Raw genomic sequence first — 57,532 nt, forward strand, 5'->3', positions numbered from 1 at the left:
AATGAATCTATATGGTAAACAGGAAATTTGAGTTTTATTGGAGCAAATTGCTTTTTTTTGAACCATAATTCAGAGCTAGGGCTGAAAAAGTAGATGTAAGAATTTACAAATAGTTGAATGATAAATTGTTTAGGCTTCTGACTTACAAAGAATGAAATGTAGTTTCTATTTTATATAAATTTGCGAAACCCTTATATAAGTTATCTATGAAATACAAAAGAATCCTTTTAAAACTCAGCGGAGAGGCTCTTATGGGCAACCAAAATTATGGTATTGATCCCGAAAGACTTGAAATTTATTCAAACGAAATTAAGAAAGTAGTAGATGAGGGGCTTGAGCTTGCTATCGTAATAGGAGGAGGAAATATCTTCCGAGGCATTCAAGCAGGCAAGGCAGGCATCGACAGGGTGCAAGGAGACTACATGGGCATGTTGGCAACGCTCATCAATGGTATGGCTTTGCAAAGCGCCCTTGAAAACAAAGGTATTTATACTCGTTTGATGTCGGGTATTCCAGTAGACAGAGTGTGTGAGCCTTTTATCAAAAGAAGGGCTGTTCGGCACTTGGAAAAAGGCAGGGTAGTGATTTTTGGTGCAGGAACTGGAAACCCATTTTTCACAACTGACTCTGCGGCAAGTCTTAGAGCTATAGAAGTTGAGGCAGATGTAGTGTTAAAAGGCACTCGTGTAGATGGTGTGTATACTGCTGATCCTGAGAAAGATCCTGACGCAGAAAGATTCTCTACTATTACTTTCCAAGAGGTGTATGAAAAAGGATTGAACGTAATGGACATGACTGCTTTTACCCTTTGTATGGAAAACAAATTGCCGATTATCGTATTTGATATGAATAAGCCAGGTAACCTTCACAACCTCATAAAAGGCGAAGAAGTAGGTACCTTGATTTCTTAATATCATACGTAAATTATACAGCCGGCTTATTCGGTGTTCAAAAAATTGGGCAGTGTCACTTGATGATACTGCCTTTTTTATTTACCTTTCAATTTGGATATGGAATTGGGTACAACCCACACAAAATTTGGGTTTTTGCCATTTTTTCAAAAATAAACTCTTTGTGATTCAATGTGTTGTGCCAGTAGCTATCCAATGTTATTGTATCCAATCATCGATGCTTTAACTTTGTAAGAGTAATTAATAAAAAACATACGTCATGGAAGAAATTGAATTATACTTGGAAGATGCTAAAGAGCACATGGAAAAGGCGATAGCGCATTTGATGACCGAACTGTCAAAAATCAGAGCAGGCAAGGCTATGCCATCTATGCTTGATGGGCTTATGGTTGATTATTACGGATCACCTACGCCAATTGCTCAAGTAGCTTCTATAAACACTCCCGATGCGAGGTCTTTAGTCATAAAGCCTTGGGAAAAAAATATGCTTGTTGAAATAGAGAAAGCTATCCAGAATAGCGACTTAGGTCTTTCTCCTCAAAACGATGGCGAAATTATTCGCTTGAATATTCCCGTTCTTACCGAAGAAAGACGCTTGGGTTTGGTAAAGCAAGCGAAAGGAGAAGCAGAACATGGAAGGATTAGCATCAGAAATATTAGAAAAGATGCAAACGACAGCCTTAAAAAGCTTTTGAAGGACGGCGGTGCTTCTGAAGATGAGATAAAAGGAGCTGAAGGTCAAGTTCAAGACCTTACAGACAAATATGTAAAACAAGTTGATGAAATAGTTGGTGATAAAGAAGCTGACATCATGAAGGTATAATCACCTGAGCATCGACAATAGATTTATAAATTTCCACCCAGAAGAGCTTAGGTTTTTCTGGGTGTTTTTTCTTGAAAAAACATGACACTTTCAGAATTTAAAGACTCATTGGCGGAAAGCAAGCCGCCTACTGGTCTCTCTGTAGCATTGGAAGCACTTTGGTGGGACGGGAAAGGAGATTGGCACAAAGCCCATGACTACACCAACGATCCGGGAGCAGGGACTAATGGCGATTGGGTTCATGCATATTTGCACCGAAAAGAAGGTGATGAATGGAATGCTTCTTATTGGTATTCGAGGGCAGGAAAATCCAAGCCAGTTGTTTCTCTGGAAGAAGAGTGGGAGACAATGGTTGAAAAATTACTTTAAGGAAAGTTATTGCCAATAATAAAAATTATTTGCCGAGTTCTGAAATTTAAAAAGCCCCAACTACTAATGCTTCAATGCAAATGATAGTTGGGGCAATGTGTTACTTTGAGCTGTATTCTTTTACTGTTTCAATAAATACTTTTACTTTTTGAAAGTCAGTATCTGGATATACGCCGTGCCCGAGGTTGGCAATGTGGCGTTGTGAACCAAAAGCGTCCAGCATTTTTTTCGTTTGTTTCACTATTTCCTCATTTTCTGCATAAAGAACACAAGGGTCTAGGTTGCCTTGCAAGGTTTTGTTTCCACCCACTTGCTGGCGAGCTTGTTGGATGTCCATGTTCCAGTCTAAGCCTATTGTTTGGCAGTCGAGCTTACCAAAAGCTTCTAGCGAGAAATAAGCTCCTTTGGCAAAAACAGTTACAGGAACTTCGTCAATAGCATCGCAAATTTGCTTGATGTAGGGAAGGGAAAATGCCTCATAATGCGCTGGTGGTAAAATCCCTGCCCAAGAATCAAAAACCTGAACAAGATCGGCTCCTACTTCAATTTGTGCTTTTAAGTATTCGATGGTGCTATCGGTGATGAGCTGCAAAAGTTGGTGAGCCATTTTTGGGTCTTGGTAAAGCATCCTCCTCGCTTTAGAAAACGTTTTTGAACCAGAACCTTCTACCATGTAGCAGAAAATAGTGAAAGGCGCACCTGCAAAACCAATAAGAGGAACTCGTCCATCAAGCTCTTTTTTTACGATTTTTATAGCTTCTAGTACATAGCCCAAATCCGATTTGGCATCGGCTTTTTTTAGTTTGGCAAGCTCTGCTTTGGTATTGATCGTAGCGGGGAAATATGGTCCTTTCTTTTCTACCATTTCATATGGCAAGCCCATTGCTTCTGGGATTACCAAAATATCTGAAAAGATGATTGCTGCGTCCACGTTTAAGATATCAACGGGCTGAAGAGTGACCTCGGCTGCCAATTCGGGAGTTGTGGCAAGCTCTATAAAACCCGATAGCTTTGATCTCACCGCCCTGTATTCTGGCAAAATTCGACCAGCTTGGCGCATTAGCCACACAGGTGTACGCTCCGTTTCCAGTCCTTTGGCAGCTCTTATCAATAAGTCGTTTTGCAATGACATTTTATCTTATTTCTATTTTTTTGAGTAAAATTCTGTCGTTTTTCTTCCAAAGCCGCAGTGACTATTGTAATCGGCTTTCATCAAATAAGCCTGCAATTTTACAAAAACCTTTTGATAATGCAGTAGAGAAAAGAGAGTGGTGGGTAGGGGATCTAGTTTAGGTTTCCTGCATTCCTTTTGATTTTTTATGTACTTTTACGCCTTTAAAAATTGCCATGAGGAGGTGATTGCCAACTTTTTGAAACCAATTGGTTGGATTAATTTTTTGAACTCAATTGAAAAATAACCACATGAAATTAGTTGAGGTAAACGATAAAAAAAGTACCCAAGAATTCTTAATGCTTCCTGTTCGACTTTATAAGGAGAGTGAGTATTGGATAAGACCTCTTGACAAAGATGTGCATGCTGTGTTTGATCCTGCAAAAAACAAAAGTTTCAGGCATGGTGAATGTATTCGTTGGATATTGCAAGGTGAAGGTGGAAAAACGATAGGAAGGGTAGCGGCTTTTTACAATAAAAAATCGCTGAACAAGGACAACGACCAGCCTACAGGTGGCATGGGCTTTTTTGAGTGTGAGGATGACAAAGAAGCAGCCTTTATGCTTTTTGATGCTTGTAAAAAGTGGTTGGAAACCAAAGGTGTTGAAGCGATGGATGGGCCTATTAACTTTGGAGAGAGGGATAGGTGGTGGGGGCTTTTGGTAGATGGGTTTGACTACGAGCCTAATTATACCTGTAATTACCATCACCCTTATTACCAGCAGTTGTTCGAAGAATATGGATTTCAATTGTATTTCAGGCAGTTTACCTATGCCAGAAAAGTGCTAGACCCTCTTTCTCCTAAGCTATCTCGAAAAGCTGCTATAGTGGCACAAGATAAGAGTTATACTTTCGAACATATTCGGTTGAAAAATTTGGCAAAATATTCGGAGGATTTTAGGGAGATTTATAACAAAGCTTGGGCTGCACACCCAGGTGTTCCTAAAATGTCGTCTTTGCAGGCCAATAGTATCATTACGCAGCTCAAACCGATCATGAATGAAAAGATTTTATGGTTTGGGTATTATGATAATCAGCCTATTGCCTTTTTCTTGATTTTGCCAGAGGTGAACCAAATTTTCAAACATGTAAATGGTAAGTTGGACTTAATAGGCAAATTGAAATTCCTATACCACAAATGGCGTAAGACTACCAAGAAGATCATCGGGATTGTATTTGGGGTTGTGCCAGAGTTCCAAGGCAAAGGAGTAGATGGCGCTATCATTATGGAAATGAGAAAAGTAGTGCAAGATGACTATCCGATTTACGAAGACTTTGAAATGAACTGGATAGGAGATTTCAACCCTAAAATGCTTAATGTAGTAGAACAAGTAGGAGGGTTTGTTTCCAAAACACATATCACATACCGCTACCTCTTCGATAGGACAAAGCCATTCAAACGGATGCCGATTAAAGAGTGAGATAAATAATAAAAAAAGGTCCGTCCAATTGGACGGACCTTGTACTTTAGAGCTTGTGATTTGAAAGAAGCCAAGCGTCTGCCTTGTCTTTAGTGTCAAAAAATTGTAGATATTCAATTCCAGTCCGTTCCGAATTATTGTAAATAAAATTGGAATAGTATTTATCAAAAGCGTCTTTCTCCATTACTATGGCTACTTTTTTTAGTCCGTAGCTTACAGCTCTAGGTATAATCTCTTCTTGTAGCCACAAAGAAAGCTCATCATCTATCACATCGTTGTTTTTGATGCCAGATAGCCAGTTGGCTAGCCTATATTCCTTGAGTAACTCCAAGCCTTTATAACTTACAGATTTGTAATCTTCTTTGTCTGCATTTTTCGTCCACATTAATTCGAGCGTGCATGTTTCCGGATTTAGGTAAATCTTGGCTTTCTTCGATTCAAATAGTAGTTCGCTTTGACTTTGAGTGGTTTTCATTTTGTTGGGGCGTGATTTATGAATTACAAGAATTTACAGGTAAAGCTAGTAGCTAACTCAAAATAAAAACATGAGGAATTGCATATAAAAAGAACCACATCTGTTGGGATGCGGTTCTCTTATTTTCCAATATATCGAATTAAAGTTGTAGGATGTGTTTAAGACTCATCTATTTCACTACGAACATCCACCTATAGGTTCTCCCTTCATTTTTTTCTTTCGTGGGAAATCAAAAGCAGTCTTCCGCCGCAGTGAATGTTTTCACTTGAAAACCTGAACTTCAAACATTCTTTAAGCTAATGCTTTATCCTTCTCCATAATCCATTTTTGTGCTTTTTCTAGCGAATCAAAGTGCTCCATGAATTTTATTCCTCCGTCAGTAACATCCTTTTTGATATTATTGACATAGAATTTTTTGAAAACATCTGGATCCATTACTATGGCTATTCTTTTTAAGCCCAATTCAATAGCTTTTGGAATGATTTCAGTTTTTAGCCATACAGAGAGGTCTGTTCCTATTACCCCTTCATTCCTGATATCAGAGATCCAACTGTTTGCATTATTCACTCTAATATGTGTCAGGCCTTGGGTAAAAAGATGTTTGTATGTGTCTGCATCGGCTACTTTTAGCCAAGTTAATAAAATAGCATTTGTGTTAGGTAAATAGTGCAATGTCGCTCTTTCAGTTTCGATTAAAAGTTTCATATAATGTGTGCTTTTTTATTATATAGTGTTTAGTTCCAAATTGAATGAGTACGATTAAATACTGATTTCTTAGGGTAAAACGCTTATTAACAGGTTTGTATATCTATAAAGTATGTTGGCGGCATTATTTTTTACCCGCAAACATTCCCGATGTGATTATTTATGTTTTTGTACACTTTTATCTCTGTTTAAATTGCAGGCTACTAGTGTTCTAATGCTCATCTCACCTTTTTTTTAAGCTTTTAAGTGACGTAGTTTACTTGTTTTTTGAAGCCATATAAATCACAAACTGCTCTTAGCCCTTCACCAACTACTATTTAATCTAACTTATACTAAATACTATCATGAAGAAGATTCTGAAACTCTTACTTTTCGTTGCCATCGGGCTGGTTGTGCTTGTGGTGGGTTTTCTGGGGTACATTGCCATTTCGGGGATCCCTTCTTATGAGCCCCAAGAAGTGGCTTTCACACCTACTCATACTCCCGGCCAGGTAGCTAAAGGAGCAAAACTTGCTAATATGGTTTGTGCTCCTTGCCATCGTAATATATCGAGTGTGGTGCTTACGGGTAGGTTGGTAGAAGACATAGATCCTGTTTTTGGAGAAATGTATTCTTAAAACATTGCCCAAGACCTAACTGTGTAGATTGGTAACTGGTTGGGTGGAGACCTGGTCTTGTTTATCAAAACTGGTCTGCGACCTGATGGAACGTTGCTCGCTTATCCGATGATGCCCTATACCCAGCTTACCGATGAAGAGGCGAAAGCTATTTTTGCCTATATCAAAACTGTTCCTGTGATAGAAAATAAAGTAGTTGTAAGGCCTTAGTTGTTTATACTAAGTTAGTTGTGAAGGATACAAAGCAAAAAAAAGCACGGGATATTAATCCCGTGCTCGTTGGTCTAATTGTTAAATAGAGAACTCTTATTCCTCTAGGTTTCTTTCCAGTTCTTTCAAGAACGGTTTTGCTTTTTTATAGCCAGGAGAGGGGTTTGTGGTTTCCAAGTCTTTTTCAATGAATACGATAGTAGGGTAGCCCCTTACGCCCAATGCACCGGCCATTTGGCTTTCGGTAATGCTCTCCCCTCTAAAGAAAAAGCTTTTTTCGCTTTCGGCATTTAGCTTTACAGCATAATAATTTTTGTTTACATAGCTAGCCACTTCCGCATCACTAAAAGTGTTTTTGTCCATCAGCTTGCAATAGCCACACCAGTCGGTGTAGACATCTACCATAAGTTTCCTTGGCTCTTTTTCCATTTTGACCAACGCTTCTTCCATGCTTAGCCACTGGATTACCTCCTTAGGCTTTTCGGTTGGTTCTGTGGAAATCGGGCTGGTTGTAAAAGACATGCCCACTGCAAGAAGAAAAGAAAGGGCAAAAACTGTGGAGATTCTTTTTGAGATCATATTAGATTATTTTGTTAAGTTGAAAGTAGTATAGGGTTTTGGTTGCCCTAGTTGTGTTCTAACGCAAAAAAGTAAAAATGTGTCCTGTTTTGAGTAGGAATAATACATCAACCTTGCCAAAGTTGTTCCCCAATGACGGAATCCGTGCCCTTATTTGGGGATACTCCGTAGCATCGACCTTCTAGACCGATAAAGCCATGGCACAAGCCCCTACTGAATTTGAAAGAGAACGAACAGTTATTTTAGAAGTGAGGCACTAGCGAGTGAGTACTAGGAAATGGTAACCCCGTCGTGGTGGTTTGGGACGCCCACGACGATGGGCAGGTGCGGGCAAAGCGTCGGGGGCGTAAAAAAAACGACCCCGACGGGTACGGCTCTTGCTGAGCGATAGGGTCGCTTGGAGCGCCCCATCGTTTTTCTTGCGCCCGAACTAACGCCGTTACTCTTTTTAGAGCAGCAAAGCTTTATAACCCCAAAGAACGCTCATCCATCCAACAACCCTTACTTGACGCTAGCAAGTAACGGCGTTAGTTGGTTTTAGACAACCCCGATGGGCAAATAGGAAACCGGGCAACGGCCAGCCCCAAAAACCAAAAACGCCCCGCCAAAAGGTGACGGGACGTTTCGATGGTTGCATTTTTGTTTTTACTTGCTACCCTTGTTTGGGACGAGCGGATGCTCCGACCACCTTAGATTTGTGCAGTTGTATTATTCGAAGGATTGTGTTTAATTGGAAAACCTTGATTTCCTTTTGGCCAAGGGGGGCATGGGCGACTCAACTCCGACCATGAATAAGATTCATCCCACTGCTGGATGCCCGTGTCCCCTCCCGTGCCCAGGCCTGTATAAGAGTTTGTCACCGTTAAGGTTATTAGGATACGGCCCAGGTTCTTAACCTCCAGATTTTTGTCCAACATAAAAATACGGATAACCATGGGATTTAAAAACTTTATCGGCATCGACATCAGCAAAGACACCATCGACCTGGCCCTCCTGACCAGCCACGGCGAGCTCATCGACCTCAAATGGGACAACGACGGGAAAGCCCTGGGCAAAGGGCTCAAGTCCCTGTTCAGGGAGCACGGGCTAGGCAAAGAAGACACCTTGCTATGTGCCGAGCACACAGGACAGTTCGGCAACAAGCTGATGGAAGTGTCCCTGGACCTGGGGCTTTGCCTCTGGATGGAATCACCTTATTCCATCTCCCGCTCGCAGGGAATGACAAGGGGAAAGGACGACAAGGTGGATGCCGAGAGGATCGCCGGCTATGCCAAGCGGTTCGCCGACAAGGCAAGATTGGTAAAGCCTACACCCAAGACTATCAATAAGTTAAAGCTTTTGTCCTCTGAGCGGGAACTTGCCATGAAGGATCTCTCGAAATACAAAGGGCAGCTAAAACAGGAGAAAGGGTTTCTGGACAAAGAGTATTTCAAGGAAAAAGAAAAGAGGGTGAAGAAGCTCATCGCCCTCTATAAAAAAACGGTCGAGGAGATAGAGGAACAGATAGCCCAGTTGATAGAGGACGACCCGGACATCAAGGACAGTTTCGACAAGATCGTCTCCGTGGAGGGCGTGGGAAAGCAGACGGCCATCGCCACGATAGTGGCCACGGAAAACTTCCAGAAATTTGACGACCCCAAGAAGTTTGCCTGCCACATCGGCTGCGCCCCGTTCAGGTACGTGTCGGGCAGCAGCATCCGCTCACGCAACAAGGTCTCGCAAAAAGCCAACAAGGACCTGAAGAAAATATTCCACATGGCGGCACTCTCCACCCTGAGGACAAAGGGGGAGCTGCGAAAATATTACGACCGCAAAGTGGAGGAGGGCAAGCACAAGATGTCCGTCATAAACGCCATCCGGTCAAAGCTCGTCCACCGCATCTTTGCGGTCATTAACCAAAACAGGAAATATGAAAAAATTTATACGCATTCCCTTGTTTAAACCATAAGAGTAGTGAGTTTATTGACAATCACAAAAAGGAATTGCAACCATCAACCACTTTTCTCTTTTTTTTAACGGTTTTCTCAAGTTGCTATGCATACCTGACATTTTATCTAAATAGAAACTTTTTTTCACTTTTACAATTACAAAGTGATTAGGTTTGTATTTAAATTCATTTACATAGTGCTGCCCTTTCATATATGGATCACGAAATTTGCAGCAAGCATCTATTCCTGAAATTAAGCCTGAACCATATAGATATTTAAAAATACTATCACTACCTTTTTCAAGGTCATCAACAGATATACAATAATTAACTACACCTTCCTTTCTTTTATAATATGAAAAAACTGCAGGATTATGCATTTCTATTGTATCAATTAAAACAATGTTTTCAGAAAAGTCATAATCTTGTTTTTTTAATACTAATTCACGCTTACATGTAGGTAAAATAAATAGCAAGCACGCACATAAAGTGAAAATTACTTTACTTTTCCTTTCCATAATCTTTGTGGTTGTCCATTTTTTCTTGTGGGGATATGGTTATGCACATCAAAACCAAATGAATATTTATACGAATCTGCGGAATAATCTCCAGTAAAGCTGCTTCTATTTACTTCTTTGAGCTTACCCCTCTCAGCATGATTACCCCACCTTGGCTGCATTGGCTTGGCTACAAACCTAGCTGCCGCCTTTCCGCAAACCAAAAATATCCTCAAAAAGTCAGCATGAAAACCCAAAACGCTTGCCATAAGAGTAATTATGACGTGGTATTTTGATTTTTGTATGTTTGGTGGGCAGTGTAGGCTGGTATAATAGGTGCTAGATTCCGCAACAAGTGAGGAATAACGGAATTCGTACCTATCTGATTTTTACCAAGGGGAGCAAAAGCTGTGTTGGACAGGGCTTTCCCTTTTTCCATCAAAATTTCTTATTGTGTTCAACTTGAACAGGTTAGGGTAAACCTTGGGTGAAGCTTAGGTGGCGGGGAAGGTCTTGTTTTGTAAATGAAGTATATTCGCAGCTTAATTTTAAAAATTGATACGATGATACAAGCTGACCCGAATGCTAAAGCGTTCATTTTCGATATGGACGGAACTATGGCCGACACGATGCCTACCCATTTTGTGGCCTGGACTCAAACTGCCGACAAATACGGTTTCAAGTTCCCCGAAAATTTGTTCTACGATTGGGGAGGCGTGCCTTCCGATGTGATTTTGGAAAGGTTGAAAAAGGAATATGCGCTTGATTTTGATGTGAAAGAAGCGGAAGAATTCAAAGAAAATGCTTTTTTGGAATTGGCAACAGATGTGCAGCCAATAGAGGAAGTGACGGATTTGGTGAAGCACTTGCACGGCAACTTCCCCATAGCTTGCGGCACGGGCAGCATAAAAGAAACTGCCAACTTGATTTTGAAGGCAATTGGGATGGATTCTTATTTTGATATTGTTATCACTGCCGATGATATTGAGAGGGCAAAACCGTTTCCCGATATGTTTTTGAAATGCGCGGAACTGATGGGGGTAGCCCCAAAAGACTGCCAAGTATTTGAAGATGGCGGGGCTGGCTTGGAAGCTGGCGAAGCAGCAGGCATGATCGTGACAGATGTGAAACCTCATTTGTATGGAAAAAAAGCAAACTGATCATAAATTAAACCTCCCACTTTTCGAGCCTCAGTTAAAATCGGAAGGCGGGGAGTCTTTTATTTTTGACCCTATACGACGGAAATTTGTGAAGCTTGAGCCCGAGGAATGGGTAAGGCAGCATTTTGTACACTTACTGCTGGGCAAAGATTACCCAAGAGGGCTTTTTGCCGTGGAGCGAGGGCATAAGCAGAACAAAAGGCAAAAGCGAACGGACATATTGGTGCACGATCGCTCGGGAAATGCCCTGATGCTGGTGGAATGCAAAGCACCTAAAGTGCCTATAAATAAAACCGTTCTCCAGCAAGCCCTTTTTTATAACCAAACGCACTGCGCACCGTTTTTGGGAATAAGCAATGGGTTAGTGCATTTCTTTTTTTATCTGGACAAAAAAAGAGGCAATACCGAACAGCTTTCAACATTGCCAAATTTTGAAGAGGCACTTCAAATGGCTTCCGCTATTGGTTGATTTACACACTTTCTTTTTACCGTTTTTCTAGCCTCTTGACCGATCGACATTTTTTTTTGTAGTTTTAGCATGAGAGGCGAACTATTTCTAATAAGCACCGTAAATTTCGGGGAGCATTTTTTAGCCTTTTTAAAAATTGAGTAGGCCTTGAGTGCTTACAAGATATTCTCAAATGCTTTTTACGAAGATAAAATAATTTTTGGGCTGACACTTATATGCCAAATACTTTGAGGGAAATTACAGATCAGCAGATTCTTGATGGCCTTGCCAATGACGAAAAAAAAGTCTTCGATTATCTTTTCGATAGATATTACGTAGAAATTTGTCGCCATTCTTTTCGCTTTACCGGACTTGAAGAAATATCCGAAGAAATTGCCCAAGATATATTTGTATACCTATGGGAGAAAAGAAAAGAGATTTCTATCAATACCTCGCTCAAAGCCTACCTTTACAAAGCAGCTGGAAACCGCTCGCTCAACTATATAAAAAGCCAACATGCCAGGCAGAAGTTTGAAGATGTAGATACTAGTTTCAATCCACTCACGGTGAGCCATACATCGAGCGATTCGGATCTTAATTACGAAGAGTTAAAGTCTATCGTGCAAAAAGGTGTAGCTTCTTTGCCCGATCGCTGCAGAGCTATTTTTAGCCTAAGCCGGAATGCGGGGCTTACGTATGCCGAAATTGCGAAAGAATTAGAAATTTCACCTAAAACGGTTGAAGTGCAGATGGGGATCGCCCTCAAGAAACTCCGAGAGTTTATGGGAGGTCATTGGGAAGCTATCTGCCTATTCATTTCAATTTTTTTTCACCCATTTTAGGGGTATAAGATTTTAACCTTGTCTTAACTCTAGGAAAACTATGTCTGAGGAAATAAAATCCTTAAATGAGCCTATATTGGTATTAAACACATATTAAATTGAACTTTTCCATAAAAGTGCTTAAATTGATAACCAACTCTTTTACTAGTTTCTGTTAGAGTGGGTTGCCTGCCGTGGTAAGGGTAAATTAAAAAGGGTGTTTGAGCGCTGGTTTTAGGCTTGGAGGACAGTTTTTTTGACAAAACAAAGAACTATGAATATATTTCCAAATTCTTTTGAACAAAGCGTTGGTCTGAGTAATAGATTTGGGCTCTTTGGCAAACTTAAGAGTTTAGGTCGATGTAGAAATCCGGAACTACTTATTACGCTTACATATATTCTTAGGATATTAACTAATTATCAACCGGTTACGCAAACACCACAATTATGAATAACTGGGAACTACTGGCAAAATATATCAGCGAAGAGTGTACTATAGCCGAAGTGGTGCAGGTACATGAATGGCTGAAAGAAAACCCCGAACAAGAAGCTTTTCTTGATAGGGCAAGGCAAACTTGGCACATGTCGGCGTTGGATGTGGAGGCATTTCGCCCCGACTTAGCAGCAGCTCGAGTAAAGGTAAATATGAGGATCAGTAATAACGGCAGCTTTACTCCAAGTAGTACTGTTACCACATCTCAACCTGCCCAAACTACCAACCATGTATTTCTTTTCAGACGGGTAGCCGCTGCTGTTTTGGTCGGCTTTTTTCTTTCTTATCTTATCTATTTCTTTGTAGCCGATTTTGCCCCAACAGATAGAATGCTGACAAAAGTGACCAGAGCAGGCGAAAAAGCGGAAGTGATACTGGCTGATGGTACGCATGTTTGGCTCAACGAAAAAGCATCTTTCAAATATCCTGAAGAGTTTAATGCTAAAAACAGGGAAGTGTTCCTTGAAGGCGAGGCCTATTTTGATGTGGAAAGAGATGAAGCTAGCCCATTTTTTATCTATGCGGGAAATACCATCACCCAAGTATTGGGTACAAGTTTTAGTGTGACGAGCAAAAAAGACGGTGAAGTTGTGGTAGACGTAGTAGAAGGAAGCGTGTTGTTTTATGAAGAAGAAAGTGAAGAGAAAGGGGTGGTATTGATAGAAGGGGAGCAAGCGGTATTGAAACCAGAAGTATCCCAAATAGTGAAGTCAAAATCTGCGGACCCTAATCGCCAGACTTGGCATACAGGCGTATTGCAGTTTAAAAATATGCCACTGGCTCAGGTTGTCGATATCCTAACGGATTTTTACGGTCAAGAAATAGAGATTGGAGATGATGCAATAAAAAATTGCCATTACAATGCTACGTTTGATAACCAAACGCTAGAGGATGTATTGGAAGTGATGGAGCTGAGTATTGCAGGTTTAGAAGTGAAAAAAGAAGAAGGGAAAATATTGTTGACAGGGAAAGGATGTTTCTAAAAGGGTATAGATAGAAATTGTTTTAAAAATGAAGGTAAAAGTAGGGTTGGTTCAAGACAGCCCTTTGTTTTTTGATAAGGAGCAGACGCTCCAAAAAGTAGAGCAGCTTGCAGCCGATGCCCAGGCAATGGGCTGCCAATTAGTTGTATTCCCCGAATCTTTTGTTCCAGGCTATCCAAGAGGCTTTTCCTTTGGTACAAAAGTAGGAAGTCGCTCACAAGCTGGCAGAGAACTTTTTGCCGAATATCACGCTAATAGCTTTGATCTTGCATCTACCGATCTTCCCCGCCTAGAAAAGCTCGCCAAATCCTTGAATATTTACTTAGTAATTGGAATAACGGAAAAACAGGCTGGAAATGGGACGCTGTATTGCTCCATACTCTACCTCTCGCCCAAAACAGGTCTACTTGGAGTTCATAGGAAAATAAAGCCTACGGGTTTAGAAAGGATTGTTTGGGGAGAAGCCTCAGGTGAATCGTTGGTTACTTATAATACTTCTATAGGGAAACTCGGAGGATTAATTTGCTGGGAAAACTACATGCCCCTCGCCCGGATGGCTATGTATCAAAAGGGGGTGGAAATCTACATTGCTCCCACAGCAGATGCAAGGGATAACTGGACGGCAACCATGAAACATATAGCTTTAGAAGGTCGCTGCTTTGTATTGGGCTGTAACCAGTATTTTACCAAACAGATGTACCCTAAAAGATTTCAGGAGCTAGTTACAGATGAGCCCGAGGAAATATGTAAAGGCGGAAGTGTCATTGTAAATCCAATGGGAGAAGTGCTAGCAGGGGCAGTTTTTGGCAAATCGGAAATTCTGACTGCTGAGCTAGATTTGTCGGAAATCACAAAAGCTAAACTAGATTTTGATCCTATAGGACACTATGCTCGGAATGATATTTTTGAGTTTAGTGTTAATGGTCAACCTGAAATGGGAGGAGAGTAAGCAAGATCTATCGAAGATGTAAGTATTTACGCCGAAAAGTACGTTTTGGCGTATGTAAAAATACTTATCTTTACTAAAAGTTACTTAGGTGTATAGCAAGTGTTAATTCAGGGTTTTCTTGTTTTGTTTTGAAGTGTTTTTGATATAATACCTCTAAATACTTCTTTAAATAAAGTTTTGCCTTGTTTTAATCTGTCTTGTTTACCTTGACAATGGTTTTCTCATTAACTACAAATGATATGCAAGGTTGGTAAATCATACTTCCAAATCTTAATACATCCTAATATATAGCCCTTGTAATATTATTAATGAAATATTGTCTTTATTTTCGTACTGATAATAAACTGAAACTCTTGGAAGGGATTTGAAAACAGTCGCTTCCTTAAATTGACAAAACCATAATCCAACCAAAGTTTAAGCTTTCAATAAAAGGCAAAACCTAAACTTGAAAGTTTGAATGTCTTACTATCTACATGGAGTCGATAATTGATTTTTCAATAAACAACTTAAGAAGGGTAATCCCAACTTAAAGAAGAAAATAACTAACACGGGTGTGGTTGCAAACCAGTTGAGAGGTTGCCCGCAAAAGCACTTGTAACATTTGTAAGGTAGAAGATAAATAATTGAATCATGACAAAAAAAGTTTTACTCTTCCTTTCGGCAGTATTTATGAGTATGCTGACCGTTTCTGCCCAAGATATTCAGTGGGCTAATGAAGTACTCGATTTCTCTTCGGAGTTGCATAATGTGGAATTTGCTGCTAACCAAGCATTGGGCAAACCAAATGTATATCCAGCAGGAGAAGAAAATCCAAATGCTTGGGTTCCTAGTAGGGACAACAAGAAGGATTTTGTTAAAGTGGGGTTTGCTAACCCGATGAAAATTAGGCAAGTAGCTGTGGCGGAGTCTTTCAATGCAGGCACCACCTACAAAATCGAGCTTTTTGATGCTTCGGGTCAAAAAAGAGATACCTATGAGTTTGAAACTATTCTCGCTGGTTTTTCAAGAATGAAAACAGTGCAGTTTAACATGACTGACTACGAGGTAGCTGCTGTAAAAGTATATGTTGATAGCAAAGCGGTACCAGGTTTTACGGCTATCGATGCTATTGGTATTACTGCTTCAGAAGAACCATTTGATATGTTGCCAGATGTTCATGAAGATGTAGAGCAAAACTTGTTGGTAGAAAGGCTTGGTAGGAATATAAATAGCTCTTTTGCTGACTTCAGACCAATTGTTTCTCCTGATAAAAAGAAATTGTATTTCAGTAGAAAAAACCACCCTCAGAACTACGGAGGTATTAAAGATTTGGAAGATATCTGGTATTCTGATTGGGATGAAAACGAAAAAACATGGGGCATAGCTAAGAATTTGGGTCAACCACTCAACAACTTGGGCCCTAATTATATAAGCTGCTTCACGCCAGACGGCGAGTCTATGGGTATTGTACTTGGAAATGCTTATAAAAATAATGAGCAAATGAAGTTTGGTATCTCTATAGCTTGGAAAGAAGGAGATACTTGGGGCGAACCTGAGAAGTTGAATATTGATAAGTTTAACAACTTCTCTGATAAAGCAAACTTCTTCATGGCCAACAACCGCAAGGTGATGATTATCTCTATGGAGCAATCTGATTCTAAAGGTGAAAGAGACTTATATGTTAGTTTCTTGGCAGATGACAATGTATGGAGTAAGCCTCAAAGAATGGGTGATATGTTGAATACTATCACAGATGAAAGTGGTCCTTTCTTAGCTGCGGATGACAAGACATTGTACTTCTCTTCTGCTGGATTTAGCGGATTCGGAAAAAGTGATATTTACGTTACAAAGCGTTTGGACGATACTTGGTTGAACTGGTCTGAGCCTAAAAACTTGGGCGAAAGAGTGAATTCAAAAGAAGACGACTTGTTCTTCCATATGTTGCCAAAAGGCGAAGAAGCATACTTCACTCGCTCGGTTGAGTACAGCGATTATGATATCTTTAGAGTTCCAATGCCGATTTTCTTCAAACCAAGCCCTGTTGCAACTATCAACGGTAAGATTTTCAATAGCGCAACTGGTGAGCCAATGAGGGCAAAAGTGATTTATGAAACTATTCCTGAGGGTAAAGAAGTTGGTTATACTTACTCTAACGCTGTGACTGGAGAATACACTATTATGTTGCCAGAGGGCGAAAAATATGCATACCGTGCCGAGGTGGAAGGGATGTTTGTAGGAAGTCAAACTATCGATTTGAGCAACTTGAACAAGAATGTTGAGTATACTCATGATTTGGCTATGATGCCTAACTTCAAAGAGAATATGAAGTTACCAGTAGAAAAAGTGTTTTATGGTAAAAATGCGATCACTATTCCTGCTGACAAAATCAATGACTTGGAGGCGATAATTGAAAAGCTTAGAAACGACCCTGAGTTAAGCCTTACTATCAAAGGTCATACAGATGCTGACGGTAGTAAATTGGAAAACATAGAAGTATCTAAGCAAAGAGCTAAAGCAATTGTTGACTATTTGATCCATAAAGGTATAGAAGAATCAAGGTTAGACTGGATGGGAGTTGGAGCGAGTGAGCCTTTGGCAAGTAACCTCGATGAGCGAGAAGGCAAAGAGTTGAACAGAAGAGTTGAGTTGAAGATGGAGAGAGAGGTTAACACTATGGCAGTTTTGCATAAGTAAAAAAAGAATATTTGGTTTAATTGTTAATATATCACTCATTATTAGAGTTCTGCTCTTTCTGATGTTTTACAAAGTATTGAGAGCTTTGCCTATTTGGGCAAAGCTTTTTTTTTGCGAAAGCCCTTCGCATCTAAAGCTGAGTCTTTAGAGCAAAGGGCTTTCATTCATTGCCAAAAAATAGCATTACATTGCCTTTTTCAGTCTATGCAATGCTTCAAGGTAATAATAGTCGGCATAGTTCAAAGGAACATCAATCTCTTTGTCGCCAGGCAGGTTACCAGTTGAGTGCTTCAATAAAAAGAAATTGTTGGTGCCGGGTTCGGCAGCATATTCTGGAGAAGCCAATGATTTCACTATATCCTTAGCGAAGTCAAAGTAGACTTTGCTACTTGTGTCCTCAACCAACGTACTTAAGTTGATAAGTGCTGAAGCTATAAGTGCTCCGGCAGAAGCATCACGAGGAGCATTAGGAATGTCTGGCGCATCAAAATCCCAATAAGGAACTTTGTCTTCTGGCATTCTTGGATGGTTCATTAGGTAAGCCGCTATTTTTTTTGCGTGTTCCAAAAAGCGTTCGTCACCTGTTTCTTCGTAGCACAAAGTAAAGCCATAAAGACCCCATGCTTGGCCCCTAGCCCAAGCCGAATCGTCGCTGAATCCCTGATGGGTATTTCGGTTCCGAACCGAACCATCTTCAGGATAATAGTCAATTACATGGTAGCAGCTCATATCCTCTCGGTAATGATTTGCCATAGTAGTAAGAGCATGAGTTGTTGCTATGTGGCTAAATGTTGTGTCCCCAGTCTCCTTTGCCGCCCAGTAGAGAAGTTCTAGGTTCATCATATTATCCACAATTACAGGGTATTCCCAGCCCTCTCTGGCTCCCCAGTCCCAAGATTTTATGCAGCCAACCGTGGGGTCAAACCTTGTGCTGAGTGTTTTTGCAGTTTGTATCATAACAGGCTTATAGTCCTCCTTGCCTGCAACTCTAAGACCTTCACCATAACTGCAATAAACCATGAATCCAGTATCATGGGTTCTGTCATTGTGTTGGTTTTCTTCTAGAGCCTCGGTTCTTTTTTCAGCTTCGGCTTTAAGTGCCTCGTTGTTCGATTGCTCGTACGATAGCCAAAGTGTGCCTGGGAAAAAACCACTTGTCCAGTCGTTCCATTTCACCAACTGTACTTTTCCGTCTTTCTCATTGGTTCGGGGGAAAAGAGTTGGGTCTGGATAATTTTTCACCGCAAGCAAAAGTTGTTCTTCTGCCTGTGCAAAAGCGCCATCAATGCTGAACTGCCAAGTTTCAGCCGGTGGTGCTACTTCCTGAGCCTCCTCTTTTTTTTGTTCACAACTTAATGCGCCAAAAATGAAGAGCAAAATGATTGATTTTCTAAATAACATTTTCATAAAATTTAGGTGGTATGTTTAATTACCCTCAAATCTTGCGAAAAAAGTCCAAAATCACCCTAAATAAAGGCGTCGAAATCTGTATGAATTGGGGGGATTAGAAGAAAAATCAATGTTTTAATAAATTTTTGAAATCATTTTCCCCTTTTAGAAGTTTGTATTTGAATGAAATTTAAACCCTATAAAATGAATAGAATCAATCTTACATTAATTATTTCAGCCCTCTTTTTTGCTGTTTCTTGTGGAAATGAGCAGAAGCCTGCCACCGAAAAAACAGAAGAAAAAGTCTTGTCCGAAGCAGAGGCTTTGGTCAATAAGTCTATTGAGGCTCATGGTATGGAAGGGCTGGTCAAATCAACGGTAAACTTCGATTTCAGAGGGAGAAATTATATAGCTGAGCGTAACGAAGGCTTTTATGTCTATTCTCGGATTTTTGAAGATTCGTTGGGGAGAAGGGTAGAAGATGTGCTAAGCAATAAAGGGTTTGAGCGTACGGTAGGCGGGGAAAAGGTAGAAGTGCCAGAAGAGAAAGCTGCAGCATATAGCAATTCTATAAATTCAGTCATCTATTTTGCCCTTTTGCCCTACTTTTTGAACGATGCGGCAGCTATGAAGGAAAAGATTGGCGAAGGCACAATCAAAGGAGAGGCTTACCACAAAATAAAAGTAACTTTCCAGCAAGATGGTGGGGGAAAAGACTTTGATGACCAGTATGTTTATTGGATTCACAAAGAAAAAAATACCGTGGATTACCTAGCTTATAACTATCAAGTAAATGGGGGAGGAGCAAGGTTCAGAGAAGCGTATAACATACGATCAGTTAATGGTGTGCGCTTCGCAGATTACATCAATTACAAGCCCAAAAGTGGTTCTATGGAGGTTCAGAAATTCGATTCACTTTTTGAAAGTGGTGAACTGGAAGAACTATCAAGGATAGATAGCGAAAATGTAAAAGTGGAATTTACGAACGCAACCTAGCGTACATTTTTACATTTAAGTAAATACCATCTTTTATTACATAGTCTTTGAGCATGCCCTCGTAGGTGAAGCCAGCTTTTTCGAGCACTTTGCCTGATGCGGGGTTATGCTCATAAACTGTTGCTTGAAGCCTGTGAAGTAGTTTTCTTTCTTCAAACAATTGTTCGCAGAGCACACAAATAGCATCGGTCATAATGCCCTGCCCCCTATAGTTTTTACCTAGCCAATACCCAATTTCATTGCGGTGGCTATTATAAGGATCTGGTTGCTCCACGCCTATCACACCAATAAGCTCCTTAGAGCTCTTAAAGCGAATAGCCCAGTGCCGTTGGATCAGCATTTTTTCTTGAGTATCTTTTATATAGCTAAGAAAATCTTCTGCATTTTCTTCTGTGTAGGGGTAGGGGATTCTTAAGGTATTATTGTATATTTCCTTGTCGCTCAGAAGCTGCACAAGTGTAGCCTTGTCTGAAGGAAGAATTTCAGTGAGCTTTATTTTCTTCATCAATTTTTTATTAAGAAAACCAACTAATAGCATACCAATGAAAACAGAAGAAGTTCGACAGTATTTATCAAAACTACGAATTATTTATGTCGCATTGGCTATAGGGCAGCTTATATTTATGGCATTGTCCGCTTTTATGGTCAATAATTCAGGACCGTTGGTGCCAGACCTTGAACCGATCAACTATGTGGCCCTTGCTTTTGCTGTAGGGGTTTTGCTTGTGCATAAGGGTCTGATGGATAAGTTCAATAAAAAAGCAAGAGAAAAAAAAGTGCTTTTGGAAAAACTGGAAGCGTACCAATCAACCTTTATAATTGGCTGTGCCCTGATAGAAGGCAGTAACTTTCTGAATACCATTGCCTATTTGCTGACAGGGCATTGGCTTGGGTTGGTTTTATTTGCCGGGCTGATGTTGTTTTTCATGCGTCTAAAACCTACTCCAGTTCGAATAGCTGAAGACCTTGAGCTTTCACGAGAAGAGGCGTCTTATTTGGCATGATATTCTTCTGACGTTGCCTTAATAGCCCTAAGGAGCTTTGCTATTTAAAATTTGTTTGAGCGGTTTGTCTAACAAGAATAATACAGCTATTTTGCCATGAAAATCTTGGTGGAATAGCTGTTTCTTGCGCCAAGAAATTGGAAGATAAAACCTGAAATCAGTGCCAACCGAAATCGAAAGAAAATTTGTCATCGAAACCATACCCTCAGAGCTAAAAGCAGAGAAGGGAATTGAAATAAGACAATCGTACATCGCTATAGAGCCTATGGGCAAGGAAGTGCGATTAAGACAAAGCGGAGAAAAATACTTTTTGACTGTAAAAAGCAGTGGGGCTTTGGTCAGGTCCGAATATGAAATAAGCTTGAGCCAAGTGCAATATGAATCACTTTTGCCCTCAGCTTGCTCTGGTGTTATATGTAAAACGAGGTATTGGGCGTTGGGAAACGGCAAAGAGATATCGGTTGATATTTTCCATGAGCAACTAGCGGGTTTGGTAATAGCCGAAGTAGAGTTTTCTTCTATTGAGGATAGTGTTGAGTTCGAGCCTCCAAGTTGGTTTGGAAGAGAAGTGACCGATGACCCATCCTACAAAAACAAGTACTTGGCTCAGGATGGGATTCCTACGCTGGATTAATGCTTCCTATTAAACAAATAAAACAATTTGGGCAGCAAAGTGTCAATAACCATGAGTGTTGTTGACATTTTTTTGTGTAAAAGTTTATGAATATGAAAAGCCCAATAGACCCCAATCGAGATCAGTTATATGCTTTTTCAAAAGGAGAAAAGTTTGAAGGAGAAGAAATGAATACTGTCTTCCTCAAAATTTTTGAAGAACGGGGCTGGGATTTGGAGGAGGATGCCGAATCCGTTTCGGGCATCGGCTCTAATAGCGAACAAACTGCCGAGATTGTGAGAAGGTTTCCTAGGTTGTTAGATACATACGGGGTGGAAACATTATTGGACCTGCCCTGCGGGGATTTCAACTGGATGCAAAAGCTCGATTGGTCGGGCAGGAATTACATTGGCGGAGATATAGTCCCACAGATCATTTCTAAAAACAGAACAAAGTTCGACCATCCAAACATAAGGTTTGTAGAGTTGGATTTGACATCATCTGTGCTTCCCAAAGCAGATGTTATCCTTTGCCGAGATTGTTTGGTCCATTTGTCATTTGCCGATATCCATAAAGCCCTTGCGAATATCAAGAGATCTGAGCTGACCTACCTGCTTATCACCACTTTCCCTGAGCAACCATTCAATAAGGATATTGTTACTGGAGGTTGGCGACCCCTGAACTTCGAGCTTGCTCCCTTTCACTTCCCAAAGCCTCTTGCCCTTATCAATGAGAAATGCACCGAACTAGGCGATACATTTAGGGATAAAAGCCTAGGGCTATGGAAGGTGGCAGATTTATAAAAGTTCAATACTTATTCTTTTTCCGTTCCTTCGAAACAGCCCTATACATTTTCCCAAAAGATTTGTCCCGCTTTCGCTTTTCGGCAACCGTGGCTTGGAAATGGAATTGCTCCCGCTGCATTTTCATATAATTTTCAAAAACAGAGGTATCAAGTTCGTTGTTTTCCAATGCTTCCAACACGGCGCAGCCTTCTTCCTGCTGATGTGTGCAATCCGAATATTTACAGTCTTGGGCAAGTTCTTCTATTTGTTCAAAAGTCTGGCTGATGCCCTCTGCATTGTCCGTCATACCCAATTCTCGCATGCCTGGCGTATCGATCACGATTCCCCCATTGCCCAACACCACTAATTCGCGATGGCTAGTCGTGTGCCTTCCCTTGCTATTGCTGTCGCTTATGTCTCTGGTTTTCAAAATATCAGCTTCGCTCAGCTTATTCACCAACGTAGATTTCCCCACTCCCGAAGAGCCAATGAGGCAATAGGTTTTGCCTGTTTCAATTTTTGCTTTTAGCGAATCCAAGCCTTCTTCGGTCTCGTTGCTGTTCAGTAAAATCGGCACATTTGGAATACGTTCTTCAATGCTTTCCACCATCTCGTCCAGCTCAGTTTTTTCCACCAAATCAATTTTATTTACCAAAATGATAGGAGTGATGCCTGCGCCAAGGCAAATGGTCAAGTATCTTTCCAGTCGGTTGAGGTTGAAGTCTCGGTCGGCAGCCTGTACGATGAAAGCCGTGTCTATGTTTGCTGCGATGATCTGCTTTTCTCCATGTTTGCCCACAGCCTGCCTTTCTAGCAAGGTTTTCCGGGGTAATATCTGATGGATAATTCCCATGCCCCCATCGAAGGGAAGAAATACTACCCAATCGCCAACGGCGGGGAAATCTGAACGCTCTGCGGCAGTGAAGCGCAAGTGGCCGCTAATCTCTCCATCGTATTCATCAGAGCCAGTGTGCAAGGTGTAGCGTTCTTTGTGTTCTTTGGTAACCCTAGCGACTTCGTATGTTTCAAGTCCAGCTTCGCTTCTTGCTTCGGCAAAAAAATCATCAAAGCCTAAATCTTCTAGTTCCATGATCTTCTATTCTTGATTCTGATGACAAGGTACGAAAATTTGGGCAGATTTTATCCAACAGGTTTACTACACTGTAAACTAAATAACCGAGTGTTTTAAATGATGCTTATTATTTTTTTTAGACCCTACTGACGGTTACTAGATGCTAGTTACGGGTTACTGGTTTCAACAAGGTAATGAGTTGATTAACTGTCTTTTTCTTAAAAAGTGAAAGACTTTTTTAAGAAAAAACGAGCGTAGCCTAAGCTACGTGAGTCTTTTTGCATCGCGGACGGCTAGTCGAAGAGTTGGGCAAAAAGAACAAGTTTTTCGGGCTTGGTTATTTCTAATTCTTTACTTAAGTTAGAGAGGTATGAAAAGGCCCGGTGTATTGCACCGGGCTTTTTTAGCTTAATGTGAAAATACTCAAATTCGTCCTAATTAGACGTGAGTGTCATTAATTTTTTGGATAACCAGTTGCTCTAGGCATTTCGGTTTCGCTGTCCCAAGTATCACCATCTTCGTCCACTATTTGTGGGAAGAAGCGGTAATAGTTACCATAAGTGTGCTTGCTGTTTTTCTTGTGCATTTCCAGCCTCATTTCATTAAAATGCTTGGTAGCCTCTTCTTGGTCGCCTATCAATAGCATGTACTCATTGCTAGAAATTTCCTTTCCCGATTTGTCTTTCAAACTCAAGCTGATGTAGAAGTTTTTCTCAACATCTCCCAACACATTTTCGCTGATATCAAAGAATTTCTGTGCACTGTTTTCCTTGATCGACTTTACGTCAAACGTCGAAGATTTCAGCACGTTCTTTTCATCATCTTTAATAGCCAGTTCAATTTTGCAGCCTTTATACTCTTCGTAAAGATCATTGATAACCCAGATCTCTCCTGTGAAAGGCTCGTCTTTGTGCCAGCGGCGCTTAGTGAAATTGAAGTTGACCAAAAGTGGTTGATAGGCTCTTTTTACAAATTCGTAAGAGCGCTTAGGCTTTTGATAGTTGTCAATAATTCCCCATTTCATATCAGGCCAGTAGGTGATAAAATGGCAAAGGGCTATTCCGCTAAGGCGGGGCTTTTGCCTTCTGAAATACTCAATTCCATTTTGGAAAATAATCCCTTGGGCATCTTGCGTGGCATTTACAAATTCTTCTAGTGAACCTGTTTTTTCATCGCCAAAGGCATCGAAGTTTTGCATGCGCAAGCGGTCGAGGTCAGCCCAGTGATGGCCCCAGCTAATGCCCGGAGGCCACATTTCGTTTTCGGGGATGAATTTTTTCAAACTCTCCACCGAAGGTACCGATGTGATGGCAAATTCAGGAACGATTGGGTAATCCAGTGTTTGGTACCAGTCTTCCATAAGGGCATGGCCCATATTGTAGAAATACATGAGCGCATGAACTGCTTCTTTGGGCTTGAACCCTGCTTTTTGTGAAACATGGCAGGTTAGCGGAGAATCGGGCACGTAAGGAAGTTTCGCATAGCTTTGGAGCGAATCGCCTAATCTTTCAAGGAAGTTTCGGGCAAACATGGCATCGCGTGCGCGAAGCATCATTTCCTCACCACCTTCCATCATAATGAGTGATGGGTGGTTACGACGTTCTTTAATAACTACTACTGCTTCATGGATGATCTCGTCCAAAAGTTTTTCATCTTTTGGCAAATTACCAGTTCCCAGCGGAATCATGTCTTGCCAAACCGTAAGCCCGGCTTCGTTACACATTTCATAAAAGATCGGGATTTCGGGTGGGTGCCATCCGAAAATACGGATATTGTTCATGTTGGCAGCCTTTGCCATCTCGATCAGTTTCTTGTACTTATCTGGTGTCGTACGACCTACAAAAATATCTGGAGGCCCACCCCAGCAAGCTGAGCGGATAAAATGGTTTTTACCGTTGATGAGCGTAGTACGGGGCAAACTTACCTCGTCTTTTGTAAAGCCCGGGTTCCATTCCATAGTGACTTCACGAATTCCGAAAGTCACTTCTTTGTAATCGTGGTTTGTTTTACCTTCTTTCAAAGAAATTTTTGCTTGGTAAAGGTTGGGTTTACCCAAATCCCATGGCCACCAGAGTTGCGGCTTTTTCACCAAAATATCTTTTGAAAACTTATGCTTTCCAGGAGGAACAGTTTGTGTAAACTCAACCGTTTGGGTTTTCGATTCGAAGTTTTTTCCTTCCAAAGAAGCAATTAGGTTCATCTCCTTTGCAGCGTTTGAAGTATTTTCTACTTCAAACTCCATTTTTACATTGGCGCTGCCGTCTTTATTGATGCTCGTGTTGGCGTACACATCTTCAAAACGAACTGCACCTGTCGATACGATTTTTACAGGTCTCCAAATTCCAAATGGAATCAAATCTCTCCAGTAATCGCCAAACCATGGGGTTTTCTTTCCGGCAACTTTTGCATTTACTTGGGGAGGAGGATCAAGCTTCACTACCAACATGTTGGTGCTTTCCAGCCTTTGTTTCGATACCCTAAGGGCTTCGTTTATATCAAAAGAAAAAGAAGAAAATGCGCCTTCGTGCTTGCCCAAATAGTGGCCATTAAGCCATACATCGCAACTATAATCTACCCCTTCAAAAACCAAGCGGAGTACTTGATCGCTGATATCTTCGGTTACGTTGAACTGGATGGAATACCACCATTCGTATTGTTGTACCCACTGAGCTTTCACGCTGTTGCGAGCATAATAAGGATCATCAATCGCCCCTGCTTTCCAGAGGTCGGTGTACACATCGCCCGGAACTCTTGCAGGGTTCCATACCAATGTTTCAATGTCTTCTGGCGGAAGTTCGTGCAAACCTTGCTTTACTCCCTCACCGGGGAGCATCATTTTCATTTTCCATTTATAACCGCTGAGGTCTTTTACCGCCTCGCTATTCTCCGTATGCGGAGTAATGGTATTTGGTTGGGCTAAAATGCTTCCCGCCCAAACGATCGTGAGCAAAATGAAGAATAAGGACTTGGTTAAGGTCGGAGAATGCTTTTCTCTCCGAAAAGTATGTGTGACGTTTTTCATATTTAATTTATATATAAAGTTTATTGTTCAAATGTAAAAATAGTAAACTAATTGCTTTGAGACTAATAAAAGGTACTCAAATAAAACTAGACAAACTTGGAAATGCTTTTAAAAATGCTTTAAACCATGTTTTTGAGTAAAATAATTTGGGGAGATTGTGTTGGGCTATAGCTCGGACTTCCAGATTTAGCAATATAAAAGCCTGATCAAAACCTATTTTATTCAGGCTTCAATCAGGCTTTTTTTGATGTGATATTATAGTATTACCCAGATGAGGGTGTCAGTTATTCTTCTATTCGGGCTGCTTAGTTGAGCGAAAACCCCGATGCTATATGTGAGCTACCTACTTTCTTATTGAGAAGATAGATTCGGAAACTCCCATTGAAAATAAAGGTCCAGTCATATTGATAACAGAGGGCGTCCATAGCAAATGAAATGTCTTTCTGTATGGCAAAATAGCCTTGGAAGCGGAGCTCGTTTTTAACTTCTAGGGTAGTCGTATTTCCATTGATTTCCATCAATCCTTCTGCTATGTTGAGTACGATGTCTTTTGTGAGTGTTTTCATAGTTTTATTGTTTTTTAGAATAGAGTTTATCACGGATTAGTTTTTATAGTCTTCTTGGCTATAAAATTTAGTTTGGGCTAAAGCCAATGTCGTTTTTATTTCCAGACGGGGCTTGAAAGCCCCGCCTATTGATTCTTTTATCACTAGTAACGGGCTTTAGCCCGTTGAATAACACCATACTTATTCGGCTTTAGCCTGAACTAAGTGTGTTATTGGTAGTTGGGAATATCTTTATTGTCACAAACCGTGATATAATCCAATTTGCTTACTTTTTTACCTCTACCAAATATTTTATAGTACACTGATTTTCGTTGTAAACGATGTATTCATTATTGATCAAGTCGGCACCGCCTTTCGCATATAAGCTGTTGTACCGTCCTCTTTCTTTTAGTTTTTCCTCGTTGAGTTCGTAGCACCAAGGTTGGTGGTTGCGGAGCTTGAGCGACCTGCCCAAGTACACATCGTAAATAGCCAAAAAGGCTTGGCTGGAATTTCCTCCTGCCCAGTAAGAGCCCCGCAAGGAGGAATAGTTGAGTGACTTCTTGAACTTATCAGCGAAGTATAGCCCGTAGCCAAACATCTTTCCCGAGATAATGGCATTCGTTGGGCGAAGGACCAAGCCAGTTTCCAGTATCGACATCCAGTTTTCGTTGCGGCTTCCGTGCCAAAAAAGAGTGGTTTTTTTATGCCTTTGAGAGGCTACATAGTTGTCGAATGCTACTTGTGTCCGTTTGTTACTCACCTCAAAAACTTGGTGGATCAATCCTTTTTCGCTACCCATCATCTTCTGGATGTTTTTGATCACCTTGCTGTCATCCACTTTCTTGATATCGATTCCCAGCTTTTGGATGATGTCTATTTTTTCTTCCCTAGGCGCATCTTCGGTTTGAGAAGTCAGCTTCACTTGCCCTTCCATTACGTCGAGGGTTTCCTGCTCTTGAGAGATTAGTTTATTCACCTCTTCTAGTTCAGCAGCGTTGTTACAAGAAGTTGCCAAATGGTCGGTCACGCTGCTCATTCTTCGGGGAATTACTTGATAGAGTTCTATCAGCAATTGGTTGAACCTTTGAACATCCATACCGATTTTTGCTGCTCCCACAAGTTGGTTTAAAACTGCTTGGGCTTCTTCCAGCTGCGCTTGCGTTACCTCCTCGGCTGTGACATTATAATGCTGGCTGATCGATTTTTGGGCATAGCGATACAGCGTTTTGATCAAAGAATTGATCGTATCATCGGACATTCCTTCGAAGCTTACCAGACTTTCTGTGGGCTTGGCAAAGAGGTGGCTTTGGTCTTTGTACCCTTTTCTGATTTTTTCCTTGTATTTCCTGTCCCACTGGGCAATAGGGTAGTTTTGGAAAGCGCCAGCAGTACCAACTCTACCGTATTTTACCTCAAAAGTTCCGTCCCCACTTTCTTTCATCTCATAAAACTTATTGTTGTTGTTAGCTGTCACCATAATCAGCTTACTTGTGCGGAGGGCTTCTTGTGTAGCGTTCATAATTCGTTAGTTCACAATGGTTAGTTTGAGTTTGTGTCTTAATTACATTGCTAAGTTCGAACGCCAGTCCGTAAGCTATTTACGGTTCAGTTTTTTTGTGATTGATTACTGTATTTGTTTGGACGGAGCGGAGCATCTCCTGCTTATTAAGATTGACTAAATAACCGTCATGTTTGTAAAGATGCTTAGAGGAAAAACCCTGTAGGGGTTTCAGTTTTGTAGTTTATTGTTGTAAAAATTTAGTCAACGCCGTAGGTGTTGCAGAATTTGAGAAAATGTATGTTTCTGCAACACCTACGGCGTTGTTTTCATCTGCTTCGCCAAATCTACAATAATGGAACCTCTACGAGGTTCTTTTACATCTAATAAAACCTCCAAACGGGAAAATTTGCAATGTTGCAGATGGGTCACAGGCTACTATTAGACATAATAAGTATGTCGTTTAAAAAGTCAATCTTAATTAGCAGGAGCTGCGCAAAGGGGAGGCTTTTTAACGAACGAGAATAGCAGAGCGGCTAGAAAATAGCCGATAGTTGATGGGCAAATTTGTATAAGAGTGAGGTTGCGTTGGATATAGGCAAAGGTCACGAGCGGAGATTCTACATATGGCACGACTGGAAAAAGCTTGAACGTAAACGTAAAAACCTCATTCGTTTAGGAGTGGAACAAGGTATGGCTTATGCCTGGAGCGGTCCGCCGCTGCGGTCGAACAAGGATGTGAGGATGGGCAGTAGCCCAAAGCCCTATTTTACGTACGACCATCACCGAAGTCCGCCTAAAGAAGAGAGGGTACATGAGTATGATTGACCACTACCAAAAAGTGAAGCTCTGATCTGGTGAACCGCCGTATACGAGACCCGTACGTACGGTGGTGTGACCGGGCTGGCGTTCCAGGGGCACGCCTCGTGAGGTGCACCGTGGGCTTATGGCTCACGGCCGCCTACTCGATTGTAAACCGTTTTTATTTCTGTCGTGTTACTGCCACTAATTTTAAAAACTAAAAGGTGACTGATTTGAAATCCCAATTGCCACCTTAAGAATTCCTTTTAAATACCACTTAATATTTATTTCTCTAGTATTCCCAGAGATGACTTTTCCTAAAGGAATTTCAAAAACATAATCATTAGATGTAATATTCATAATATTTCTAAATCTCTGTCTCATATAATCACCTTCGTTTCTATTGGCTGTTATTATATGTGTAATATCTGGATTTGAATTAAATATTCCTTTTAACGATTTTATATTTTGAACTAAGTCTGTATATGATTGAATTAATATAACGTTATCATTTTTTTCTATAATGCACTGAAATTCTGCATATGAATTCGGTAAATTACCGCTTCTTACACTATACGATAAGTTCCTTACTAAATGATTTGCTAAATTATATACTGATTCTGATTTTCCAGTATCTCTTGCTCCTCCAAATAATAGATAGTTCATAATGTTGTAGTATTTTTATAAATTAGGAAGCATAAGCTCACTGAATTTTAAAACTTTTATTCCTTCTTGATTATCTCCAAACTTGGCAATTATAAGTTCATTGGGGTATTTGCGAATCAACCTCTTAATATATGCTTCATTATATTTTTTATCTTTTTCTTTTAATTTATTAAATCCAATGTATTCTTTCTCAAATGTCTTAGCATGGTTCTTAATAATTAATGCTCTTTCAGTTCTTCATCTATTGTCTGGATATTTTTCATTATTATGATTGCAAATATGTAAAGTACCGTCACAACTATGATAATCAAAAGTTTGTAATCATCTAGTCCAATTGTTTTTATTGCCCATGAGTAAAGAATTGCAAAAAAGGGATAAGTTAATAATGACACAAAAAAGACTTCAGCATTAGATGCATCCCTTATCCATTCATGTATTGATTTTAAATCGCTAAGCTTTGGTGACTTCATATTTCTATTTAATGTTTGACATCTTGGTTTCAAATGCTCTACAACGTTGAGTATATGCAATGGACTACCTACTAAAAATGGTACAAATTTATTAAGCCACTTTATCAAATTGTTTAATTCTCAATTGTAATTCTTTTTCAGCAGGAGTCAGGTAACCTAAGCTGGAATGAAGCCTTTCATTGTTGTACCAGTTGATATATTCATCAATGACGCCAAAGGCGTGTCCACAATCTATAAATCGATACCTGTTGACACATTCATATTTTAGTGTCTTAAAGAAAGACTCTGCGACGGCATTGTCCCAACAATTACCTTTTCGGCTCATGCTTTGGTTCATATTCCCTTTAAAAGAGGATGAAAACAGCTTTGAGGCATATTGGATCCCCCTGTCGGAATGGAAGATATGGCCTTCTGTTATCTCCCTTTTTTCCCTAGCTTTTATCCAAGCTTCATAAACGGTGTTCTCGGTTGTCATGTCGTCACTGAGCACCCAGGCAATGATTTTCCTGTCCGCCAAATCCATTACCGTTGTCACATAATGCCACTTGTTGCCGACCATGATGTAGGTAATATCAGAGACCCACTTTTGGCCGAGCACTTGGCTTTCAAAGTCCCTGTTTAGCCTGTTCTCGGCAACAGGGAACTTATGGTTTGAATCTGTAGTGGCCACTTTATACTTTCTGCACATCACAGCTTTCAGCCCTAGTTGCCTCATCAGCAATGCTATATAAGACCTGGAATAAACCAGTTTTTCTCGTTCCAGGGCTTTGCAGACCCTTGTGGCGCCATAAGTCCCTTTGCTCTTGTCAAAGATGATCTTGATACGCATCTTAAGATAATCGGTCGAGGGGCTCGGGCTCTTTGTGGCTTTTGGTCTCAGCCAATTATAATAGCCATTGGTGCTCACCCGCATCAGCTTGCACATCTTATCAACAGGATATTCCCCCTTGTGTTCAAGTATAAAACCATACCTTACCTGTCGCTCTTGGAGAAGCTTATGCCCGGCAGGCGTCCCTGTTTTTTTAAGATATCACGTTCCATTTCAGCGTCTTTGAGCCGCTTTTTGAGTGACTTCAATTCCTTTTCCAAAGCTAGTGTGGCCTCGTCTTTAAAAACACCCGTTTCTGATTTAAACTCCCTCACCCACCTTCTTATAGTACCGTCCGCTATTTTATACTCTTTACTCAACTCGGCCGTGCTTTTGCCGCTTTTGACCAATTCTATCAAGGTTTCTTTGAACTCTTTGTCGTATTGTTTTCTTGCCATAATCCCTAAGTTTACGGACTTATAAATTTATACCAACAAAACTAGATAGTTCACAAAGTAGGCGATTGCGGGCTTCAAACCTATCAAAACGTTGAGAAATTGAAGCGGGCTACAACCCTTGAATTTACCATTATTTCGCCTATTTTGTATACACATTGTTACCGCACGTTTTTATCATTTCATAGTCAACTTTTATATTGTCTGTATTAGGATTCAATTCAAAAAGTATCGAATCAGACTCCGATGATTTACAGTCAATATATATCTGGTTGTTTTCTGGAAATTGAGAGTTTTCATAAAATTCTGTACCTCCACAAGCTTTTTTATATTTAATATCAACTTAGAAATCCACGCTCTATGAGCGTGGTTAATAACCGCTCTGCGTGGCTAAGCCAGAAAACGGCCCAATGATTATATTCAAGAGTTGTCCCCACAACCGAAGAATATATTATGAGCCGTTTTCACAAATTGTCACATTCGATCTGGTATTGCAAGTACCATATAGTTTGGACACCTAAATATAGGTATAGGATCCTCGAAGGAGCAATAAAAAGGGCAGCAATAGAGCATATAATGCAGTACGCCTCCCAAAAGAAATGTATTATCGATACGCTGAACGTCCAAAAGGACCATGTTCACTTGATTATCGATATCCCTCCCAAATATTCGGTTTCCGATGTGGTGGGGATCTTGAAGGGCCGGACAGCCATACGGTTGTTTTCAAAGTTCAAGAAGCTGAAGCAACGCCCCTATTGGGGCAACCGTTTTTGGGCAACAGGCTATTGTGTTGATACGGTAGGGCTTGACCCAGAAAAGATAAGGCTTTACGTGGAGTATCAAGAAGAACAGGAAAAAAAGAACGAGAGCTAAGAATAACAAAGTAATAAAATAGATTTATAACCGGGGACAATGAATTCCTTTGCCTCCTTTGGGGGCAAGGGCAGTTTACCCCCTTACAGGGGCTATCACAATTCCCCGCCCTTTGGGTGGGGATCTTTTAATCAAACCCCAAAGTAATTTCTTTTCACAAAATCCATCCCAGGCAATCTCAACGTCACCTTCAAATATTGGAATGTTTAAGATTTCAATCGTGTCATTATTTAGTTCAATGTCTGTTATTATAGTATTGTAACATCCAATAAAACTAAATTACAAATCAATTTTGCCATTTGGAACAGAGTCAATTTTAAAATTTCCAATAGAATCCACAACTGAACCTGTAAAATATCTTTCAGTCTGAGGATTTAAAACAATCGCGTTAATACCTTGAGTCTCAAAATCAGAGTTGTAAGTGCGAACACTGCCTTTCAACAAACTTTGTCCTTTCACTCCGAAGGAAGAGATGAATATTATCAATATTGTTAGTTTGAATTTCTTAATCATTTTCAATCAAATCCAATAGTTTCATAGTACCATCTATCACTTATTTGTAATTTGCGTTGTGATGCCGTAGGATAATCCTCATCTCCGAAATTTCTTGGATAAGTCGCAAAATCATATACTATGTTTTTATGAGCTGTCCATAGAAATCCACTTTTTTTTGAAAAAATAGCTACACTATCATATCCTACTTTATTTAATGTATCTACTAGAACAATATTCAACTCATCTATCGAATACATTTTTAATAATTTAGCAATCTCATTCTTATCTTCGGACTCAACTTTATATAGTCTTAACTTCATCGCTTTTTCAAATATGTTTTTAAATCTGGGTTGGTTCCTTTCAACTCTATCAGGATGAAAAGGGTTACAGCTCATCAAAATCAACAAAAATGTTATGTATATGCAGTGTCTCATTTAAATGTGTGGTAACAATTGAATAACAGGACAATTCCTGTTATTTCTCTTATGGCTATCCCCATAAATATAGTGTAGAAGAATTGTTTTTCCGAGGAGATTACCATTTTCTTATAAAGAAAAACACCTATATAGGGCTTGGAGTACATTATTTGAAGTTTTATGGGCGTAGTTGTTTTTCCCTCTATACAATTTACAAAATGCTGATCTTTCAAACAAAAACAACCGCAGGATTATACGTTTATATAAACGTTTAATTATACGGTTAGCCAAGCAAAAAAGCCTACCCAACTGATGGGCTTCTAAGCAATATCTTCCAGATCGAGAAGCGAAAATTATGCAACAAATCAGTCCCAAGCTCAGGGACAAGGGGTCACGAGCGGAGGCTAGCGCCAGTGGAGCTCTGATCTGGTGAACCGCCGTATACGAGACCCGTACGTGCGGTGGTGTGACCGGGCTGGCGTACCAGAGGTACACCGTGGGCTTATGGCTCACGGCCGCCTACTCGATTGTAGAGCGTTTTTTTATTCCCACTCTAAATTAATTATTTTCAATTTTCCGTTTATGATTTGTTCTTCTGTTCTTTTCTCATTTTCATTTAGTCCAAATTCATAAATCACGTTTTTAATTAATTCATTTTCTTTTTCAAGTGTTAGAATTAGTTGAAAATTCAGCTTTGATTTGTTTTCTTTTTCTTGGTCATATGACGTTGTGAAATAATCTCTAATGATCTGTGTTTTCCAATTATCTTCGATTTCGCCAAATTCCTCAAGGACGATTAGGATGTTAAAGGTGTCATCAGTCCAATCCAAATGAAAATCCCAAATTTGATTTAAAGTCCATTTTTTTGGATTTTGCTCGTCCCAATTGCAAGGAATAAATGGGAAAATATTTCTTACTTCTTCAATATATTCATCAAAGTCTTTTAGATTTCTTTTAAATCGATAGATAACTTTATCTGAAGTAGAAATTATATCGTCAACGTATTTTTTTCTTTCGTTTTCAGATTTCCCAACAATCATCAAATGTTTTTTGTCAGTATATTTTTCTTTGTCAAATGTCATTTCGTTGGTTGGATTCAAATGGTTTACAACAATTGAATAACAGGACAATTCCTGTTATTTCTCTTATGGCTATCCCCATAAATATAGTGCAGAAGAATTGTTTTTCTGAGAAGCCTAGCCCTTTCTTGTAAAGAAAAATACCTATATAGGGCTTGGAGTACATTATATGAAGTTTTATGGGTTTAGATGTTTTTTTCCCTCTATACAATTTACAAATCAGTCCCAAGCTCAGGGACAAGGGGCTATCCCGAAGGAAAATGATTACTTCCTAAGCGAAGCCTTGCTAAAAATATGCTCTGGAATTTCCACGTCAAATTCTACTTCGTCCAAAATGAAATCCGTTCCTTTTCCATCTTTGAGCATGTCCTTATAATTCATGTTTTTCGGATACCAGCGCCCTTCTATCTGCACTACATTGGTCAGTGTGGTTTTCTTTAAGAGTTGCCCGCTCTTGGCGAAAAGTTCTTCTTTGAGGGGGACATATCGTTCTTCATCTATCCACATTTTCCGTTTGTGGTAACTTACGTCATCCACCTTGGCAATCAGTTCCAGTATCCATGTTTTCCTACCGTCAATTTCTTCTTCGCCTATCACTTTTGCATCGTACATGTCGAGCAGTTCCCGTTGCTCCATCATGTCTTCATACGAAAGGTCCGAGCCCATTACCGATTGGCGGAGCATGTGTCCTGAAATCTGGATAGAGCGGTCAGACGAAGGCGAGTAAATCCACAGCCTATCTTCCAGTTTTAGCATTTTAGTTCCTTGCTCGCGAGCAGGACTGAGGTATTCGGTAAACGATTTGAAGTTGCCCTCCGCATATCCTTTTGAGGTAATACTGCGGCTATTTCGCTTGCCATGCACCACCATGGTAGAGGTAAATACCCTCGTTTTAGATGTCATGTTCGCATCTACTTTTTCTATAATCACAGCTGGGTCCGGTGCGCTGTTTTGAAAGGATAGAAGTAAGAGTCCTGTTAGGAATATGATTAACTTTTTCATGGTTAAAATGGGTTACTTACGGTCCGCCGCTGCGGTTACTAGTTTCTAGTTTTATTTCACTGATTTCCAGTTTGATTCTACGAACTGAATAAACTTGTTCAATTTTTTTCCAAGTGTGTTATAATCTTCAATTAGTTCCTTTAAAGGTGTTTCTTTAAAATGAATTTCACTTATCATTTCAAGTTGAGAAATGGCTTCATCGCATGACGATTGGGCAAAAATCAAAAAACGAATAAATTCTTTTTTATACCTTCTTCGTCAAAACCCCTCAACAATATTGTCTTTTATACTTTTGGTGGATCGCCTTATTTGAGAGCCTTGCTCATACATTTCATATTTAGGCAATTCCATTGTCATTTTATGGACTTTGATACCCAGCCTAAATGCTTCATTATAAACATCTAAATCCTTATAACTTTTCATATCATTTTTTTAAGGCATTACGAAAAACTAGTAACCAGCAACCCTTCTAAACCTCAGTGAGACGCTGAACAGTATTCAAGGCACAACAATTCCATTGTGGGTGAACACTTGCGCTATCGCTTTTTTTACGGCATTACGAAAAACCAGTAACTAGAAACCAGCAACAAGTAACCAGTTTCAAACCTCAAGTTCCTTGAAAAGCTGGGCGGTTTCGCGTTGGTAAATTCCGATGCCTGAGAGCATGTTTCCCACCACCATTGCCAATACGCCGGGGATGAACCCGATATAGAGCAGTTCGGGGCTGAATTTGGAGCGGAGCACCGAAGGCATCATCATGGTAATGTTTGCGAGCATATCGCTGATGTCTATGCCGACCACTTGCATGTAGTAGGTTACTCCCAAGCCAATGAGCGTGCCGATGAACGAGCCTATGAAACCAATAAGCAAGGCTTCGGCTAGGAGGGAGCGATAGATTTTCCCCTTCGACTCGCCCAAAGCTAGCCTGATGCCAAATTCTTTGTATCGGCGCAAGCCTCCCAATAAGCCAGTGTTCCAAAGTACAATGGACATGGCAAAGACAAATATCCCGACGAAAAGGAAGGAAAATACATCGACGTATTCGAGGTAAGAACCTAAGCCCGCTTGCCCGCTAAGCGGTACCATCACAGGTGAATATTCATCCGCTTTGTCCATATATTTTTCGTTGAAGCTTGCTGTGAGCGCTTTTGCTTCTTCGTCTACATAGGTTTCGTTGGGCAAAAATCCGAGGATTTCTCCTACAGCGTCGTCCATATCTAGCATTTCCCTCGCATCGGAAATATCTACTATAAAAGCTCCCCTGTCCATGGACGGTGTGCCAAATTTGATCAAACCTGCCACTTTGAAGTTTTTGAAAGTCATGCTGCCGTTCATGGTCGAGCCGAAGAACGTGATATCATCGCCAGGTTTCAAGTTTAAGCGCGTGGCAAAATCATAGCCGATGATGGCATGCCCTGGCTGTTGAGGAACAGTTCCTTCCACCAATGCGCTTTCAATATTCATTCGGTCAATTTCCCCACTTTCTTGGTGGAGCAAGTCCAACGCCATTCCAGCACCCGGACCTTGCCCAACAGTCTCTCCGTTTTCATCGGGTACATCAAGTAGCCCCCCAAATTTGATGCGTTCTACCCAAGTTATAGAAGAATAATCTGTCTTCAAATGCTCAACTGTTTTGTGGGCATCGAGTAGTGCTAGGTCGTTTGGCAACTGGCTTGCATTATCAAAATAAGCTTGGCTCATCACCTTCACATGTCCCGTTTCAAAACGGGCGTTGAGGTCTATCATATCGCCCATTGCGCCTCTGATGTAGCCGCTGAGCATCACCGTGAGCATCACGCCAATTGCGACAATAATAATAGGGAGCTGACTTCTGTTTTTGTCGCGCATTATGCCTTTTAATAAGAACTCTATCATTGTATTTTTCCTTTAAGTGCATCAACTGGATCCATTTTGGAAATCTTGCGGGAAGGTAAAAAGCTGACGATAGTAGCTGAAATCACTACCAAGGCAATGGTTCCCAAGATTAAGCCCAGGCCATAAACAGGGTAGATTCGTTCGCCAACAGCAATGCCCATTTCGTCAGCATTGCCAGGCATGCCCATGCCCACTTTTGCCAAGTAGATGAGAAGTGGAATTCCCCAAACACAGCCTACTAAAGTGGCTAAAATACTGTTGAATCCGCCTTCCACCGTAAATAAATAAACAACTTGCTGGCGGGTCATTCCCAAAGAAATGTAGGTACCGATTTCTCTTTGCCTTCTGAAAATGGAAAGAACTTGTGTGTCGAATATAGCTAGTAAAGCTATGGTCAAAAGCAGGCCGTACATGACTGACGAACCAACTTTTTTGGAGGCGATCATTGCATCTAAATCAGCCAATAACATGCTAAGGTCTTTGAATTCCCAGCCATCGATTTGGGAAGGAGAAAAATTTTCATTTGCAATAAAAAGGGTTGCTTCATTCTCCATTCCTGTCATTTCCCAAAGTTTTTCTATGGGTATCCAAACCTGCCCGTTGTCCACCGTGGGGACTATGGTTTCAAATACATCGGCAATGGTGATATTCACCGCATCAAATGTGCCTCCTTTGTCCCTCCACCTGAGCAACACTTGATCGCCTTTTTTGAGTTTGGCGGCCTCTGCCATTCTTTCCCCAATTATCACTGGTATTTCAGCATCGGAATTGAGCAAGGCTTGGGTCGGGATTTCAAGTGTTTCTTGTTTTGGATCGATGCCTTTTAATATAATAGGAAGCATCCTCCCGCTAGGATAAATATTCCCTTGGCGGATGAGTAGGGGAGTGAGCCCCTTTTGTAGGCTTGGGTCAAGTTTTCCATACCCATCTTGTAGGGAAAACGGATCGTAAGGATCGTAGTCTTCATGTACCAATTGCCCAGCTCCGTACTCCCAGCTGATGGTGTCGGTTCGTGCCTGTTGGTTCCAGCCATCCAAAATACCGTTGTAAAGTACGATGATCACGAAGGCAAAGGAAAGCACACCCACGTTGAGCCAAGTCCTCAGGCCTGCCCCAACCAAATTTTTATAGGCTAATTTAAAAGCTAACATCGCTTTGTTGTTTTAAGGTTGTATTTTAACATGTTGTAAGATGAGGGGTTGAACGCTTTTTTTGTCTAAAGCCGTTTACTGTTACAGGTTACTGGTGTCCAATAACTAGCTGAATTGCAATCGAGCTTAGGGTCAAAATGTTTTTCCAAAAAAGGAAGGAACGCTGGCGCGAGCGTCTCGCTCGTGCCGAATATACTTTTAAGCGTCCCGCTTGAATTGACCTTAAGTAGCCGTATCAATTTAACAAGCAACAAGCAACAAGCAACAAGCAACTAGGAACTAGCCACCCCCTCCATTATCTCATCTTTTACCACCTTTCCATCTTCCAAGTGGACAATTCTGTCCAAGTATTTCATTACTTTTTCGTCGTGAGTAGAGAAAAGGAAAGTGGTATCCAGTTCCTTGTTAAGCCGTTTCATAGTTTCTATAATGGCATAAGTGTTTTTAGCATCGAGGTTTGCCGAAGGTTCATCGGCAAGGACGATTTGGGGGCGTTTCACCATGGCTCGGGCAATGGCTACCCGCTGGCCTTCCCCGCCCGAAAGCTTGGAAATCTTCTTGTCTGCCATGTCTTGCAAGCCCACCCATTCCAAAGAATCCATCACCGCTTTTTTGCGTTCAGCTTTGGACTTATCTTGGAGCAAGAGGGCAAATTCTACATTTTCGAATACCGTGTAGACCGGGAGCAGGTTATACACTTGGAAAATGAACCCTATTTCCAAATTTCGCAACTTAGCTGATTCTTTGTGGCTCAGCTTCGCCACGTCTTTTCCCGCCACCATTGCTACGCCTTCGGTGGGTTTGTCAAGCGAACCTATGATATTTAGCAGAGTTGTTTTTCCCGATCCACTCGGACCAACCAGGCCTGCAAATTCACCTTTTTCAAACCCCAAGTTGATTTGGTCCAAAGCCGTAAAGTAGCCATCACCCACAGGGAATTTTTTGACTACATTTTCAAGTGAAATTATTTTACTATCCATTGTTTATGAGTTTATAAATCTTTACAACTTTTCATCAAATCTTTATTTGAGTACGGCATTGAGAAAAACCAGAAACTAGCAACCAGTAACAAGCAACCAGCATCAATGATCGAACAAAAGCATAAATCTCACACCCGGTCCTTTCATGTTTGAGGTTAGGGCAAGGTTGTTGTCTTGGATGCCTGTAGTGCCTGAAGAATCAGGTATATAAAATGCCATTACATACGTGGTGATTCGGCTGAATGTATGTTGGTAGTTTAGAAAAAATGAGCCTAGTTTGTTCGTCCAATCGAAGTAGGCAACCGTGGTAAGGTTGTCAAACATTCCCATTGGGTAGGAGAGAGTTGATGCCGTTATATGTGATTTGTTTTCGAGGGCAAAAGCTTTTTCGTCGAGCGAATTTACCAGATGTTCTGCCACTACGTTCAGTCCGTTTCCCAAGGCGAAGGTGTAATCCATTCCCAAATTAAACATGGTGTGGTTGGTAAAAAGGTTCAAGTTCTTGCTTCGGTGAATCCAAGAAGCTTCAAACCATAAGCCTATGCCAATGTCCCATTTTCCATCTAGCCCGTAGCGGTTTTCAGGTATTTGTTCTAAACTGGTTTCTCCCAAAATATCAGCGGCATTTGCCGTGCGATGATGGTAAGTTGCAGCTATTTCCCCATTGGGTACAGGGTATTGGAGCCTTCCTCCAAACTCAGGGCTTTTATAACTTGGAATTACATCCCAGCCTCTTGCGTCGGTTTTCCCATATAGTCCCCAAAGCCAGATGTTTGCATTATTAAGGAAATAATATCTTGCTAAGGCTCCATAAACCCCGTTGGTGAGTTGGAGCGGATCGCGAGGGTCTATTTCATCGAACCACATGAGTGGCCGTAGGATTGCTGCCGACCCAAAGTTGATTTTTTGAAGACCGACCCGCAATTCGAACTGATCTGTTGAATACCTTGCCCAAGCTCGGTAGGGCTGGATATTTGCATCGGTGTTTATGCTGTCCAGCTCGCTAAATGTAGCACTGGCAAACATATTCGCCGACACCTCGTAATCGATAAAGCTGGTAGAATCTATCTTGAATTCTTGGGAAAGCTCGGGGATGTACCTGCCGCCAAAAAGCCAGCTTGGGTCGGCATCTGGGCTGTAGCTGCCGAAGCCCGAAAGCTGTCCCTTGTAGCGAGGCAGGTTCTTTTTTTCTTGCCCCAGTGCGTTGGGTTGGAGAAGGAAAATTAGGATTGCTATGGAGAATAATTGTTTCATTTCTTTAAGCCCTAGGCATAATGCCATAAAAAAACAAGTTAGTCATCTCCCTCGTCAAATCTTCGGGAGGGATGTTCATGGAAGCGAGAGCAGGATTGGAAATCATATTCCTGAGTGCTTCGGTGTACATCGGAATCAAGTTGACGTTGAGGTCTTTTCGTATATCTCCTTGTTCTTGTGCGGTCTTGTAATCTGCCATTATTTTCCCAAGCATTTCTTGTTGCTTGCTGGCAAGGTAGCTTTGTAGCTCCGTATTGTCAAGAGAAATCAAATCATTCAAAAATTCAGTGCTGATATCTTCAGCCATTTTGAGTTTGAGAAAAATAGTTTGTTCGATTTTTTCAGGGAAAGAAATTTCCTTCGCCATTATTTCTTCGTACCAGTCAAAACTGGTTTTATATACCCCATCTAAAACGGTCTTGCAAATCTCTAGTTTGTTAGAGAAATTACGGTAAAAAGTCATTTTACTCACTTCTGCTTTTTCACAGATTTCTTCCACCGTCACCCGCTTGATGCCGAACTTCCAAAATAAGTCTTTTGCGGTCGATATGAGCTTTTCCTTCGCTTTCAATATCCTGTTACTTATATATTATTATGTTACGAAAAAGATATCATATATAAATATACGTAACATATTTGGATTGGTTTATGAAAAGTTTCGGTTTGATACAAAAAAAAGCCCTCTGGAAATTAATCCAGAGGGCTTTTGTATGGGTGAAATCTATATTTATTTAAAACTTCGTCTTCCAAAGCATTGATTCTACAGGCTTTACCGTACGATTGTTGTACTTGGCACTGCTCTTTATATTGTAGTAGTTTTTAATATCACCTTCTACTTTGAAGTATATCAACTGCCCAACTGGCATATCGTAATAAACTCTCACCGCTTGGGTGACAGAAATCTCCAAGGTCCATGTGTTACAGAACCCTACATCACCTTTACCTGCTGTTGCATGAATATCAATACCTAAGCGACCAACACTTGATTTGCCTTCCAAGAAAGGGACATGAGCCAATGTTTCGGTATATTCTTTGGTTACTCCTAAATATAATTTATTAGGCTGAAGAACGAATCCTTCTTCTGGTATTTCAAAAGTGGTGATCTTATTATGTTGCTTTGCATCTAGCACATCATTGTCATAGGTAGCGAGGTACTTCCCCAAGTGCACATCGTATGAATTCGTGCCTAAGCTATTCGGGTCGAAAGGCTCAATGAGGATTTTGCTATTTTTTATTTCTTCTAAGATTTGTTTATCTGAAAGAATCATACTGCTCTATATTTTAAAATACTGTAAGTGACTGTTGGCTGACCCAAATGCCGACTTGGTTAATGGTTCATTTTTATGCACGCTGGCTTAAAAAGTGGGCAAAAATATAAACTTATGAGAACTTTAATGATGGTCACACCTTTTTTGTAAACAATTACTTTGTAAAACCATTATTCTAGTCCATAACTCATAATGCCAGAACATCAAAAGTATACAATTGAAGGCTGAATGGGGCGTTTTGAAGGAAATAATTCGATGAAATTTTTAGAGATTCTGATAAACTTTCAATTCGTCGGTATGAATAGGCTGTTTGCTGATCAGCTTGCCGCTGATACGAGGGGCGGGAATGCCCTCGCCGAACATAGTTTCCGATGTGAAAATCCTTGCCTCATCCCAAAGCCCTTCTTTTATAAGCGAATGGAGAATTTGGCTTCCTCCTTCTACTATTACTGAATATAGCTTGTTTTCATGCAACTTTTCCAGTACTTGTTTTAGGAAGCTTTCTTCTTCAAGCTGAATGTATTTTAAGTTTTCTTGCTCCTCGTTTTTGCTTAGGTTAAAGCAAAGGGTAGGAATAGTCCCATCGAAAAGGTTAAGTTTGGGAGAAAGCTTCATGTTTCGGTCAATCACGATGCGAGTGGGGTTCTTGCCCGACCAATCGCGAACATTTAGGGTAGGATTGTCATGTTTGGCAGTATTGCTTCCAACTAAAATAGCATCTTCTTCAGCTCGCCATTTGTGCACGTACTGCCTTGAGCGTTGGTTACTTATCCATTTGGAGTCGAAGTTTTTTCTAGCTACAAAACCATCGGCTGTTTGTGCCCATTTGAGAATGATATAGGGTCTTTGTTTGGTCATGGAAGTAAAGAATCGCTTGTTTAGCTCCAGCCCTTGCTTTTCAAGTACTCCAGTTATTACCTCAATTCCTGCCTTTTTCAGTTTTTCCAACCCCTTCCCAGCTACCAAGGGATTAGGATCTACGTTGCAAACTATTACTTTTTTAGGTTGATGCTGTACCAAAAGGTCGGCGCATGGCGGAGTTTTTCCAAAATGGCTGCAAGGTTCAAGGCTCACATATACATCGCTTCCTTTTATCTGCAATTTATCTTCTACCGAGTTCACCGCATTCACTTCTGCATGAGGACCGCCGTATTGTTGGTGGTAGCCTTCGCCTATGATAAGCCCATCTTTTACGATTACGCAGCCCACCATGGGGTTGGGGCTTACTGAGCCTATCCCGAGCTTTGCCAAGCCCAGTGCCCGTTCCATATATTTTTCTTCTTCCGAATTCATCTTAGAACTACTATAATTGTCACCGATTGGTAACTTTATTTGTGATACGTTCGTATTAAGAAACTTGTAACCAAACCTTTCTTAGTATGAGCAATATGAATCATGTTGAAAGTAACAATACCAAAGCGTTTTATTCCCTTGCATGGGCATCGTTTGTGATCGCATTTGCAGGTACGGTGGCAGGCTTAGTGTTGTTAGAAGTTTCTTTACCCGTAAAAGGCTTTTTTGCCATGTCGTACATTTTCAGTATTACCGCCTGTTTTACGGTGGCAAAGGTAGTAAGGGACAGGCACGAAAGCGACAGCCTTACCCGAAAAATAGAACATGCCAAAGCGCAAAAGCTCATCAATGAATATGTTGAGCCATAAAAGTATACTTCGAACCTTAACAAACAACTTCCATAAATAAACAAACCCCGCTATTTTTTTAGTAGCGGGGTTCTTTATGTCATCCTTAAAAAAGGTTGATACTTACTTTTTTGGCTGAGGATAAACCGCAACGTCAGCAAGTTCTTCTTCGATTCTAAGCAATTGGTTGTACTTAGCCATCCTGTCAGAACGAGACATTGAACCCGTTTTGATCTGACCAGCGTTGGTCGCAACAGCGATGTCAGCGATGGTAGAATCTTCAGTTTCTCCAGAGCGGTGAGAGATAACAGCAGTCCATCCGGCTTTGTGTGCCATTTCGATAGCAGCAAGCGTTTCAGAAAGCGAACCGATTTGGTTTACTTTGATAAGGATAGAGTTAGCAGCTTTTTCTTTGATGCCTCTTTCTAAGAACTTAACATTGGTAACTAAAAGGTCATCACCAACTAGCTGGCACTTGTCACCGATTTTTGCAGTAAGCAAAGTCCATCCTTCCCAGTCGTGCTCAGAGCAACCATCCTCGATAGAATCGATTGGGTATTTCTCAACTAGCTCAGCTAGGTAGTCAACTTGCTCTTCTCGAGATCTGATAGAACCAGTTTCTCCTTCAAATTTCTTGTAATCGTATTTGCCATCTACATAGAACTCAGAAGATGCGCAGTCAAGACCGATTTTTACATCTTCAGATGGCTTGTAGCCAGCTTTCTCGATTGCAGTTATGATGCAGTCAAGTGCTTCTTCAGTACCGCCAGAGAAGTTAGGTGCAAACCCACCTTCGTCACCTACTGCAGTGCTAAGTCCTTTGTCGTGAAGGATTTTTTTCAAGTTGTGGAAAATTTCAGCGCCCATTCTCAAGCCTTCTGAGAACGTTGGAGCACCTACTGGGCGGATCATAAACTCTTGGAATGCGATAGGTGCATCCGAGTGAGAACCACCGTTGATGATATTCATCATTGGAACTGGCAATACGTGAGCGTTGCAACCACCGATGTACTTGTACAAAGGAAGACCAGCCTCAGCTGCTGCTGCTCTAGCTACTGCCAAAGAAACGCCCAAAATAGCGTTAGCACCTAATTTTGATTTGTTCTCAGTGCCGTCAAGTTCGATGAGGGTTTTGTCGATAAGGTTTTGTTCGAATACAGGGAAACCGAAAAGCTCCTCTGCAATAATTTCGTTCACATTGCTAACCGCTTTTAATACGCCTTTTCCTAAGTATTTTGACTTATCACCGTCGCGGAGCTCTACTGCTTCGAATTCTCCTGTCGATGCTCCTGAGGGAACGGCTGCGCGACCCATTTTTCCATTATCTGTAAGTACTTCTACTTCTACTGTTGGATTTCCTCTTGAGTCTAAGATTTGTCTTGCGCGGATGTCTTGTATGAAACTCATTGTTATACGGTTTGTGTTTGTAAAAAAATCATTCAAATATATAACTTTTTTTATCTAATGTACCCCTTGTCAATATAAAGTCTGTGTTACTTTAAACAGCTTTTGTGAATTAATGGCGGCAGAGTTTGCCAGGTATAAAATACAATGATTAATATCATATGTTCAATCTGACTTGAGCTGTGTTTTAAGCGAGTTTTATTCAAGTATTGGCAAGAAAAAAAGCATAAAAAAATTCAAATTATATGCTCATCATCTCAAGCTTGAGGTCAATTTCTTGGTTGAGCTTGTTGAAGCTATCCAAGATGCTTTTGGTTATGACTTCTTTTGCGGTGCTGTGCAATTCTTTGCTCATTAACTTGTTGAGTTGGGCGAGTAAATCGATCAATTCTTTTTGGTGGAGCATCTCTAGCAAGGGGCAGATTTGTTTGAACGCACGGCTGTAGTTAGCAGTGTTGTTTTTGTTTATCGCATCTAGTAATTTGTTGCGGTGTTCCTCTAGGTCGATGATCGAATTTTCCAACAGCCTGATTACTGCACTTTCCTTGTAGGCACAGAGTTTTTCTATTTTTGAAAAGTCGACCTGTTTCTTATAAATATTTGTCTGGCACAGGTTTTTATTCGTAGTTGGGTTAGATACGTTTTCTTTGAGCCATTTGGCAATCATTAGCTTGAGGGCATCGGGACGGAAAGGCTTGAGGAAATGGCTGGAAAACCCAGATGCTTGCATTTTGAAAATTTCCTCATCAGTAATTTCTGCTGTCAATGCCAAAATAGGTAAGTCTTGTGTGAAGCCGAGTTCCATCTCTCTAATGCGCCTAGTGGTTTCAAAACCATCCATTCCGGGCATTTTCAAGTCCATCAATATGAGGTCATATTTCTTTCCAGAAATCTTTTCTATGGCTTCAAGTCCACTGGTGGCTGTTTCTAGGTCAATATTCCAACTGCTTGTATAGCCCTGCAGTAGCATGTGGTTGATGGTTACATCGTCCACGTATAATATACTCGCACTGGCAATACTGGCAGATTGGAGGTCTTCATCGTTGGTTTGAACTTTTTCGAAAGGCAGTTGTACGTTGAACGTAGTGCCTATGCCAAGCTCGCTTTTGAGGGAAATTTCTCCTTTCATCAGGTGGACGAGTTGCTGGACGATGGCTAAACCGAGACCTGTTCCCCCAAACCTGCGGGTGGTGTCTTTTCCTGCTTGGCTAAAAGCTTCAAATATTTTTTTGTACTGTCCTTTTGGGATTCCTATGCCTGTATCTTTTACTTGGAAGAAAAGTTTGTATTTACCATCATCGGCACAGTCAGGTTCATCTACTTGGAGGGTTACAGAACCCGATTCTGTGAATTTGAGTGCATTGCTGAGCAAATTATTGAAGATTTGGGAAAGCCGGGTAGGGTCTCCATAAACCTGATCGGTCACTTTGTCACTTATCTGGAAATTGAGCTTGATTCCTTTTTCCATTGCCTGAATTTTATAGATCAATTCTGTTCGCTTCAAGAACTCATACAGGCTGAAAGGGATGTGTTCAAACACTACTTTGCCTGATTGTATCTTGGAAAAATCGAGTACATCGTTCACCAAGTTGCGAAGGTTTTCTCCCGAAGACCGCAAGGCACTCAATAGTTTTATCTGATCTTTCCGAGGGTCGTTTTTCAAGAGCAGATTGCTCAAACCTAATATGCCATTGATCGGCGTCCTTATTTCGTGGCTCACGGTGGAAAGGATATTGGCTTTTGCCTTTAGGTTTTCCTCATTAGGTCTATTGGCAGGGCTGTTCACATACGATTGAAGAAGAGCTTTTATTACTTCACCTATCGAATTTGCTTCTGATATACCTTTTTTTGTGGTGTAAAAAATAAAGAAATCGAGTTGTGATTGAGCTTGTATATAGGTAAATGAACCAGGTAGTTTGAGTTCGGTGTCTTTTTCTTTAGTTGCTTTTTGCAGCAGCTTAGGGAAGTTTATATCCGTGGCATGGCTGCATACCGTGCTGAATTCTTTGTTGGAATTGACTTTTACAAGAGAAAAGGCTTCTATGTTAAAGATGGTTTTGAGGGCGCCTTCAAAAATGCCTATTGCTCCTTGCTCATCTTTGCAGGTGAGCAAGTTGTTGATGGATTTGAATGCTTTGTTAGCTAGATGTTCCATATATTGCTTTTGGCTATAGGGATGATCTTATGCAAAAAAGAAGTTCCTAGTTTCTAAGCATCTCTGCCCACTTTAAGTGGGTTTTTAGCAGTCTCAAATCTAAACAGTTTTATATCTACAGCTAGATAAGGAAATTTTTGCTCAAAAACAAGTTGAATATTGTTATTTTATAGGTAAAAGACCCTTTCAAAAAACTGATTTTTAGCAATAATTAAGATGTATATAAAAAAAAGTTTAGATAAGCCTAAAAAAGTAGTTATATTTGTTCGCCTGTCCAAGGTGTGGTAGCCTTGGTCAACGATCACATTATGAAGTGGTTCAAAGCTTTTGTTTATAAGCGAAAATGGAAATATTTTTACTTAGATGACCGGGACGCCGACCGGGTACTTTTTGAAGGGAATAGCAGCCGCTGTGGAACATGTGCTATTTACGAGGAAAGTAATGAAATATAAGATAAAACAAATCTTTTGAAGCCTGAAGAAATAACTTTAAACAATTTCTATCATTGAATCATAAATACAAAAAGAATGAACAGACTTTTTAAACTTCTTTTTTGGACATCTCTATCATTTGCCATTATTTCTTGCGAAAGCAAACCACAAGAAAACAGAGAAGGGAAGCTATATATAGTAACCACTACAGGTATGATAGAAGATGCCTTGAAAAATATAGCTGGCGATTTGGCGGAAGTGGAAGGGCTGATGGGACCAGGGGTAGACCCACACCTTTATAAGCCAACTCCTGGAGATCTCAAAAAACTGAGAGAAGCAGATGTGGTTTTTTATAGCGGCCTGCACCTAGAAGGGAAAATGAACGATGTGTTTGAGAAATTTGGCAGGACGAAGCCAGTCTTTCCCGTTTCGGACGGAGTAGATGAAGAGCGCTTGCTAGGGATTGAAAGTGGTGTGCACGATCCGCATATCTGGTTTGATGTGTCTATTTGGAAAGATGCTGTTGCCTATGCTGCCGTAAAACTGGCTGAGGTGGACAAGGGAAACGCTGCAACTTATAGAGCAAATGCGGAAAAATATGTGAGACAATTGGTAGAGTTGGATACTTGGGTTGGGGGGCAGATTGCCACCGTTCCTGAAGAAAGCAGGGTGCTAATTACCGCACATGATGCTTTTTCGTATTTTGGGAAAGCTTATAATATTGAGGTGAGAGGCTTGCAAGGCATTTCCACTTTGTCGGAGTTTGGCTTGAAAGACATGGGTGATTTGGTGAGTTTTATTTCTGAAAATAAGATAAAAGCGGTTTTTGTAGAATCTTCTGTACCAGCAAAGTCTTTGGAAGCGGTAGTGTCTGGCTGCCAAGAGAGAGGGCATGATGTGAAAATAGGAGGGACGCTTTATTCGGATGCGATGGGCGCTGCAGGAACTCCAGAAGGCACCTACATCGGGATGGTGAAAGCAAATGTGAATACCATTGTTGGATCATTAAAATAGGTCTGTTTTAGATCAGCAACCATAAGAAATATGGAAGAATTAAAAAGAGAAGACCGAGCGCTTGAGCTTCACAACCTAACGGTTACGTACGATAGCAAACCTGCTGTCTGGAATATCGATTATAAGTTGCCGAAAGGAAAACTGATTGGGATTATTGGGTCGAATGGCTCTGGGAAAACAACCATGCTGAAGTCTATAATGGGTTTGGTGAAACCGAGTAGTGGGTTTGTGAAGGTTTTTAATAAACCTTTGGTGGCCACGCGCGAAAAGGTGGCTTACGTCCCTCAGCGCAAGTCGGTGGACTGGGAATTTCCCGCAAGTGTGTTCGATACTGTGCTGATGGGCAGGCTCAATAAGAAGAAACTGTTTTCTAGGACTTCTGCCAAGGACAAAGAAATTGCCTTGGAGTGCATAGCCAAGGTGCAGTTGGAGAAGTTTAAAAATAGGCAAATCTCGCAGCTTTCGGGTGGTCAGCAACAGCGGGTGTTTATTGCAAGGGCCTTGGCACAAGAAGCGGAGTTATACCTACTGGACGAACCTTTTGCCGGAGTAGATGCGGCAACGGAAAATTCCATAATGGATTTGCTAAAGGAAATGCGGGACGAGGGAAAAACGATCATCGTTGTTCACCACGACCTTCAGACTGCTCCCGAGTATTTCGATTGGTTGGTGATGGTAAATACAAGGCTTGTGGCGGTGGGACCGGCCGAGGAAGTATTCAATGAAGAAAACCTGAACGATACCTACGGTGGGAGATTGAACATACTCGCTAAAGTTGCTGACCTCATGAAGCAGTTCAAGCACCCTGTAAGGGAGAAGTAAGTCTGGTTACTGGTTTCTGGATGCTAGTTACTGGTTATCCCAATGCCGTAAATTACATTACCATGAAGAGTTATAAAAATTTAGTTGTTTTAAAAATTCACCATTAACGGATTTGAGTGAAGCTTATAATACACTTGGAAAGAAGTTGAACAAATTTATTCAATAGACTATATCACGGTTTGCGGCATTAAGTACACTGTAAACTAAATAACCGAGTTTTTTAATGATGCTTATTGTTTTGATTTTTAGACCCTGCTGACAGTTACTAGATGCTAGTTGCGGGTTACTAGTTTCAACTAAGTAATGAGTTGATTAACTGTCTTTTTCTTAAAAAGGGAAAGATTTTTTTTAAGAAAAAACTAGCAATCGCAGCGGCGAGCCGTCAGCAACAATCAATTACAGTGGCAAATCAACAATAGGCTTATTTAAAAAACACGAAAACTTAGTTTACAAGGTATTAAGGATGTTTCTGAAAAAAAATCAATAGACGGGGTTTTTAAGCCCCGTTTGGAAGCAAAAACGGTATTGGCTTTAGCCTAAACTAAACTTTAAGCCAAGAAAGTTTATGCAGACTGGACCGTGATAAACTCTAATATGTAGAAACGAAATGGAGGTCAACTAATAATTGAGCAACTGGCAACAGGTAACTATGGAAGACTTTACAAATTTTTTCTTGTTAAAAGACCCGAACGTGCGCTGGGTACTACTGGCGGTCGTGCTTATGAGCGCTAGCTCTGCGGTGACGGGTTGCTTTACTTTTTTGCGGAAACGCGCCTTGGTTGGCGATGCTATTTCCCACGCTATTTTACCTGGCATTTGCCTGGCTTTCATCATCACCCAGACTAAAAACCCTTTTTTCTTACTCATAGGAGCATTTATTAGTGGTTGGATTGGGCTAATGACGATTGATTTTATAACCAACAACACACGTCTAAAAACAGATGCAGCCCTAGGTTTGGTGCTTTCAGTTTTTTATGGGTTCGGGGTGCTGTTGCTTACTTCTATCCAAAACAGCGGCAATGCTACCCAAGCGGGGCTCGATAAGTTTTTGTTTGGAAAAGCGGCATCCATGATGCAAGAAGATGTGATTGTTTTTGCTTCTTTCAGTTTGGTCTTGCTGGTAGTTGTAGTTGTGTTTTTTAATAGTTTTCGGCTTGTTATTTTCGATAGAGAATACGCCATTACCCGAGGAATGCCTGTCAAGTTATTGGAAATGCTGTTATCGGTGCTCACCGTTTTTGCCATTTCTATTGGAATTCAAACTGTTGGGGTTGTGCTAATGGCAGCATTGCTGATTACCCCGGCAGCCGCAGCTCGCTACTGGACGGAAAAGCTAATGACCATGGTTGCACTCAGTGCTGTTTTTGCCGTAGTTTCGGGTATTATCGGTACATATGTTTCCTATTCTGTCCCCAAAATGCCTACAGGGCCGTGGATTGTGACCGTGCTTTCACTGCTCACCATTTTCTCGGTGTTGGTAGGAAGGAAAAGAGGTGTGTTGGCTGCTTGGGTGAAAAAACGGAAGAACAAACGCAAAATGATGCGGGAGAATATCTTGAAAGCCCTTTATCATATAGATGAAATAAAAGGGGACTTTAACCAATGGCGTACCTTAGCAGAGATTCGTAACAAGCGATGGATAGAAGAAGAGGATATGAAAAGGGCGGTGAGGCAATTGAAAAGAAGGCATTTGCTTGAGACAAAAACTGGAGGTTGGGCAAGGTTCACGCCCGAGGGGATAGAAGAAGGCAGGCGAATAGTGAGGGTTCACCGCTTGTGGGAAATGTATCTTTCTCGTTATATGCAACTTCCTGCCGATCATGTTCACGAAGATGCAGAGGCAATCGAGCACATTATCACTCCAGAAATTGAAGCAGAACTATTGAGCAAGTTGGATTACCCGCTCATGGATCCGCACGACAAACCTATTCCTTATAACTCTACGAATTAACTAAGTACTCATGGACGGATTTTGGATTATATTGACTGGCTCTTTGGTGGCAGGAAGCTGTGGCTTGCTGGGTTGTTATTTGTTACTTAGGAAAATGACGATGGTGGGCGATGCCATTAGCCATGCAGTACTTCCTGGAATTGTGCTTGCTTATCTTATTTCTCAGTCCAGGGCTTCGCTGGCAATGTTGATAGGCGCTGCCTTTTTTGGGGTATTGGTTACTGTATTGATAGAAGTATTGAACAAAAACGGTAAGCTCCAAGAAGACGCCGCCATCGGTGTTTCCTTTACCTGGCTCTTCGCCATCGGCGTGATTTTGATCACCATGTTCGCAGGCAAGGTAGATCTGGACCAAGACTGCGTGCTATACGGGGAAATTGCCTACGTGCCCCTCGACACGTGGATGTTGGCTAGCGGGAAATCCTTGGGACCCATAACAGTTTGGGTACTGGGGGCTAATTTTCTGGTGATCTTAGCTTTTATCATCATTGGCTACAAAGGGCTGTTGCTTACTAGTTTCGACTCCCTCCATGCTGCGGCCTTGGGTATTTCCACCGCTTTTTGGCATTACTCCCTCATGGGAGCAGTTTCGCTCACCACGGTTCTTTCCTTCGAGTCGGTCGGGGCAATTATGGTTGTTGCCTTTTTGGTAGGGCCTCCCGCCATCGCATTTCTTCTCACCGACAATTTAAAAGTGATGCTAGGGATTTCCGTGGCAGTAGGCATTGCCTCGGCTACAACGGGTTATTTCCTTGCGGTTTGGATAGATGGGTCTATCTCAGGAGCAATGGCTACAGTAATTGGCGTGTTTTTCCTTTTGACCATGTTTTTTAGTCCAAAAAAAGGGATATTGAAGCAGCAGTTACGAAGGGGAAAAGTGGAGCAGCATGTGGAGGGGTAAATAATTGGTTAGTTTTTAATAAGAGCATGTTTAAATTTTGAAAAGAGCCGGGCAGGCTAAAACTTTGTAGTGACGAAACAACAAAGTTTATGGAAACAGGATATACCCGCTTGACCTCCCGGCAATGGCAATATATAAAAGAATATCTTCCCGTGGAAAGGAAACGCAAATATGACCTCAGGGACGTGGTGGACTCGATCTTGTACTGCATGCGCAGCGGACAGCAGTGGCGCAGCCTCTCGGGCGAGGGACGCCCTCCTTGGAATGTGGTATACTATTATTTCCGCAAGTGGCAGGGGGACAACACGCTTTTTCGGCTGAACGCGGCACTCAACCAACTAGAGCGCAAGAGGAAGGGCAAGAAGGCGACCCCGAGCATGCTTTCCATTGATAGCCAGTCGGTAAAGTGCGCGCCTTTTATCGGGCAGGACACGGGGCTGGACGGCAACAAGAAGGTGAACGGGAGAAAAAGGCACGTCATCACCGATACGCTCGGGCTGGTATGGGGAGTGGTCGCCACTGGCGCCAACGAGCATGACGGCACGATAGGGCAACGGGTGGTGGAGCCCCTCTTGGGCTACCTGCACAGGATGGAAAAGATCCTGGCAGACCAGGCCTATAAAAAGAAGTTCACCGGATGGGTAGAGGACAACATAAGGGGCGTAGAGGTCGAGATATCCTCTTGTCCCCCAACCCCCAGGGGCTTTGTGCCCATCAAGTGGAGATGGGTCACCGAGAGGACATTCGGCACGTTCAATTTCTTCCGGAGGCTGTCCAAAGACTATGAAAAAACTACCAAAAGCCAAGAAGCTTGGGTTTTATGGCAAAACTGCCAAATAATACTTAATAGGATCAAAAAAATGCCTATTTAAAATTTTTAAACATGATCTAAAGTACATAGTTCAAAGTATGTTTGAAGAATAACTTTTTTCCACATTTGGATGAATTTTGTTTTTGTCACTTAAAAAATCAAAGTATTCTAATAGATCAATTGAAAAAAACACCTTATTTAAATGATTAGAATTGTTATCTTCATTGATTAATTCAAAGTATTGGATTGACTTGCTTTTATTTGAACTTATTTCTTTAAAAGAATCACTAAGTACTTTTTTGTATTTGATACGATCAGAGTGTGTTGCTTTTTTTATTTCTTTATAAATTCTGATAAAGCAAGATATATATTCTCTGATATTAGGTCTTAAATCTATTTTGTTATTAGAACTTGTTTTTTGAGCTTCTTGTAAAATACCTTTTTTAAAAGATTTATCCTCAGATAAAACATATAAATCCAAGAGAAGCTTAACTGTCATTCTTGAATAAGACTCATGGTTTTCCTGGGTTGTCTTTCCACTATAAGAAATGATATTTATAGGTAATTTAGCATGTTGAACATAGTTTCTAAATTCCTCTAAAAATCTATAGCTAAAGTATTTATCATATTCTTGTCTTCTTATTTGTTTGAATAGCCTTGGAATAGTTTCTTTATCATAAAATTTTGATAGGCTATGACTAGTGTGGTCTAAAAAAAGTCTTGTTGAAGTTAATAAGTTTATGATTCTCCTGTCCATTTTCAGCCTATCATTCATCATATCAATATGTTTTCTTATACCCCGGACTCTTGAGTATTCACAAATAGATAAAATCTCGGTTTCATATTCTAAATAATTATCTATGACAAGTGCAATTTTTTCTTCTAAATCAATTGAGAATAAAAAGTAAGCTTTAGCTTTTTTTAAATCTTCATATATCCTTTCAGGGATTTCTTTTTCTTGTTCTTTAAGTTGAGAATTATACCATCTTAATTTGTAAACCATATTTTTTTGAGTAAATATAACATTGAAAATAATATATTTAATAATAATTATTGCTGACCTATTTTAGAAGTTATTTGAGTTGTTTTGTTCAAAAAAGTTATAAGGTATTTATTACCTGATTGTTTATAGAGGTTAGTTTAGGCTAAAACCAAATCATTTTTCCTTTGAGCGGAGCTTTTAAGCCCCGCCTAGTTTAATTGATATATACGTCCTTTAGATAGGATATTCGATCATAATTAAATGAAGTTTTAGCAAAAAGTTTAAATCAGTTCATAGTAAGCACATTTGGAATTCAGCAATGTTTGAATGTAAATTGAGCCATCGGAAACATAAAACAAATGAAGATGAAAAAACACAAAACCCTACTTAGAGTGGCGGCTTCGCTACTGCTCATTTCTATTTCTAGTTTTACATTAGTTTCTTATTTATCCCCTTCCCAAAAATCACCTGTTTCTATTTTCAATGGAAAAAACCTAGACGGCTGGAAAATCTACGGCACAGAAAAATGGTACGTGGAAGATGGCCTGTTAGTTTGCGAAAGTGGCTCTGATGAACAGTACGGTTATTTGGGTACGGAGAAAAGCTACAAAGATTTTGAGTTGACCTTGGAGTTTAAGCAAGAGGCGGACGGAAATAGTGGCGTGTTTTTCAGGTCTTCAATAGAAGGGACAAAAATCAGCGGTTGGCAAGTAGAAGTAGCCCCACCCAACCACGATACTGGCGGTGTGTACGAGTCGTATGGCAGAGGTTGGCTGCACCAAATCCCAGACGAAAAAGAAGGTTTCTTGAAATATGAAGAATGGAACGAGTTGAAGGTTCGGGTGAAAGGGGCAAAGGTAACTACTTGGCTGAATGGAAATAAGATGGTGGACTTTGAAGATGAGAAAATAGGAAAAGCTGAAGGTTGCATTGCCCTTCAGATTCACGATGGAGGAGGGATAAAAGTCCGTTGGAGAAATATTATGGTGAGAGAGTTCTAAATGCGTGTACGAACTATACGAATAACAAATTAACAATGAAGATGGAATTAGAAGAAAGAAGAAGTTTTTTGAAGAAATCGGCTTTAGGAATTGCTGGAGCTACTATGCTCCCCTCGTTCTATACGGGGGCTTTTGCAGCTAACGGTGCGACAAGAAAATATAGCCTATGTCTCGATACTGGCTCTGTTGGGGTGAGCGGAAGCATGGAGGAAATTTTAGATTATGCCATTAAATACGGGTTTGAGTCGATAGGGGCGAGTGCTCAGCAACTTGCCGAAATGAGCGAGAAGCAGCTGAAAGCCTTGCTTAAAAAGATGAAGAAAAACAACATCTCTTGGGGTACATCTGGCTTGACGTTTAACTTTAGAAATGACTTAGAAGCTCACAAAGCTGGCATGAAAGATTTTACTAAATATACAGCAGCACTCGAAAAAGCGGGGGTAACCCGTATGAGTACGTGGATTTTGCCCGCCCACGACAGCCTGACCTATACCCAAAATCTAAAGCTTCATGCCGATAGGGTTAGGGAAATAGCAACAGTACTAGGCGACCATGGAATCAGGTTTGGGCTGGAGTACGTGGGACCAAAAACATTTTGGACTTCAAAAAGATACCCATTTGTTCATTCGATGGCGGAAACAGGTGATTTGATAGCGGCCATAGGGAAAGATAATGTGGGGTATGTATTGGATAGCTACCATTGGTTTTGTGCCGAGGAAAGCGTGGAAGATATTTTGAAATTATCGAACAAAGACGTGGTTTCTTGCGACCTAAACGATGCGCCTGATGTACCGCTTTACGAGCAGAAAGACTTAGTGAGGGCATTGCCTATGTCTACAGGTAAAATTGATGTAAAAGCCTACCTCGATGCATTGATCAAAATCGGTTTTGATGGTCCGGTACGGTGCGAGCCATTTGACAAGAAATTAAATGCGATGGAAAATGAACCCGCACTTGAAACTACTTTCAAATCGATGAAAAAAGCATTTGATTTGGTTGATAAATAAGGGTGAGAATTTTATTGAAATTATGCTAAGCTATTGGGTATTTATTGACCTAATAGCTTTTTTTGAACCTTTGATAAAGAGTTTAGTTCAAAAGAAGATTGATTTTCTGATTGGCAAAAAAAGTATATGAAAGTTTTAATGGTAAACAACCCTATTTCTGGGGGGAATGATAAATCTGTTTTTTTGGATGCTGCCAAGAAAATGGCTCATTATTATGGTATAGAGCTGGTTGTTTTTAATACCACCGGGAAAGATGATATTGAAAAGCTAAAAGGCGCATTAGAAAAAGAGCAACCCGACAGAGTAGCTTCGGTAGGAGGGGATGGTACATCTCTTATGACAAGCGAGGCACTTATAGGCTCGGAAACCCCATTTGGGATCGTTCCTTTTGGTTCTGCCAATGGGATGGCCAAAGAGCTAGGCGTTGACAAAGAGCCGATCGATGCCTTTCGGGATATTCTTGTTTCCCAATTAATTATACCCCTTGATTTGGTAAAAGTGAACGATGCCCATCATTTGCTGCACTTGGGCGATGCTGGAGCCAATGCGTATATGGTGGAAAAGTTTAGCCAAGAAGAGGGAAGAGGTTGGCTCGGCTATGCAAAGCATTTTATTGAGGCTATCAAAAATGAAGAGAAGTTTAACGTGCGGATTTTTGCCGAAGGAGAATGGCATGAGCATGAGGCGTATTCCATTATTCTGGCAAATGCGCGGATGTACGGAACAGGGGTGATAGTGAATTCAAAGGGAAATCCACACGATGGTTATTTTGAGATAATAGTGATTCAAAAGTCCGATTTGTCTGGATTGGTAAACCTTGGGATATCTAGCATAACCAAAGAGTCGGTAGATGCACTGGAGAGCTATCATACTTCTTATAAGGTAAAAGAAGCAGAGATTCAATTTGAACATCCTCGGCTTTTTCAGCTGGATGGAGAGGTGATGGGGGAGTTGTCCAGTATAAAAGCTCAAGTTCTGAATATTCCTCTTAATTATATAACTACAGCAAACAATTCATTTATTGGAGACCTCGCTTAGGCTAATTTCTCAAGTACTAAGTAGTCTTGGTTTTTATTTCCTCCTTTTATTACACGGCCATTAAATTTTACTTTTTCTGATTTTTTATCTTCAAACTGAACGTACTTATCAAAATCAATTACTTTGCTTTTTGCTTCTTCTTTCTTTTCAGGAGCAGCTTTCTTTTTTAAGAACAGTCCAACAGCTAAAAATACTGAGGCAAACATGAATCCTAATGATAGAATCGCCATTATTTTGGTGAAATAAGGAGCATTACTGCTTTCCATAGCAATAGTAGAAGTGAATGCCGCAAGGCTTAAAAGAATGATGGCTGAGAAAAGATAAGTAACTTGTTTCATGGCTTTTAGCTTTAATGTTTAAGATATACCACTAAAGTAGCCTCCCAGACCGTACGCTATTTACGGTCTCCATATTTCTTCCAAATTAATACAACCTATCTCCCTATAAGACGTTAGTTACAAAAATGTTAAGAATCAAACTGGTTAACATTTGTTTAAGCGGATGTGCGTACTTTTTCTTCGGAAAGTCGTATATTTTCACAGTTAAATATAACTTCATTAACTATCAATTACACTCATGGAAAAAGATCTATTTGCTTTAAGTCCAAGTCAAGCTGTAACTAG

Annotated in this window: 59 protein-coding genes and 1 pseudogene (1 of these 60 cut by a window edge); 29 read left to right on the top strand and 31 right to left on the bottom strand. The window is 40.7% G+C overall.

All coding sequences use genetic code 11. The annotated features are described in order from the left end of the window. The first annotated feature begins 206 nt into the window (after positions 1 to 206). From pyrH to R9C00_11535, 3 genes are all read left to right on the top strand, one after another. The gene (gene pyrH / locus R9C00_11525) at positions 207 to 911 is read left to right on the top strand and encodes a UMP kinase (GenBank protein ID WPO38082.1); all 705 of its coding nucleotides are present in this window, start codon (positions 207 to 209) and stop codon (positions 909 to 911) included. 259 nt (positions 912 to 1,170) lie between these two features. Then, on the top strand, positions 1,171 to 1,734 hold the full coding sequence (gene frr / locus R9C00_11530) for a ribosome recycling factor (GenBank protein ID WPO38083.1): 564 nt from the start codon (positions 1,171 to 1,173) through the stop codon (positions 1,732 to 1,734). An 81-nt stretch (positions 1,735 to 1,815) separates the two neighbouring features. Next, complete coding sequence (locus R9C00_11535) at positions 1,816 to 2,103, top strand: hypothetical protein (protein ID WPO38084.1); 288 nt, start codon at positions 1,816 to 1,818, stop codon at positions 2,101 to 2,103. A 100-nt stretch (positions 2,104 to 2,203) separates the two neighbouring features. Here the strand turns inward: R9C00_11535 and hemE are convergent, their stop codons facing one another. Next, entirely contained in the window at positions 2,204 to 3,235 is a 1,032-nt protein-coding gene (gene hemE, locus R9C00_11540; protein ID WPO38085.1) for a uroporphyrinogen decarboxylase, read from the bottom strand. Positions 3,236 to 3,525: 290 nt separating this feature from the next. On the opposite strand from hemE, the gene R9C00_11545 reads away from it, so the two are divergent. Beyond that, positions 3,526 to 4,695 carry a hypothetical protein gene (locus R9C00_11545; protein ID WPO38086.1) on the top strand — a complete coding sequence of 390 codons (1,170 nt, stop codon included), beginning with the start codon at positions 3,526 to 3,528 and terminating at the stop codon, positions 4,693 to 4,695. Between the two features lie 46 nt (positions 4,696 to 4,741). Here the strand turns inward: R9C00_11545 and R9C00_11550 are convergent, their stop codons facing one another. Continuing rightward, on the bottom strand, positions 4,742 to 5,170 hold the full coding sequence (locus R9C00_11550; protein ID WPO38087.1) for a hypothetical protein: 429 nt from the start codon (positions 5,168 to 5,170) through the stop codon (positions 4,742 to 4,744). A 291-nt stretch (positions 5,171 to 5,461) separates the two neighbouring features. After that, positions 5,462 to 5,875 carry a hypothetical protein gene (locus tag R9C00_11555; protein WPO38088.1) on the bottom strand — a complete coding sequence of 138 codons (414 nt, stop codon included), beginning with the start codon at positions 5,873 to 5,875 and terminating at the stop codon, positions 5,462 to 5,464. A 344-nt stretch (positions 5,876 to 6,219) separates the two neighbouring features. On the opposite strand from R9C00_11555, the gene R9C00_11560 reads away from it, so the two are divergent. Both R9C00_11560 and R9C00_11565 read left to right on the top strand, forming a co-directional pair. After that, positions 6,220 to 6,492 (top strand): hypothetical protein, encoded by a 273-nt coding sequence (locus R9C00_11560; GenBank protein WPO38089.1) that lies wholly within the window; start codon positions 6,220 to 6,222, stop codon positions 6,490 to 6,492. A gap of 39 nt (positions 6,493 to 6,531) precedes the next feature. Beyond that, positions 6,532 to 6,702 (top strand): hypothetical protein, encoded by a 171-nt coding sequence (locus R9C00_11565; protein WPO38090.1) that lies wholly within the window; start codon positions 6,532 to 6,534, stop codon positions 6,700 to 6,702. A 96-nt stretch (positions 6,703 to 6,798) separates the two neighbouring features. Here R9C00_11565 and R9C00_11570 read toward each other — a convergent pair whose 3' ends face one another. Next, complete coding sequence (locus tag R9C00_11570; protein WPO38091.1) at positions 6,799 to 7,281, bottom strand: thioredoxin fold domain-containing protein; 483 nt, start codon at positions 7,279 to 7,281, stop codon at positions 6,799 to 6,801. 689 nt (positions 7,282 to 7,970) lie between these two features. After that, complete coding sequence (locus R9C00_11575; GenBank protein ID WPO38092.1) at positions 7,971 to 8,141, bottom strand: hypothetical protein; 171 nt, start codon at positions 8,139 to 8,141, stop codon at positions 7,971 to 7,973. A gap of 73 nt (positions 8,142 to 8,214) precedes the next feature. Between R9C00_11575 and R9C00_11580 the strand changes: the two genes are divergently transcribed. After that, complete coding sequence (locus R9C00_11580; protein ID WPO38093.1) at positions 8,215 to 9,222, top strand: transposase; 1,008 nt, start codon at positions 8,215 to 8,217, stop codon at positions 9,220 to 9,222. Positions 9,223 to 9,240: 18 nt separating this feature from the next. On the opposite strand, the gene R9C00_11585 is transcribed toward R9C00_11580, so the two are convergent. Continuing rightward, entirely contained in the window at positions 9,241 to 9,726 is a 486-nt protein-coding gene (locus tag R9C00_11585; protein WPO38094.1) for a hypothetical protein, read from the bottom strand. Beyond that, a complete protein-coding gene (locus R9C00_11590; GenBank protein WPO38095.1) occupies positions 9,705 to 9,974 on the bottom strand; it encodes a hypothetical protein in 270 nt (89 codons plus the stop codon). The genes R9C00_11585 and R9C00_11590 overlap by 22 nt, the downstream gene beginning before the upstream one ends. 294 nt (positions 9,975 to 10,268) lie before the next feature. On the opposite strand from R9C00_11590, the gene R9C00_11595 reads away from it, so the two are divergent. From R9C00_11595 to R9C00_11620, 6 genes are all read left to right on the top strand, one after another. Then, positions 10,269 to 10,865 carry an HAD-IA family hydrolase gene (locus R9C00_11595; protein ID WPO38096.1) on the top strand — a complete coding sequence of 199 codons (597 nt, stop codon included), beginning with the start codon at positions 10,269 to 10,271 and terminating at the stop codon, positions 10,863 to 10,865. Then, on the top strand, positions 10,846 to 11,334 hold the full coding sequence (locus R9C00_11600) for a type I restriction enzyme HsdR N-terminal domain-containing protein (protein WPO38097.1): 489 nt from the start codon (positions 10,846 to 10,848) through the stop codon (positions 11,332 to 11,334). Before R9C00_11595 ends, R9C00_11600 begins: the two co-directional genes overlap by 20 nt. Before the next feature lie 215 nt (positions 11,335 to 11,549). Next, entirely contained in the window at positions 11,550 to 12,155 is a 606-nt protein-coding gene (locus R9C00_11605; GenBank protein WPO38098.1) for an RNA polymerase sigma-70 factor, read from the top strand. A gap of 426 nt (positions 12,156 to 12,581) precedes the next feature. Further along, entirely contained in the window at positions 12,582 to 13,610 is a 1,029-nt protein-coding gene (locus tag R9C00_11610; protein ID WPO38099.1) for a FecR domain-containing protein, read from the top strand. Between the two features lie 28 nt (positions 13,611 to 13,638). Next, positions 13,639 to 14,559 (top strand): carbon-nitrogen hydrolase family protein, encoded by a 921-nt coding sequence (locus R9C00_11615; GenBank protein ID WPO38100.1) that lies wholly within the window; start codon positions 13,639 to 13,641, stop codon positions 14,557 to 14,559. Between the two features lie 630 nt (positions 14,560 to 15,189). Further along, positions 15,190 to 17,232, top strand: coding sequence for an OmpA family protein (locus tag R9C00_11620; protein ID WPO38101.1), 2,043 nt, complete (start codon positions 15,190 to 15,192; stop codon positions 17,230 to 17,232). A 183-nt stretch (positions 17,233 to 17,415) separates the two neighbouring features. Here R9C00_11620 and R9C00_11625 read toward each other — a convergent pair whose 3' ends face one another. Then, positions 17,416 to 18,639 carry a glycoside hydrolase family 88 protein gene (locus R9C00_11625; protein ID WPO38102.1) on the bottom strand — a complete coding sequence of 408 codons (1,224 nt, stop codon included), beginning with the start codon at positions 18,637 to 18,639 and terminating at the stop codon, positions 17,416 to 17,418. A 186-nt stretch (positions 18,640 to 18,825) separates the two neighbouring features. On the opposite strand from R9C00_11625, the gene R9C00_11630 reads away from it, so the two are divergent. After that, positions 18,826 to 19,617 (top strand): DUF6503 family protein, encoded by a 792-nt coding sequence (locus R9C00_11630; GenBank protein WPO38103.1) that lies wholly within the window; start codon positions 18,826 to 18,828, stop codon positions 19,615 to 19,617. On the opposite strand, the gene R9C00_11635 is transcribed toward R9C00_11630, so the two are convergent. Next, positions 19,601 to 20,122 (bottom strand): GNAT family N-acetyltransferase, encoded by a 522-nt coding sequence (locus tag R9C00_11635; protein ID WPO38104.1) that lies wholly within the window; start codon positions 20,120 to 20,122, stop codon positions 19,601 to 19,603. The genes R9C00_11630 and R9C00_11635 overlap by 17 nt on opposite strands. Before the next feature lie 37 nt (positions 20,123 to 20,159). Here R9C00_11635 and R9C00_11640 point away from each other — a divergent pair, with 37 nt between their 5' ends. The 3 genes from R9C00_11640 to R9C00_11650 all read left to right on the top strand — a co-directional run bounded on the left by R9C00_11640 (position 20,160) and on the right by R9C00_11650 (position 22,037). Next, positions 20,160 to 20,621 (top strand): hypothetical protein, encoded by a 462-nt coding sequence (locus R9C00_11640; GenBank protein ID WPO38105.1) that lies wholly within the window; start codon positions 20,160 to 20,162, stop codon positions 20,619 to 20,621. A 160-nt stretch (positions 20,622 to 20,781) separates the two neighbouring features. Then, positions 20,782 to 21,255 carry a CYTH domain-containing protein gene (locus tag R9C00_11645; protein WPO38106.1) on the top strand — a complete coding sequence of 158 codons (474 nt, stop codon included), beginning with the start codon at positions 20,782 to 20,784 and terminating at the stop codon, positions 21,253 to 21,255. 92 nt (positions 21,256 to 21,347) lie between these two features. Beyond that, on the top strand, positions 21,348 to 22,037 hold the full coding sequence (locus R9C00_11650) for a class I SAM-dependent methyltransferase (protein WPO38107.1): 690 nt from the start codon (positions 21,348 to 21,350) through the stop codon (positions 22,035 to 22,037). Between the two features lie 4 nt (positions 22,038 to 22,041). On the opposite strand, the gene rsgA is transcribed toward R9C00_11650, so the two are convergent. The 7 genes and pseudogenes from rsgA to R9C00_11685 form a co-directional block, all read right to left on the bottom strand. After that, positions 22,042 to 23,109, bottom strand: coding sequence for a ribosome small subunit-dependent GTPase A (gene rsgA, locus R9C00_11655; protein ID WPO38108.1), 1,068 nt, complete (start codon positions 23,107 to 23,109; stop codon positions 22,042 to 22,044). A gap of 436 nt (positions 23,110 to 23,545) precedes the next feature. After that, entirely contained in the window at positions 23,546 to 26,113 is a 2,568-nt protein-coding gene (locus tag R9C00_11660) for a hypothetical protein (protein ID WPO38109.1), read from the bottom strand. A gap of 305 nt (positions 26,114 to 26,418) precedes the next feature. After that, a complete protein-coding gene (locus tag R9C00_11665; protein WPO38110.1) occupies positions 26,419 to 26,679 on the bottom strand; it encodes a hypothetical protein in 261 nt (86 codons plus the stop codon). A 265-nt stretch (positions 26,680 to 26,944) separates the two neighbouring features. After that, positions 26,945 to 28,180, bottom strand: a complete 1,236-nt coding sequence (locus R9C00_11670; protein ID WPO38111.1) for a WGR domain-containing protein — start codon at positions 28,178 to 28,180, stop codon at positions 26,945 to 26,947. Positions 28,181 to 29,170: 990 nt separating this feature from the next. After that, positions 29,171 to 29,626, bottom strand: a complete 456-nt coding sequence (locus tag R9C00_11675) for a hypothetical protein (protein WPO38112.1) — start codon at positions 29,624 to 29,626, stop codon at positions 29,171 to 29,173. Between the two features lie 218 nt (positions 29,627 to 29,844). After that, entirely contained in the window at positions 29,845 to 30,096 is a 252-nt protein-coding gene (locus R9C00_11680) for a hypothetical protein (protein ID WPO38113.1), read from the bottom strand. A gap of 91 nt (positions 30,097 to 30,187) precedes the next feature. Next, positions 30,188 to 31,362 (bottom strand): annotated as a pseudogene (locus tag R9C00_11685) (IS3 family transposase). Positions 31,363 to 31,812: 450 nt separating this feature from the next. Here R9C00_11685 and tnpA point away from each other — a divergent pair. Then, positions 31,813 to 32,232, top strand: coding sequence for an IS200/IS605 family transposase (tnpA, locus tag R9C00_11690; protein WPO38114.1), 420 nt, complete (start codon positions 31,813 to 31,815; stop codon positions 32,230 to 32,232). A 279-nt stretch (positions 32,233 to 32,511) separates the two neighbouring features. On the opposite strand, the gene R9C00_11695 is transcribed toward tnpA, so the two are convergent. The 11 genes from R9C00_11695 to ribD form a co-directional block, all read right to left on the bottom strand. Further along, positions 32,512 to 32,745, bottom strand: coding sequence for a hypothetical protein (locus R9C00_11695; GenBank protein ID WPO38115.1), 234 nt, complete (start codon positions 32,743 to 32,745; stop codon positions 32,512 to 32,514). Positions 32,746 to 32,747: 2 nt separating this feature from the next. Next, entirely contained in the window at positions 32,748 to 33,047 is a 300-nt protein-coding gene (locus R9C00_11700; protein WPO38116.1) for a hypothetical protein, read from the bottom strand. A 638-nt stretch (positions 33,048 to 33,685) separates the two neighbouring features. Next, the gene (locus R9C00_11705; GenBank protein WPO38117.1) at positions 33,686 to 34,225 is read right to left on the bottom strand and encodes a hypothetical protein; all 540 of its coding nucleotides are present in this window, start codon (positions 34,223 to 34,225) and stop codon (positions 33,686 to 33,688) included. Between the two features lie 261 nt (positions 34,226 to 34,486). After that, positions 34,487 to 35,224: an outer membrane lipoprotein-sorting protein gene (locus R9C00_11710; protein ID WPO38118.1), complete on the bottom strand. Its 738-nt coding sequence runs from the start codon at positions 35,222 to 35,224 to the stop codon at positions 34,487 to 34,489. Between the two features lie 600 nt (positions 35,225 to 35,824). Next, positions 35,825 to 37,099 carry an FtsX-like permease family protein gene (locus tag R9C00_11715; GenBank protein WPO38119.1) on the bottom strand — a complete coding sequence of 425 codons (1,275 nt, stop codon included), beginning with the start codon at positions 37,097 to 37,099 and terminating at the stop codon, positions 35,825 to 35,827. Beyond that, on the bottom strand, positions 37,096 to 38,250 hold the full coding sequence (locus tag R9C00_11720) for an FtsX-like permease family protein (protein ID WPO38120.1): 1,155 nt from the start codon (positions 38,248 to 38,250) through the stop codon (positions 37,096 to 37,098). The genes R9C00_11715 and R9C00_11720 overlap by 4 nt, the downstream gene beginning before the upstream one ends. Positions 38,251 to 38,522: 272 nt before the next feature. Next, positions 38,523 to 39,230 carry an ABC transporter ATP-binding protein gene (locus R9C00_11725; GenBank protein ID WPO38121.1) on the bottom strand — a complete coding sequence of 236 codons (708 nt, stop codon included), beginning with the start codon at positions 39,228 to 39,230 and terminating at the stop codon, positions 38,523 to 38,525. Between the two features lie 102 nt (positions 39,231 to 39,332). Continuing rightward, positions 39,333 to 40,484, bottom strand: coding sequence for a hypothetical protein (locus R9C00_11730; GenBank protein ID WPO38122.1), 1,152 nt, complete (start codon positions 40,482 to 40,484; stop codon positions 39,333 to 39,335). 4 nt (positions 40,485 to 40,488) lie between these two features. After that, positions 40,489 to 41,055 (bottom strand): TetR/AcrR family transcriptional regulator, encoded by a 567-nt coding sequence (locus R9C00_11735; protein ID WPO38123.1) that lies wholly within the window; start codon positions 41,053 to 41,055, stop codon positions 40,489 to 40,491. A gap of 160 nt (positions 41,056 to 41,215) precedes the next feature. Continuing rightward, the gene (gene dcd / locus R9C00_11740) at positions 41,216 to 41,752 is read right to left on the bottom strand and encodes a dCTP deaminase (protein WPO38124.1); all 537 of its coding nucleotides are present in this window, start codon (positions 41,750 to 41,752) and stop codon (positions 41,216 to 41,218) included. Between the two features lie 264 nt (positions 41,753 to 42,016). Then, positions 42,017 to 43,045, bottom strand: coding sequence for a bifunctional diaminohydroxyphosphoribosylaminopyrimidine deaminase/5-amino-6-(5-phosphoribosylamino)uracil reductase RibD (gene ribD, locus R9C00_11745; protein ID WPO38125.1), 1,029 nt, complete (start codon positions 43,043 to 43,045; stop codon positions 42,017 to 42,019). Positions 43,046 to 43,131: 86 nt separating this feature from the next. Here ribD and R9C00_11750 point away from each other — a divergent pair, with 86 nt between their 5' ends. Next, positions 43,132 to 43,413, top strand: coding sequence for a YiaA/YiaB family inner membrane protein (locus R9C00_11750; protein ID WPO38126.1), 282 nt, complete (start codon positions 43,132 to 43,134; stop codon positions 43,411 to 43,413). A 102-nt stretch (positions 43,414 to 43,515) separates the two neighbouring features. Here the strand turns inward: R9C00_11750 and eno are convergent, their stop codons facing one another. Together eno and R9C00_11760 are read right to left on the bottom strand one after the other, a co-directional pair. Continuing rightward, a complete protein-coding gene (gene eno / locus R9C00_11755) occupies positions 43,516 to 44,799 on the bottom strand; it encodes a phosphopyruvate hydratase (GenBank protein ID WPO38127.1) in 1,284 nt (427 codons plus the stop codon). 238 nt (positions 44,800 to 45,037) lie between these two features. After that, positions 45,038 to 46,951, bottom strand: coding sequence for an ATP-binding protein (locus R9C00_11760; protein ID WPO38128.1), 1,914 nt, complete (start codon positions 46,949 to 46,951; stop codon positions 45,038 to 45,040). Positions 46,952 to 47,259: 308 nt separating this feature from the next. Here R9C00_11760 and R9C00_11765 point away from each other — a divergent pair, with 308 nt between their 5' ends. The 6 genes from R9C00_11765 to R9C00_11790 all read left to right on the top strand — a co-directional run bounded on the left by R9C00_11765 (position 47,260) and on the right by R9C00_11790 (position 52,942). Further along, a complete protein-coding gene (locus R9C00_11765) occupies positions 47,260 to 47,403 on the top strand; it encodes a hypothetical protein (protein ID WPO38129.1) in 144 nt (47 codons plus the stop codon). Positions 47,404 to 47,478: 75 nt separating this feature from the next. Beyond that, a complete protein-coding gene (locus R9C00_11770) occupies positions 47,479 to 48,396 on the top strand; it encodes a zinc ABC transporter substrate-binding protein (GenBank protein ID WPO38130.1) in 918 nt (305 codons plus the stop codon). 30 nt (positions 48,397 to 48,426) lie between these two features. After that, positions 48,427 to 49,218, top strand: a complete 792-nt coding sequence (locus tag R9C00_11775) for a metal ABC transporter ATP-binding protein (GenBank protein WPO38131.1) — start codon at positions 48,427 to 48,429, stop codon at positions 49,216 to 49,218. A gap of 649 nt (positions 49,219 to 49,867) precedes the next feature. Then, positions 49,868 to 51,169: an iron chelate uptake ABC transporter family permease subunit gene (locus R9C00_11780; GenBank protein ID WPO38132.1), complete on the top strand. Its 1,302-nt coding sequence runs from the start codon at positions 49,868 to 49,870 to the stop codon at positions 51,167 to 51,169. A gap of 10 nt (positions 51,170 to 51,179) precedes the next feature. Further along, positions 51,180 to 52,070, top strand: a complete 891-nt coding sequence (locus R9C00_11785) for a metal ABC transporter permease (protein WPO38133.1) — start codon at positions 51,180 to 51,182, stop codon at positions 52,068 to 52,070. Positions 52,071 to 52,159: 89 nt separating this feature from the next. Continuing rightward, a complete protein-coding gene (locus tag R9C00_11790; GenBank protein WPO38134.1) occupies positions 52,160 to 52,942 on the top strand; it encodes an IS5 family transposase in 783 nt (260 codons plus the stop codon). A 30-nt stretch (positions 52,943 to 52,972) separates the two neighbouring features. Here R9C00_11790 and R9C00_11795 read toward each other — a convergent pair whose 3' ends face one another. Next, positions 52,973 to 53,884 carry a hypothetical protein gene (locus tag R9C00_11795; protein WPO38135.1) on the bottom strand — a complete coding sequence of 304 codons (912 nt, stop codon included), beginning with the start codon at positions 53,882 to 53,884 and terminating at the stop codon, positions 52,973 to 52,975. Between the two features lie 344 nt (positions 53,885 to 54,228). Between R9C00_11795 and R9C00_11800 the strand changes: the two genes are divergently transcribed. From R9C00_11800 to R9C00_11810, 3 genes are all read left to right on the top strand, one after another. Next, positions 54,229 to 54,864, top strand: a complete 636-nt coding sequence (locus R9C00_11800; GenBank protein WPO38136.1) for a DUF1080 domain-containing protein — start codon at positions 54,229 to 54,231, stop codon at positions 54,862 to 54,864. A 35-nt stretch (positions 54,865 to 54,899) separates the two neighbouring features. Next, the gene (locus R9C00_11805; protein ID WPO38137.1) at positions 54,900 to 55,871 is read left to right on the top strand and encodes a sugar phosphate isomerase/epimerase; all 972 of its coding nucleotides are present in this window, start codon (positions 54,900 to 54,902) and stop codon (positions 55,869 to 55,871) included. A 126-nt stretch (positions 55,872 to 55,997) separates the two neighbouring features. Next, positions 55,998 to 56,909, top strand: coding sequence for a diacylglycerol kinase family protein (locus R9C00_11810; GenBank protein WPO38138.1), 912 nt, complete (start codon positions 55,998 to 56,000; stop codon positions 56,907 to 56,909). Here the strand turns inward: R9C00_11810 and R9C00_11815 are convergent. After that, complete coding sequence (locus R9C00_11815; protein ID WPO38139.1) at positions 56,906 to 57,247, bottom strand: hypothetical protein; 342 nt, start codon at positions 57,245 to 57,247, stop codon at positions 56,906 to 56,908. The genes R9C00_11810 and R9C00_11815 overlap by 4 nt on opposite strands. Before the next feature lie 238 nt (positions 57,248 to 57,485). Here R9C00_11815 and R9C00_11820 point away from each other — a divergent pair, with 238 nt between their 5' ends. Next, on the top strand, positions 57,486 to 57,532 hold the start of the coding sequence (locus R9C00_11820; protein WPO38140.1) for a hypothetical protein. Its footprint extends 121 nt past the window's final position; the window shows 47 of its 168 coding nt (coding positions 1-47); its start codon is at positions 57,486 to 57,488; its stop codon lies beyond the right edge, outside the window.

The sequence above is a fragment of the Flammeovirgaceae bacterium SG7u.111 genome (genome assembly GCA_034044135.1).
GTDB lineage: Bacteria > Bacteroidota > Bacteroidia > Cytophagales > Flammeovirgaceae.

Coding starts and splice junctions, on each gene's coding strand:
- pyrH (WPO38082.1), top strand. CDS start 207: ATGAAATACAAAAGAATCCTTTTAAAACTCAGCGGAGAGGCTCTTATG.
- frr (WPO38083.1), top strand. CDS start 1,171: ATGGAAGAAATTGAATTATACTTGGAAGATGCTAAAGAGCACATGGAA.
- R9C00_11535 (WPO38084.1), top strand. CDS start 1,816: ATGACACTTTCAGAATTTAAAGACTCATTGGCGGAAAGCAAGCCGCCT.
- hemE (WPO38085.1), bottom strand. CDS start 3,235: ATGTCATTGCAAAACGACTTATTGATAAGAGCTGCCAAAGGACTGGAA.
- R9C00_11545 (WPO38086.1), top strand. CDS start 3,526: ATGAAATTAGTTGAGGTAAACGATAAAAAAAGTACCCAAGAATTCTTA.
- R9C00_11550 (WPO38087.1), bottom strand. CDS start 5,170: ATGAAAACCACTCAAAGTCAAAGCGAACTACTATTTGAATCGAAGAAA.
- R9C00_11555 (WPO38088.1), bottom strand. CDS start 5,875: ATGAAACTTTTAATCGAAACTGAAAGAGCGACATTGCACTATTTACCT.
- R9C00_11560 (WPO38089.1), top strand. CDS start 6,220: ATGAAGAAGATTCTGAAACTCTTACTTTTCGTTGCCATCGGGCTGGTT.
- R9C00_11570 (WPO38091.1), bottom strand. CDS start 7,281: ATGATCTCAAAAAGAATCTCCACAGTTTTTGCCCTTTCTTTTCTTCTT.
- R9C00_11580 (WPO38093.1), top strand. CDS start 8,215: ATGGGATTTAAAAACTTTATCGGCATCGACATCAGCAAAGACACCATC.
- R9C00_11585 (WPO38094.1), bottom strand. CDS start 9,726: ATGGAAAGGAAAAGTAAAGTAATTTTCACTTTATGTGCGTGCTTGCTA.
- R9C00_11590 (WPO38095.1), bottom strand. CDS start 9,974: ATGGCAAGCGTTTTGGGTTTTCATGCTGACTTTTTGAGGATATTTTTG.
- R9C00_11595 (WPO38096.1), top strand. CDS start 10,269: ATGATACAAGCTGACCCGAATGCTAAAGCGTTCATTTTCGATATGGAC.
- R9C00_11600 (WPO38097.1), top strand. CDS start 10,846: ATGGAAAAAAAGCAAACTGATCATAAATTAAACCTCCCACTTTTCGAG.
- R9C00_11605 (WPO38098.1), top strand. CDS start 11,550: ATGCCAAATACTTTGAGGGAAATTACAGATCAGCAGATTCTTGATGGC.
- R9C00_11610 (WPO38099.1), top strand. CDS start 12,582: ATGAATAACTGGGAACTACTGGCAAAATATATCAGCGAAGAGTGTACT.
- R9C00_11615 (WPO38100.1), top strand. CDS start 13,639: ATGAAGGTAAAAGTAGGGTTGGTTCAAGACAGCCCTTTGTTTTTTGAT.
- R9C00_11620 (WPO38101.1), top strand. CDS start 15,190: ATGACAAAAAAAGTTTTACTCTTCCTTTCGGCAGTATTTATGAGTATG.
- R9C00_11625 (WPO38102.1), bottom strand. CDS start 18,639: ATGAAAATGTTATTTAGAAAATCAATCATTTTGCTCTTCATTTTTGGC.
- R9C00_11630 (WPO38103.1), top strand. CDS start 18,826: ATGAATAGAATCAATCTTACATTAATTATTTCAGCCCTCTTTTTTGCT.
- R9C00_11635 (WPO38104.1), bottom strand. CDS start 20,122: ATGAAGAAAATAAAGCTCACTGAAATTCTTCCTTCAGACAAGGCTACA.
- R9C00_11640 (WPO38105.1), top strand. CDS start 20,160: ATGAAAACAGAAGAAGTTCGACAGTATTTATCAAAACTACGAATTATT.
- R9C00_11650 (WPO38107.1), top strand. CDS start 21,348: ATGAAAAGCCCAATAGACCCCAATCGAGATCAGTTATATGCTTTTTCA.
- rsgA (WPO38108.1), bottom strand. CDS start 23,109: ATGGAACTAGAAGATTTAGGCTTTGATGATTTTTTTGCCGAAGCAAGA.
- R9C00_11660 (WPO38109.1), bottom strand. CDS start 26,113: ATGAAAAACGTCACACATACTTTTCGGAGAGAAAAGCATTCTCCGACC.
- R9C00_11665 (WPO38110.1), bottom strand. CDS start 26,679: ATGAAAACACTCACAAAAGACATCGTACTCAACATAGCAGAAGGATTG.
- R9C00_11670 (WPO38111.1), bottom strand. CDS start 28,180: ATGAACGCTACACAAGAAGCCCTCCGCACAAGTAAGCTGATTATGGTG.
- R9C00_11675 (WPO38112.1), bottom strand. CDS start 29,626: ATGAACTATCTATTATTTGGAGGAGCAAGAGATACTGGAAAATCAGAA.
- R9C00_11680 (WPO38113.1), bottom strand. CDS start 30,096: ATGAAGTCACCAAAGCTTAGCGATTTAAAATCAATACATGAATGGATA.
- tnpA (WPO38114.1), top strand. CDS start 31,813: ATGAGCCGTTTTCACAAATTGTCACATTCGATCTGGTATTGCAAGTAC.
- R9C00_11695 (WPO38115.1), bottom strand. CDS start 32,745: ATGATTAAGAAATTCAAACTAACAATATTGATAATATTCATCTCTTCC.
- R9C00_11700 (WPO38116.1), bottom strand. CDS start 33,047: ATGAAGTTAAGACTATATAAAGTTGAGTCCGAAGATAAGAATGAGATT.
- R9C00_11705 (WPO38117.1), bottom strand. CDS start 34,225: ATGACATTTGACAAAGAAAAATATACTGACAAAAAACATTTGATGATT.
- R9C00_11710 (WPO38118.1), bottom strand. CDS start 35,224: ATGAAAAAGTTAATCATATTCCTAACAGGACTCTTACTTCTATCCTTT.
- R9C00_11715 (WPO38119.1), bottom strand. CDS start 37,099: ATGATAGAGTTCTTATTAAAAGGCATAATGCGCGACAAAAACAGAAGT.
- R9C00_11720 (WPO38120.1), bottom strand. CDS start 38,250: ATGTTAGCTTTTAAATTAGCCTATAAAAATTTGGTTGGGGCAGGCCTG.
- R9C00_11725 (WPO38121.1), bottom strand. CDS start 39,230: ATGGATAGTAAAATAATTTCACTTGAAAATGTAGTCAAAAAATTCCCT.
- R9C00_11730 (WPO38122.1), bottom strand. CDS start 40,484: ATGAAACAATTATTCTCCATAGCAATCCTAATTTTCCTTCTCCAACCC.
- dcd (WPO38124.1), bottom strand. CDS start 41,752: ATGATTCTTTCAGATAAACAAATCTTAGAAGAAATAAAAAATAGCAAA.
- ribD (WPO38125.1), bottom strand. CDS start 43,045: ATGAATTCGGAAGAAGAAAAATATATGGAACGGGCACTGGGCTTGGCA.
- R9C00_11750 (WPO38126.1), top strand. CDS start 43,132: ATGAGCAATATGAATCATGTTGAAAGTAACAATACCAAAGCGTTTTAT.
- eno (WPO38127.1), bottom strand. CDS start 44,799: ATGAGTTTCATACAAGACATCCGCGCAAGACAAATCTTAGACTCAAGA.
- R9C00_11760 (WPO38128.1), bottom strand. CDS start 46,951: ATGGAACATCTAGCTAACAAAGCATTCAAATCCATCAACAACTTGCTC.
- R9C00_11765 (WPO38129.1), top strand. CDS start 47,260: ATGAAGTGGTTCAAAGCTTTTGTTTATAAGCGAAAATGGAAATATTTT.
- R9C00_11770 (WPO38130.1), top strand. CDS start 47,479: ATGAACAGACTTTTTAAACTTCTTTTTTGGACATCTCTATCATTTGCC.
- R9C00_11775 (WPO38131.1), top strand. CDS start 48,427: ATGGAAGAATTAAAAAGAGAAGACCGAGCGCTTGAGCTTCACAACCTA.
- R9C00_11780 (WPO38132.1), top strand. CDS start 49,868: ATGGAAGACTTTACAAATTTTTTCTTGTTAAAAGACCCGAACGTGCGC.
- R9C00_11785 (WPO38133.1), top strand. CDS start 51,180: ATGGACGGATTTTGGATTATATTGACTGGCTCTTTGGTGGCAGGAAGC.
- R9C00_11790 (WPO38134.1), top strand. CDS start 52,160: ATGGAAACAGGATATACCCGCTTGACCTCCCGGCAATGGCAATATATA.
- R9C00_11795 (WPO38135.1), bottom strand. CDS start 53,884: ATGGTTTACAAATTAAGATGGTATAATTCTCAACTTAAAGAACAAGAA.
- R9C00_11800 (WPO38136.1), top strand. CDS start 54,229: ATGAAAAAACACAAAACCCTACTTAGAGTGGCGGCTTCGCTACTGCTC.
- R9C00_11805 (WPO38137.1), top strand. CDS start 54,900: ATGAAGATGGAATTAGAAGAAAGAAGAAGTTTTTTGAAGAAATCGGCT.
- R9C00_11810 (WPO38138.1), top strand. CDS start 55,998: ATGAAAGTTTTAATGGTAAACAACCCTATTTCTGGGGGGAATGATAAA.
- R9C00_11815 (WPO38139.1), bottom strand. CDS start 57,247: ATGAAACAAGTTACTTATCTTTTCTCAGCCATCATTCTTTTAAGCCTT.